This window comes from Rhodococcus sp. KB6 (genome assembly GCF_001445685.1).
Lineage (GTDB): Bacteria > Actinomycetota > Actinomycetes > Mycobacteriales > Mycobacteriaceae > Rhodococcus_F > Rhodococcus_F qingshengii.
In genome coordinates, this window is sequence record NZ_LNAK01000013.1 from 1 (window position 1) to 56,793 (window position 56,793).

Genomic DNA, 56,793 nt, shown 5'->3' on the forward strand with positions numbered 1-56,793 from the left:
GGGACCGAATCTGACTCACAGCAGGTGGGGAACTATCTGGCCGTACGCGGGGAGAAACCATGGCCACAAAATGCGCCATAAATGGCCGCCAGTGGGGAGCTTACGATGGCCGTCGACAGCGTGGCGACAGTTGTATCGGGGGGTTCGATCGGCGTGGTCATGGTTCTCCCTTTCCTGGCGAGCCGATGCGATGCGTCCGGCATCGCCGCACGCTAACTCCGGACCTGGACTGGATGACGCCGTGCACGCACCTCCGTGCAGAACCTGCAAGCTCAGGCTTCTTTCATTCGCCGTCAGCCCGGGAAATTCAGCCGGCGCTCTGGTGCACAGGTTCCAGGAGGCGGCCCCGATTCGGCACCGGCGTATGGCAGGACTGGCCGAGTTGGTCGATCGCGGGGGGTAGTGTCGGCGGCACTGAGAATGCACCGGGTGAGTCGGGGGCACACCATGTGGTGGCCTCCGACTTTTCTTTTGTGTGCGTCCTTCAGTTCTCTTGCGCGCCGATATCGCGGACTGCGTCACCGGCTGTGTCGGGACCAGCCTCTTCCGCTCGGCGGGTGTCTACGACTCGGAACTGTGCCGGAATCCCGAGAATGTCAGGATGAAATGTCAGGTCCGGCCGGCGGCGGCGCGACGTCTGGTCTTTGCTCATCGTTGCTCTCCTTCGGGTCTGTGGTCAGTCAGTTGCACGATCAGGCGCTCACCAGGTTGTTGTCCAGGTCGCTCGTACGGCGCGAAATGTGCACCCACCACGTCCAATTGAATTCCTCTCGGAAGCAAATGATGCGAGTTGTTCATCCGTGAAGACTGCCCGTAGTACATCCCCCGCTCTGTCGAGATCTCGAAGACGACATCTGTCGGGCGAGTGGTGGAATCGAGCTCGTGTAGAGAGTGCGTCGCTGCAGTGAACCGGTCGAAAGACAGCACCGTGCCGGGTTGAAGCGTGGCAGGCAAGTCCGCCGGGTTGACCACAGCATTGGGAACGCTGACGGATGTGTAGACGAGATGTCCGCGGCCGGATTCACGCTCGTACCGTTGAATGGCGCGGTCGACACGTTGCACCTGCTTACGCCTGCTGTCGTCGAGTTCAACGGCATCGCCGGCAACCGCAGAAAGCGCGTTGTTCGTTTCCTTCCAAGCGTTCGGATCCGACGTCAATGCCGACAGAGCGTTGTACTGCGCCTGCGGCATCGAATCGAGCACCTGCCGTTTGGTGGCAGAGCGTGCGTTTTTCTGCCGCGCGGACAACGAGCGACGCAGTTCGATCGCGGCCGGCAGTTCTCGGCGCAACCTTCGGTTCTCGATCGGTGCCGGCATCGGGCGCGGATAGGCCCGGTTGAGATCGCGACTTGCACGGGTGAGGCCGGGCAAGTTCTCTGTCGCATGGTCGAGTTCGCGTGCTCCGCTGCGAATGTCGGCACGAGTGCTGTAGGCGTGTTCCGAGATCAAGGCACCTTCTTTGCGGGTGGCGATGTCACTCTCTCCCCGATCTGGGTCGAAGACGCCGTTACCGCGGTCCGGGCTGATCCTGTCGTGACTTCTCCCCATCAGTCCCGCTCCTCGAATTCGTAGAGCTCTCCGCGTAGCTCCGCCAACGCGGACTCTCGTGCGCGCCGAAGGTCTGTGAGGTCGGTCGCCAACTGGCCTATCGCCGAAGCCGCCACGTCATCGCCGGCCGAGTTGACCAGAAGGCCCTCGATGGCCCGGTCCCCGTCGTGAATCCTGTCGAGAGATTCACCGGCAGTGATCGATTCCTGCAGCTCGAGCAGATGGCGACGATAGCTCCACAGCGCAGCTACACGTGTGAGCAGCGAACGCTCGACCCGCTCGAGCCACCGGCTGCTCACCAGGTGAGCCTCCCTCGCTGCGAGGGCTTGCGGGCTACTACCCGCCGCCGGGGCTCCCAAAGTTGCTCGCACTGTGGCGAGTTCACCGGCATGCGCGAGAATTTCGGCCAGTTGCTCGTCGAGATTCAGGCGTATGCGACCTATGTCGAGCTCCTCACTGGTCCATACAGGGACGGTGCGGATCTCGTCGACGAGTGCCGACGCCGCCAACGCCAACCGCAGCTCGACATGCGCTCCGCCCGCTGAGATCAACGTCTGCAGAGCTGTCACAGCGACGCCGATCTCGGTTTTGTCCTCCGTGCTCAGACGGAGTGGATCGCGGCGGGTCCACCACCACAACCCCACCGCCTCTATCCCTGCGGCGAGACCAATACAGACAAGTAATGCGACGAATGGGTTGGCCTGCGCAGTCACGCCGGCAAGAACCGGGACAAGTCCGATCAGAACCGGCGCGAGAAGAGCGAGCGGAATCTTCACCTCCTCACCGCCGGCGGTGCGACCGGTATGTACCGTCGTGCGCCACACATCGCGCCGAGGGTAGTAGTCGAGCGACGAATTTCCTTCCCATCCAGGCTCGTCAGCACTCCACGTCTGCTCACGCCTGAGCCCGACGATCTCCGCCACGCGCTCGCTGAGCATCTGCTCCCACAATCGGTCGAGCGCGCACAAGAATTCTTCGCTCTCCGGGTCCACGTCGATGTCGGCGATCATGGACCGCACTGCGGTTGCTGCACTGTCTACGCTCACGTCACGCTCCGACCAGATCCGTTGTAGGTGAATGCTCCCGGTGATAGGTCTGCGCACGGACAAGTAGCCGATCGAGCGCTTCTCCGACGACCTGTGGCTGTTCCAGACCCACCATGTGCCGGTCACCAGCCACGGCAACGAGTTCGGCGTTCGGCAAAAGCGCGGCCAGCTGCTGTGAATGCAGGATCGGAGTGACCCGATCTCTGGTTCCGCACATGATCGATACCGGCATGCGCCCCAGCGCTCCCACCGCGGCAGACGCGTCGTAGAGACGCAGGTCCCGCAAGAATGCCGCCACCGTCGCAATCGGTGTCGCGTGGACCATCTCGTACGACGTCGCTGCCGCCCGCAGGCCCAAGCTCGGAGCCATGGGACAGGTCGCGCCGATGACGGGCGTCAGCAGCCGTCGCGAGAGACTCCAGCTGCGCCCGACCAATCTCGGTGCACGCGCGCACGCACCGCCGAGCAGTGAGACTGCCGGGGTATTCAACGCGCGCCCGATGCCGGCGCCCGCGACGTTACTCAAGGCGGTCGAGATCAACCCCACGCCGACCACACGAGATGTCGAATCGGCGTGTTGCGCGAGGTACGACAACACCGCCATACCGCCCATCGAATGACCCACGAGAACAACGGGTCCGGTGGGCGCTACCACCCGAATGATTTCCTCGACGTCGCGCCCGAGCTGGCTGATCGTGTAAGTGCCGGCATCGGCACCCCCTGAGCCACCGTGACCTCGGTGATCGAAGAACACCAACCTCGCCCGCTCGCCCCACTGCCTACTCAAATAGCGTTGCTGAGGCGCCCAGGCCCCGGCGTGTAGGCAGAAGCCGTGCACGAAGACCACCGTCAGCGGCGCCGGTCGGGATCCGACCTCGCGGACCGCGAGTCTGGTTCCGTCCGCGACAACCAACGTGTGCGAGCGGCCCTCGTCGCCGTTCACAGCGGCCCGCCCAGAGTCCTGGTGAACGGTCTGCAGCCGGGGCTTTCACCGCTGTATCGCAATGTGCGGCACCCCGGATGTTCCCACGTCGTCGGAGTATTCGGCTCCCTCACCTCGAACCCCAACTCGCGCCAGAACTGCACCCGTTCCGGAAGGTCCTCCGTCGAGCCGTACAAGCGACCGTTGCCTGCCGTGTCGTCGGTGAGCTCGGCGATCAACCGCGCGATCAGCGCTGCTCGGACCATGCCCGCGTCGGGAACCTCCGGGTTGACGACGAGAGCCTCGACGATCCGGGTGTGTGCAGCAAGCCGCTCACAACCCTCCGGAGACCAACCCGCTTCACGCGCGGTCCGAATCAGCCCGTGAGGCGCTGATGCAAGCGCGTACCCGAGCTGCCGGTATTCCGACGATGCGACGATGCCCACCGTTCCTGCTCCCCCTAGTCCCGCGGGAGCTTCGGTGCCCGGCGACCAGTGCCGGTGGAGGCGGCGCATCTTCTTCGCTTCGGTCGGATGAATACGAACAATCTCGACAGTCATCAGGCTCACTCCTCGTCGTCCAAACGGCATGTGGGAGGACCATAGGTTCGGACCTGGACAGGACAGCGCCAACCACCGCGCTGTCCCTTTCCGAACCGTCCTTCTTTCAAGTCCGGCCTAGTGGAAAGCGCACTCGACGGGTTTGCTGTCGAAAAGAATCGGTCCGAGATGGCGGATCCCTCGGCCAGGCCGTCGGTGATCAGCTCTAATGAACCGCGTGACTGTCATCATTTTCGCCCGTGCAACCAACGGCTATGTTCTCGCCTCGGACGGCCGTACCTGCAAACCAGGTATCCCTGCCCACATCTTGAACGATGACGCGAAGAAGATTCGCACCTACCACCTGGGGGCGGGCGGTTTTGTTACCGCGTCGAGCGGCAGGGCCACCATCGGTGGGACGTCGATCGCCGATGTTGAAAGATCGATTTTCGACGAGCATCACTCGACAGGCAGCCAAGGATTCGGACCCACCGAGTTCGCTCAGTCCATTGCCGATGTCATCGAGAAACACAACAGCACGCAAAAATGTGTATGCAGCACAAACACGGGAATCGACGGCGGCCGGACGTGCGTCATGCTGCCAGAGTGCGCCATCTGTGGACCAGAATCCGACTGTGAACACTACGAGTGGTACCTGCAAGACGACGAAGGAAATGGGTGCCCGTGCGCACCTTTCGATAAGGCGCCAGCGTCCACACCTTCGAAGTACCCGACAGGGTGCCGCTGCCGACCACGGGAGGAAGTTCCGCTCAGTTGGATATGCGTGCCATTCGGTCCGGACGCCGGCGACGCCGTTACCTCCACTATTTCAGCGCAATACCACCCCGTCTCCACTACTGGTCAGATCAAAGTGGACCTACTGCTGCAGGGTGAGCTCGAGCGTCCCACACGTGTAGACACTGACACCATCACGAAAGCCGACGCGGATGCTCGACTTCCCCTGACCGACATCGAAAAAACGGCTGGGACCGTGATTGAACTGCTCGACTGCGCATACACAGAAGCACCTGACAACGTCGTAGTGAGACAGCTCGAGGAAGCCGCTTGGCAAGTCACCACATCGAAAGACACAACCATTCACGACGTGGCGGACGCTATTCGCAAACTGTTTGCAGCCACAACATCAACGGCTCGACGGACGCAGACCTGTTGGCCGGGGTGGCCGGCATAGGTGGCACCGCCTGCGTCATGCTCATCGAGAACGGCAAGAAACCGGAAAGACTTGCAACGGAAAACAATTACGGGCTGCCTGTCACCGTGTGCCCGAGCCACCCCCACGTGGTCCCATGCCCGTCCGACGTACAGCCGTAAGAACGCACGAACGGCGGACTATAAAAGTCTGTCGCGGGACCCATTCAACTGAATCGAGGAACAGGGATATCACGTCCTACCAACGGCCACACGCCCTCAGCGGTCCGGCCGAGTGGAATCTCGGTGCTGACGATATCGGCTACCGAGTAGGCGATTCGCCCACATCGGCGGCATTGGCCGGGCAACTGCTGAAATCGGATCATGGCCCAATGTTCGTCGCAGAGTAAGTAGTCCACGGGGGCGTTGCCATGGCAGCAGTCTTTGACGACCGCTGCCCACCTCGCTGCGCGCACGAACCCGACAGGATCATCGGCTAAGTACTGCGGGTGCTCGGCGCAGAACTCACACGGAAGTTCGGTGTGGACGATGCCTGACTTCACGTCCCTAGCTCTCTCGTCCATCCTCTTCCTCTCCTCCACTTCCCCATTCGATACTTCAACGGAACGGCTACTAACGTCGGATGCTTCTGACTCGATAGAGATGCCACGTTGCGCGCTCGGCCAATTCACACGCTGCCGCGTGTTCGAGGACGTGCGGCGCCGGCAACGCATCTTGCCCAGTCTTGGTCAGTCTGACCGCGTACCGATCGAAGAACGCGACCAACACACGGGCACGCACCACCGGCATCCGCAGCCCTATCGGGCCCGACGACTTGCCCGCCACGCGTTTGAAGTGCGCGACCAGCCCGCGAATGTCCCGATCAGGGACAGGGGCGTCAAGAAGTGCACCGAATCTGCCGACCTCACGCACATTCTCGACATGCGCCGGCGTCATGTCGCCGCTGTGAGCTCGTCGTACCAACTCCGTCAGAACCTTGATTCCTTCCGGAGAAGTAGGCATCCGGTGAACGTCGACGGTGATCCCGGTGGCTGCTTGAACAGCATGAAATTCATCTAGTGCGGCAAGTCTTTCGTCATCGCGCTCCGGAGTGTCTTCCGCATCGAGATCCGCAGCGAGGCGTGTTGCGCATCCGTGTGCGGTCATCACGTAGAACTGTCCCAAACTGACCGACTCGACTGTCGTGCTTCCGACCGCGTTGTCAGTGCGCATGTCCTCCTCCAGCTCACGGATCATCGTCGACACCACATGCAGACGCCGCACACCGGCCGATCCCGGAGCATCCGATGCCGGCAGAGTGCGTTCGGCGACCTGGTGAACGTGATCGAGTAACTCATCCACCATTTCCACCCGGTTCGGCGAGTGAAAACGATTCCGCCGGCGCCAGCGCATTGTCCAGTTCGTCTCATCGGTACGGATACGTTTGCTCGGGTTCACAGCAGCCACCAGCCCGCCGGCAACGCGATAGCGAGTGCTGTGCCGACGACGAGGTACGGAGCGAACCCGAACTCCACACCCCGGACCTTTCTGCCTCCGAGCACCTTGGTTACCGCCACCCCTATTACCGCCAGGATATTCGGCAGCAGCACTGCCGAAGCTACGTTCATCCAACCGACCCATCCGACAGCTGCCGTGAGAATGAAGCTCAACCTCACATCCGCCAAACCTGGGTGACCGCGAGTAATGATCGCGAATGCCAGGTAACTGGCGAATATCGCGGCGCCGGCCACCACAGCACGAAGACCCGCATCAGGGTCCTGATCGACCACCACTGCCATCGCGCCGAGCAGCAGACCCGCCGCGGTGACTGCACGAATCAGCGGCAACGGGAACCGCAAGGTGAAGTGGTCAATCCACGCAGCCCACACAGACAAAGCCGCCACCGTGAGCCATGCCGGCAAGATCGCGTCGCCGCCGGCGATCATCACCGCCCCGAACCACAATCCTGCTGTTGCTACTGCCGGGACGATCGGGCGAATGGTCGGCGTCATGGGAATCTGCACGAGTGCACACAAACTTGCCATCATCGGACGCACCGCCACGCTGACCGCCGCCCCAGCCAGAGCAGCGAACGACGCGACCGACCACAGGCCAGCCTGCTCGTGACGACCGAACACCCAGCGAGCAGCGATCCACACCGCCACGCTCACAGCAATGACACCCAGAATCGGCAGATACGTCGAGAGCGGGGGTTTCCGCCCTCCGGCGTCGGCGGCGGTGACAAGCCCCGGTCGTTGACCATGGTCAGGCGTTGTGGACTCGACCTCCTCAGCGGAGAGAGAAGTCGAAGCACCGTCGGCAGTATTTCCCGACTCCACATTCGATTCGGCCATCTCGGAAAGCTCCTTCAGCGCGTCCATCACCCATGGTCACAGGCAGAACCCGACCCTAACCGCTCTACCGGACAGCGCGGGCTTCCGAACTCATCGGTTGGCCGCTGGGGCGTGCGCTGTCCATGCCATGGACTATCACTGACCGCACATCTCAGATGCCTGAAAACCCGCTCGTGCTGCTCTCGAACCACGATGTTCCCGCATCGTGACCGGACTCGCCGCCACCAAAACCACTCGAAAACTCACCAGTAGAGGCAACATCACCCTATGAACGCCCCAATCGGAAAAGCTGACCGCCGCCGCGCACGACTCCACCCGGCACGTTCCTCCCGTCCAGCATTGATCGTTCACACCTTCAGCGAATACACCCACCACCTCCGCGGCGGCGCCAAACGACTGATCATCGACGCCGACCCTGACCTGTGGTTCGACCTCGGGCATGTCCCGCACGGAGTCGACGTGAAGATCATCGGTCAATCGTGTGCCGGAATCAGTGGAGGATCCATCGCTGCCGCCGGTCGATGCTTCCTACAGGCCTGCCACCGCGCCCGTGTCACCGCCTACGAATTCGCGCACGTCGAAGCATTCGATGGCGTCACCATCGAAGCGCGCGGGAAAAGCCACATCGTCGGTACCGATCACGCCAAGATTCGCGCCGAAGATCAGGCTGTCGTCTTCGCCCACTCCCAGTGCCACGTCCAAGCGGCCGGCCATACTCTCGTCGCAGCGACGGACACTTCCTCTGTCTCCGTGAACGGCGACGCACACGTCCGCGCCAGCGCCGGAGTGCACATCATCGGAGTTCCTCAGCCGAGGAACCTGAGCATCGAGCCGCGCCCGATCAGTCGACTGGCCAACCAGCTCAACATGTAAGGCCCAGCAAGCGGCAGTTAATCGCAGAGCCTCAGCCAGCCGACGACCGATACACCGTGAGATCAATCGACTCCTGATCGCGGAAACTCGACTCCAACAATTCCACCGCCGGCACAATCACTTCACTCTCGATCTTCCACACCACCGACGTCGTCCACCCCACCAACCCGCCAGGCCCGGGCGTCGCTTCACCGAACAAATCTTCCAAGGCGTCCCGCCGGTAGCCGAAGGTATCCACCAGGTCATCAGCGGTGTACCAGTACTGCCGCAACGGATCCGGGTCATCGGCGTGCAGAGCGCTGCCTTCGCTGATTCGAAATGGTTCGGTACTCATCTACATGCCCTCTCTGTGGTGCGGTCCGTCCTGCGCCGTCTTCACGTCGACAATCCGCACGTGTGCATAATCCGGGTTCTCCACAACGTATTTCGAACGCTCGATGCGCCAACGAGCGACAAGCATCTCCAGCTCCTGAACCTCCCGTGGATCCTCGAGATACTCACACGCGAAGTCGAGCCACGGCACATAATGCCGCAGGCTTTGACCGATCCGTCCGGACTGGCCACCGATCACGCTCTCGAGCACGATCAGTTGTCGCGCGTCCTTCATTCGTCGGCGCAACGCTTTCTGATTCACTTCGACCAGCGCGAGTTCCGCCGCAGCCACCGACTCGCCTACCCCATCGACGCGGGAGCCCATCTCGTGACGGTGGTCGACCGCATCGACGAACTCGCGACAGACCGACGCTTCAACCCCTTCCGGGAGCATCGCCATAAGAGCAAAGCCGCGTTCCTCAAGGAGCTCGAAACCGTGTCGATTACCTCGGTCATACCAACAACTCATGACCAGCGACCGCTCCCACGCCAACGCCAAGCGCCTCTCAAGAAAGGGAAGCGCCCGGGCGGCCGCCACGAACTGAAAATCACACTTCCCAGCGATCTCACGCGACGATTCCCAGTCCACACTTCCTGCAGGAGAACTCATCTCACGTACAGCGCGCATTCGCCCACGAAGATCCGCAGCCGCGGCGGCGGTGTCGACTCTTACCGCGTACTTGTTGGATCGAGAGCGCAAGAACCAGAGGGTCATGCGGCTGAGCCTAATCTCCGCATCTCCACGCAGGGGTGCAGTAGCATCGTCAGCGGCGCATTGCTGGCGTAGTGTGCTCCGGCTCACCGCATCGATGTCAATCGTCGATGCGGTGAGCCACCTTCAAAGAATGGCTCAGACGCGAACAGCTCCATCGCCGACCACCCGTTGATCCTGTTGCCGACTCCGCATTCGTTCCGCGTGCCGTTTCTGCCACCGCGCGTGTTTGACCTTGAACCGCTCGTCGAATTCCTCCCACCGCGGCAAAGCCTCCGCCTTCCTCGCGGCGAGAACATCGACGGGTTCCGGTCCGGACGCAAGCGCTGGAACCACATCGCCGACTTTGAGGCGATCGACGAGCTCCGAGAACAACCACGCCAGGCAGCCCTCCCCCCGAAGCGCGTCGACTGCGTCTGGTTCGTCGTCGATCCAGGCAACTATCGGGCTCGTCTCTGCGTAGTGGTTTTCCCATCGCCACCAATGCCGTCGTTTGACATCGAGGGCCCGACGCACAGTTCCGTCCACCCACAAGCTCCGTGATTCGATGTGACCGGGCGGCAACGACTTCGCCCGGATCCACCGATCAGATGTCCGATTGAACTGGTCCAAGCGGGTTGTGCTGTATGCAACGGTGAAACCTGCACTGTCGAGCGCCCGAACCAACTTTCCGCCTGCGCGGTTCAGGGAAGCTTCACCGAAATGGGTATGAAACCGCTTCCAATCTCGATCGGCGTATGACGGCGCGGCGATCAACCCCTCGAAATTGTGCATATCCGCAACGACGCCATCGATGTCGACAACGACAGTCGGCCCCGGGCGGGGAGCATCCAGCCACGGTTTCGGACGATCAAGAAAGCTTCGATTCTCCGTCATATCCCCAACGATATGGGCAGAGACAGACATTGAGCACGGTCCCGCGACCCACCCGTACGAATCCTTCGATGCATCTAGTTGGCAAAAGGCCCTGTTCACACACTCGAACAGGGCCTTCTTTGATGCTTCTGGCCTTTAAGGCTCACCGGTCAACACAACTGACCGCGATTGCCGATCGCCCACGTTTACCCCACCCTCAGTGCCTAAACGAGAACGCGCGACCTCTCGATCTCTGCGATGTAGACAACAGCAAAGCCGACCACTACGACCGCGACGGCCACGACCAACCATCGCTGTCCCATCCAACCCGCCGCCACGCCAAGATTGAAAATACTGTGAGGCACAACTAATCCCAAGAGCGATCGATAGCGGTAGTACGCGAAAACAGCAAACCCGCCCCACAACATCGCCCCGACTGCGAACTCCCACCCCTGATATATGTGTAAGGCTCCACGAAGAATCGCTGAAATGCCGATCACCACGATGAGGTTGATCCGGAATCGCAGACCTACCAATACCGCTAGCCCGGCAAAGAAGACCTCTTCCATCAACCCCGCCAGCAGGACCGGCTTCACGACGTCCCAGGAGAACCAGCCACCCTCGACCGAGGGACTGCCAGTTGAGCCCTCACCGACAAATGCCCGAAACGCAATTGCCAGAGCCTGACCGACCGCCCAAATTCCTGCAGCTCCGAGGAACCTCCGACGACGGCCCACACCTGCGAGCCACGGCGCAGATCGATCGACCGGGCCCCAGAATCTCCGAACAACCAAGAACGTGAACCACCCGCACGCCACCGCCACGCTAGTAGCGATAACGTCCTCCGCAATTCCAGGATCGGGCGAAACATCCACTGCCGCCCCCGAAGTTGGATTGAGATACTGGTCGATCGACGTCCAAATTACGTTGGACCAGAACAACAGCAGGATTGACGCGGGGACACCGATCGGCAGAACCAAATGCATCCGCTCGCTCCACCACGCCCACCAACGGCCCGTCCCCCCATCTGAAGCGCTCTCCTCCTGAATCGAAGTCGGCAGCTGCCTCATCCAAACTCCCCCACCCGCTCGAATTTCACAATATTGACACCCACAAACTCAACCAGACTGAAGCTCCACAGTTCCACTCCGCCACAAGGTAATCCAACACGCAACACAAGCGTGCAACTGCAAGCAACGTCGAGACTGCGATGGCCGCTCGGGAGATGAATCAATCAGGGCGGGCTGTAGTCAACTACCCAAGCGCCCTCGGTCCGGCGGAGAGGCACCAGCCAGCGGTGGCGATGATCGCGCACGACCACCTCAGATCCCGGAATTCCCATCACGAGCGGAGTCGAAAATACAGCCGACAACGGAACCAACCCAGCCAACAAAATCCCCTCACCGTCCCTCGCGAAATCCAAGGCAACCTCAAAGTTGGCCGTAAACGACGACAGCGGCTGCGCACTGTAGTCATGAGGTACCCGGCGAGCCGCCAGTTCAGGCCAAACCTCTGGCCGCGGGCTTACCCCGAACTTCCCCAGCCCCCGCCACAACAAAATATAGCGACCCCGAACACCGATCTCGGCGAATTCGCTACGCACCACCATCGGGATCGCAACTGCCAAAGCTGCAGCCAACCGCGTCTCTCCCCGATCGAGCCTCGACAGGCGGTCCCTGTCCAAGGCCAGATACCTGCTTGTGCTGTCAACGGCGCGGTGCATCAACATCGGCCACGGACGGTCGGGCCACGCATCCCATTCCAGCGACAGCCTGTTGATCGCAGAACACCCACCGGATCCCCGAATTCAGACCTGAGCGCATCCTCAAAGGACGTGGAATAGGAAGATTCTGGGTATGGGGTCAACGTCGCCGACAAGTCCGAAATCAGCTCCGGGTCAACCGCATTCACGCAGGCGCGCAATGCCGAGACGTGGACAGGAAAATCAGACACTTGCCTGTAGTCCTCAACCCTGGCTGTATTACGGGACGCCCCACGAGCATGAAACGACCACGCACCCAGATACGAGAGCTTCTGTCTCCCTGTCATATCAGGAGATTGTGTTATGGCCCTGCGTATTTCGCGCAATGACAACGATGTATTCTCGCTCGGATCCCCGGTCAGCACGTGTAGTTACATCCCCTCGACAATGATGTTCGGATAAGCGGCGACGGCCTTGCCTGGCGAGCTGGCCGGTACCAGGTGAGGAAGTTCAGGTTCGTCATCAAGGGACACCGGGCCGTCCCACGGAGCTACCAGTGACGAGTCGTATTCCCAACCGTCACAGGACAGGTCGTCTACCCAGATCGCCGTCAGGGAACAGTCGAAATACTTCTCCGCGAACGCCATGATGGCCGGGAGCCGATTCTGATCAAACCAACCTCCCCTACCGACCTTGATGTCGCATCCGAATGCGCTCGGCCTTATCCTGGCGACGTATTCGCCTGGCGCCGAGCGTAGGACCACGTGATGATAGGTGCCCACCTGTGATTCCCTTCTCGTTCTGCCGACAAAAATGCCCGCGCCACTCGAACTGGACAGTTCAAAATGACGCGGGCATCCATTGGCTGAATTCAGTTCGGTGTGACCAAGACCTGCAATTCGCCTACCCGCCGGTCGTACATCGACGTCAACGGAGTGGGGGCTACGCCGCCCATCGTGCCGCCTGGCCAAGTGGCAGTCCACGTGACCACCCAGTTGCTGGTCGCGCTGACCTTGAAGACGTCTTGCGGCTGTCCGATGGACGATTTTGCGAGACGATGTCCGCATGTGGGCGATGGAGTTCCGCTGGCGGGCGAAAGAGGGCTGGCGTCAACAGCATCGGTATACGGAGTGAACGGCAGCAATGCACCCGGGCACAGTTGCACGTCTCCATCGCCGTGATTAATGAGGACACCGGTGTTGATGGCGTTCGCGGTGACGGTTACAACACCCGAGGTCGCCGCTCTGTTGACCGGACCTGTCGTGGATTCGCGAACATCGTTGGGGCACATGAAAGCCCAGCTCTCCTTACCCACGAGACCGGTACGTTGACCTCCACCTGAGTTCGCAGGTTCAGGTGTCCAGCACATTGGAGGCTTTTCGAGCTGCATTGCGGTGATCGCCATAGACACCGTATTCATGATCTCCGCCATTGAGGGCGGCGTCGGCGGGACCTCGATACCGGGTGCCGCAGGCGGTGCGGGGCATCCCCCAGGTGTGCCGAGGCATGCGCCTTGCAGGATTCCGTTGAGGACCCCAGACGGAGGTGCAGCGGCGGGGCCGGCGCCGCCAGTAGCCGCGCCGCCTCCGCCGCCTCCTGCGTTGCCAGCCGCTCCGCCTGCCGCGGCCCCCGCGCTGGCGCCTGAGCCCGCGGGTGCACTCACGTAGCCGCCGCCCACTGTCACATTCGCACCACCGGGCGAGGACGATACGTCAACTCCACCTCCACCTACGCCTGGCTGCGCCAACGCTGACTGACTCCCCGTGACCAGAACGCCGCAAACCAGTGTCGCAGTGGCGAAAATTCTCATTGCTAGTCGCATGATTGCACCTTCTCAACTGTTTGACTTGTGACGCGCCAGCCATTCGAATCAGGCCACGCGGGGTTCCGAACGGTGATGTTGGTGGACTCGAACTGGCCGCGGTCGGGCTTCATCGCACTTGATCCGTCTGGAAATACGGCATTCCAGCCGGAGATATCAGTGCAGGCCTGAACGTGAACCCAGGTGGCTTCCGCGCGGGGTTTTCCCTGATCATCTACTGGAGCGCTCAGATCCGTCACCGAGGATTTGATGACGGAAATGGCTCCAGTACTGGTGATGCCTTGCGACCGTCGAAGCATGATGTCCCCGACTCGGTCGTTCAAGACTGGGTCGCCAGCCACACCGCTGATCGCATCCACAGAAGCTGTTGGGTCAGCTTCAATGCTTCCGAGGGCAGCATAAAACTCGTTGACCTTGGCGATCGCTTGGCTCCGCGCTTGCTCGTCGGGCGTCTTCGCCTCGGTCTTGCCGTCTGGACCATCGAAAGCGGGGTTTCCGGTCGCAGTGAGTGTGACGTTCGGCTCGTCGGAATTGCTGGAACAAGCTGCGACGCCGGCTAGTAGGGCAACAGCTGCGACTGCTGCTGCTGTGGTTCGTCGAATTCTGTTGTGGGCCATGTTTGTTGTCTCCTAGAAGCTTCCGGCGCTGCAGGGTGTTCCGGGTTGTGTGTAGTCGGCTGTGACTCTCCATCCTGCTGGGTCGGGCCATGACGGGTTCGTCAGGATCGGTTTTCCGAGTTCGAGTTTGTCCACAGGCTTGCTGATGCAGACGTCCATTTGGAGCGTGGCAGTTCCCGCTGTCGGTGCGCCGGTCTCGTCGATGGGTATGTCGTGTTTGGTAATCACGTTCTTGAGTACTTTGAGATCGCTTGGTGGCGTCGGGTTTCCGTTGCGACTGGTTGTGATCTCTTTCTTGGTCCTGTCGAGGAAACGGCCGGCCGCGACGGCATCGAGGTCAGAGAGCGGGGCAGCGGGGTCGGAGTTCAATCGTGCGAGCACGGTGTAGTACTCGCTGATCTTGGCGAGGGCACCTTCTCCTGCTTGCTGTTCAGGTGATTTTCCCGATCCAGGGGGGCCGGTAAAGGTCGGGCCGCTGCTGGTGTTGAGGGTGCCGGGCTCCGGGCTGAGGATGCTGCAGCTTGCGGTCAGGCAGGCCGCCGCAGTGAGGGTGAGCATGGCTGCGAGGCGGCGGTTCATGATGCGGCTCCGATGCGGTAGTCGGTGGTGGTGTCGAGCTGTCTGAGGAGTTCGTTGGTCTCCGGGTGTGCGTCGACTTGCAGTTCGTCGAGTTCGCTTTTGAGGGTGTCGATGAGGGTCTGGGTGGTTTCGATGTCCCCGGAGAAGTGGGTGGCGATGATGGCCGCTCGCCAGCAGCCTTCGTGAGCACTGTCGACCGTGAGGCCGGCCCGGGCTGCCATTCCTGCGGCATCGAGGTCCTGGGTGACCTGTTCGCCGCGGATGTAGCGGCCGGCAAGCTCTTCTGCGACGTCGGTGATCGCGGAGATCATTTCCTGCTTTATGTGATCTGCCCACCGGTAGGCAATCGGGTCGTCGCTGGTGAAGGGCTGACCGGTCACCAGCGCGAGTGCGGATTCAAGGCGTTTGGTTGTCGTCTTCGCAGGGTGAGCGTCGACGAGCTGGTTCCAGTAGTCCCAGTCTGTGGTCACTGAAGGGTGGAGGCGAAGTGGCGTTCGGCCGGTTCGGTCTCCGGACTTGATGAGCGCTGCGTCCCCGGTGTCGGTATCTCCCATCCAGCTGCGCAGTCGTGTGACGGCTTGGTTGCGGCGGCTACGGAGCCGCGCGTTTGCCGTCTTCGCTTCTTCGGCAGTGCTGGCCGCGTTGACGAGTTCGACGTCGTGCGGCCACATCTTTGCGGTGAGCTCAGTTGCGGGCACTCCGCCGTCGCTGAATGCCAGTAGAGCTGCGATTTCGGTGAGGCTTCGCGAGTTCTCGCGGTCCGTTGAGCCCGGAGTAAGTGGCGTGAGGGTGGGTTCTCCGAGGACGCGAATCCAAATGTGTGGCGCCGCGGGAAGTTCGGGATGGGACGCAACAATCTCGGTTTCGGTCTCAGCCGCAGAGTCGGTGTCGATGTCACCGACTGTCTCGGAGTTGATTTCCTCAAATACGTTGTCGTCGTTCCGAACTACCGTGAAAGCCGCAGGGTCAGTACTGGTGATGAGATTCTCGGTCGTGATCTCGCAGTCGAGACGTGCCCCCTCCCAACCGAAGTCCGCAGCCTCCGGTTCGACAGCTGGGGAAGAATCATGGGCGGTAGTGGCATACAGACTGACAATGCTCTCGTAGCCGGCTTCGTCGAGTGTTGTGACAGTGAGCTGTGCTGATGCGATACCAGGGCGGACCAGTGTCGCAGTTCCGTCGTCGGCGACATCCAATGTCCAGTCGGAGTGAGTGTTCGAGTTCTGCGTTGTGACTGCAGCGAACGCGATCCGCGGGGCGCTACGGGCGATCGAGGTCAGGATTTCTGTTTGCTCAGCTGTCAACGGGTCGGAGATGAGGACGATTTCCGGAGCAGTCAGCTCACTGGTCTCGTACACGCTCCGTGCCTGTGCGATGGATGCAACCTCGTTCTCGTCGAGGATGCCGGCGTCGCGTTCGAGATGGCGAGCCAAGCGCGCCAACACCTCATCGGTGCTGTCGGAGTGCGTGATACGGCCAGTGTTCACTGCGCCTGCGAGGTCGCCGCAGTATCCGACGACGTTGAGGTGAAGGGAATCGGCCAGCGGCGATACGGCAAGCTCGACGGCCATCGCGCGAAGCACATTTGCGGTGGCGGTAGGTGTGCCGGTGATGGAGAGATGCCCTATTTCCTCCAAATTGAGCATGAGCTCTCGTCCATCGTCGCTCGTTCCCATCGCGGTCAGGGCTGGGTATGGGCTGACGTCGATGTCCGGGACCGAACGAGGGAACGCCCGTGGGTCGACCATCCACGTGTCGTCGTCTGATTGCATCCATGGCTGGGGCAGCGAGATCTCCTCAAGCAATCCGAGTTCGATCGTGTCGTCACCGATGAAAACCGCAAGGAGACTGGGGATGGAGATCTCGTTCGCTCGGCAGTACTGCGCGAGGTTCCGCAATGCAGTGTCGACATGAGCGGTGGTCAACGGATCGACAGCGGCCGTCAATGCCTGTTCGGCAAGGATTGCTTCCTTGGCGGGCAGGGCGATGCGCTCGCCGCGGCGGCGGCGATGCTGCTGTTGCCGACGGCGCAGCGCGAGATGGCCGGTCAGGCCGGCGGCGGCGAGTGCGGAGATACCGAGGGCGATGTAGACAACGTCGGACGAGCTGGAGGAGTCGTCTTCCGCGTCGGCGGTGATCACGGATGCTTCGGCATCAGGGGCCATATTCGCAGGCATCTGGGGCTCGATGGGGTCGACTTGCCAGTTCGGTGTCGCTGCAACTTCTGGGAGGGGGTCCGGTGCCGCGTCGGGCACCTGCGCCTGGGGGGCTGGCACCGGCGCCTCAACCGGCGCAGGTACGGCCGCTTGCTGGGGGGCTGCCTCCGCTGCCGGCACGGGTGTTTGGGCGGACGCGGATGGAATGATCAATTGCTGTCCGACAGTGATCAGGTCTCCCGCGGGCGACCCGTCCGCAGTGGTGATCTCAGAGAAACGCAAAGGATCGCCGAGCTCTCGGTCGGCGATGTCCCAGAGTGTATCTCCAGCTTGGACGGTGTAGGCGCCTTGTACGACGTCCTGCACTGCAGCGGGGAGTTGCAGCGTCATTCCCTCTGCGAGGAATCCCGCTTCGGGCACAACGTCTTTGTTCAGTTCGAGCAGTTCGGTGAACAACCGTCCGTCGCCGAGGTGAGTGTGGGCGAGTCCCCACAGTGTGTCTCCGCGGACGGTGGTCACGGTCGGGCCGGCGGGCTGAACTGCAGGCCGTGCAGCGCGCGGGTCCACCTGAGTGTGGGCGGGGCCGCTCGGGTCTTGCTGTGCGGCGATCGGTGCGTAGGGCGCAGGTGATGCGATGTCCGCTGGTTGCGAGAGTGCAGGTGTAGCGGTTGCCGTGCCGGCTGTCAGCAGAAGCAGTGCACCACTGACGAGGAAAGTCGCCGTTTTCTGTTGCGACCCGAGAAGCCGGATCTTCGGCGCCTTGACGCCCCGGAGTGTGGCTGCGAGCTCGACAAGGATCGGGAGGGTGAATGTCGCCCACGCGACCCAGCCGACGAGGGGCAGAAGTGCGACGAGGAGGCTGCCGTCGTCGGGGCTCGAGAGCAGACTCTCGAAATCCGAAAAGGGGATGTCTAGAGGATTACCGCGCAATGCCCACAGTGCTGCGGGGATACCGGCCACGAGCAGAAGCAGGATCAGGAGGTACCCGAGTCCTGCGAGGCGGGATCGGACTGTGCGAGCACTCATGGCCGGTACACCTCCCCCGCGTTGGTGCGGTTGAGGTTCACCGTTGCACTACCCGTGATCACTTTCGAACCAAGGGGCAAAAGCTTGTTGTCGTACACGATGCGGGTGGTGATCAGCAGTGTGCGAGGCCCTGTGGGGATGACCTCACCCTCGACACCGGCGTCGGCGAGGTAGCGTTTCGCGGCCGCCACGGCGCGTACGGGGTCGACAACCGTATCGATCCCTCGCGCACTGAGCGATCCGACGATCTGCTGTCCGGACGCCCGGGCGGCGTCTTCTGCGACGTTGTCCGCGCGTTGAGCTGCGGTGTGCATTCCACCGCCGTCGACGATGAGTCCCCACACGAAGAATATGAGGATGGGAGCGAGTATCACAGTCATCAGCGTCACGGCGCCCTTGTCGCGTTCCTCGGGGAGCCTGGAGGTGAGTCGCTTACGCAGTGCGGTGATCATCTGGTGCGCTCCCGGAAGGTGTCGATGGGTGAGATTGCAGTGACCTCGATCGTTCGTCCTCCGCTGACGCCGGGCCATCCGAGGGCGTCGTAGGAGACTTCACAACTGACGGTGACTTCGACGGTTGCGGATACTCCTGGGCGAGTGCGGAATCCGGAGGTGTCAGCGCTGACGTTCATGGTCGTGCATTTGAGTCCTTGACCGTCCATGGAGTCCATGGCCGCTTGGTATGCGAGGGGGTTGGCTTGAGTGGCGGTACGTGAGAGTGATGCTGCTCGGGCGGCTTCTCCCGCGGCGTGCTCGACCTTTTGATGTGCCTGACGGTTGATGCCGTATGCGTACATCCATCCGAGTAGGACGAGGAGGACGACGATCGCGAGGCACAACTCGATGGTCACATCTCCTCGATCGTTTGAGCGGGCGCGAGCGATCCACTGGCTCAGCTTCATCCGACACCTCCGGGATTGGTCACGCGCTCTGTGGGTTTGGTGTGGTCGACGGTTATGGCGAATTCCAGCCCCGGGACGAGGGACGGAGACTTTCCGGTGATCGTGACGGTGCTTTCGCGGAGTGTCTTGTTCACCGTCACGACCGGCGCTTGAAGGTCACCCGATCCCGACTTCGCGATGCACGCGTTCGCTGCAGCGAGCCCGAGCGCCTGGTTCCCTTGCTGAGAACGTGTGGCTTGCAATGCTTTTTCGCCGCAGGTGTTGGCGACGTCCCGTGCGTGGAAGAACAGGGCGGTTTGCAGCAGTACGGAGAACATCATCAGGAAAGCGACCATCGCGATGACGGTGACGAGCGTGGTGGGCCCTCGGTCGTCGTGGCGCCACCGGTCGATCAGCTGTTCCAGTGTCATGACTGTCCGTTTCTCTGCGGTCCGGATGGTGGGGTCGGGTTAGGTGGCGAGATCTCTTTGGGCTGCGATTCTGCGTTTGGTTTCCACACGGTTGCGGACGAACACGGCAGAACATGTCACTGCGGCTACAAAGGCTATGGAGAGGGGGAATGCTGCGGCAAAAGTGCCGAAACGTGCTGCACGGGACGTGTTTTCGTCGGTCATCAGGTCGGTTGCCAGGAACGGCAGGACGATTATCATGATTACCGCTGCCATGGGGGCGTAAATGAACGCCATGGAGTGGTCATCGATGATGGTTTCTATCGCCAGCAAGAGAGCCATCGTGACGAGCAGTACGCCGAGTGTGGTCATCATCCGTTTTCTACCTTTCAGCGGGACTGGTGGTCGGTGAATTCTGTTTCGTATGAAGCCGATCCAAAATCATTCGTTCGGCAAGGAAGAATCACAACGGAAGGCGGAGTACTTCGGTTGCTCCTCGCCGTCGTTGCATCGTTGTGTCGATGACGTAGCGGAGACCGAAAAGACCGCCCACTCCGAGTACCACACCCCCGATAACGACCAGAGATGTTCTCCACGGGAAAAAGAAGAAACAAAACGTCACCAGAAGTGATGCCCACATCGCCCACAGAATTACGTGCTCCATCGTCCAATAGCTGAAGACGAGGCAGACAACGCCGCAGAGGGCAAGTGCGCCGGCGAAAATGCTCATCGCGATCAACACCTAAACACCCCTTCTCTCGTTTCTCTCGTTCTCGGAATGGCAGGGCTGGATCCTGTCGTGCATCGATAGCGCCGAGCACTGGAGAGCGACGTTGCACTCCATGTCCTCAGCGCTATCGATAGGCCCATGGTTTTGTTCTCCAGCATCCGAACTGCGCTCGGCAGTTTCAGTCGGGGATGGAGTCCGCGCGGGACTGGATCTTCTGGACGACTACGGCGCCGGCAGCGATGGCCGCGACGGCGAAGATTCCGGCGAGGATGACGTACTCGAGGGTGGACGGACCACGGTCCGAATCCCTACCGCCTGCACGCTGCAGAAGGCTGCCGGCGAGTGCGGCGACGAACATCATCGTGAGTGCGAGGTACGAGGTGATGGCAGCGCGGGTTGCGCGTCGGGTGGTGGTGATGGCCTTGGTGGTCATGGCGTGCTCCTTATTGGTGTGCTGGATGTGTAGCAGTTGTCCTGGACTGGATGAGTCCGGTCGATGGGTCCTTCTTTGTTTTGCCTGTTCAGAGGGCATTCCTTTCTTGTTGTTGGTTAGCCGCTGATGACGGTCACGGCCGGGATCAGGAGTAGTGCCATGAACAGGCCGGCGAGGCCGGCGAGGGGCATGGCAAGCTTCTCTGTTGCCTCGACGGCGGCGGACTGTTCAGCGGAGGTTTGTGCGGAACGCAGGCTGGCGGCTTTGGCTCGCAGTGAGGTGTAGACGCTGGCGCCTTTGTCGCCTGTCATCGTCATGATGTCTGCGAGGTCGCCGAGTTCTGCGAGTCCGAGCTGCTGAGAGACGCGAGTGAGGGCACTCCAGGGCGCTTCGCCGGAGCGGCCGGCTTCGTACAGTTCCTCGTCCAGTCGTAGGAACACCCAGCTGTCTCCGACTTGGGCGGCGATCTCGAGGGATTGCGTGGATCCGATTCCGCCTCGTCGGCATAGCGCGACCAGGTCGATGTAGGAGCTGAGGGCTTGTGCGAATTCGGCGCGAGCCGCAGCTGCGCGGCGCCGAATATCGATGTCGGGAATCACGAAGAGGAAGACGGCGGTCGCGAGTGAGAGGATCGCCGGCATCGACCATGCCAATCCCAATCCGAACGCGGTCAGAATCAGATTCAGTATCGGGAAGATCAACAGACCGAAGAATGCCGCGACAAGTTTTTCACCGAGGACGTGCGCCGGATCCTTGTGCAGCAGTGAGAGGTCCGATGTGGGGAGGGTGAGGAATCGGCTGTCTTGTAGGTAGGGATGTACGCGCAGGCCGAGCTTGTTGGCGAGCCCGTCGACGAGTGATGTCCCTGCTGTGCTTGCCTTCTCCGGCGCGGGTCCGGACATCCTGGACATCACGTCGGTGAGGGCAGGTTGGGCTCGCAGGAAGTACAGGGCCACGAGATAGATGCCGATTGTGCCGACGCTGGTATAGACGATGATCGTCATGGTGATACTCATCGCTGCGCTCCTACAAGGTCAGTGCGTTCGACGCGGTCATTGGTTCCGATGAACCGCGGGTAGGTCGGCGGCTTGGTGGCTTGTTTCATCCAGTACAGATCCGCAGCGAAGAGCGTCAGCAGGATCAGTAGGACGATCTGCATGCCGCCTGAACGGTATGGCTCCATGAAATTTGTGAAGGCGAAAGCTGCGGCAAGGACGGCGATGGTGATGATGGTGACCCATTTGGCTTGTGTTCGAGTCGATTTGCGGTCCGCTTCGATGCGCCGGCGGCGGGCGACGGTATCGCCCACGTCTTCGGCGAGGCCTTCGAGAACATTGGCCAGACCGACACCACGCAGTTGCATGGCAAGGAGGAGGGCGCCGCAGATCTTGTCTCCGACGCTGTCGTTGAGGTCGGATGCAAATCGTGTGACCGCTTCAGCCGGTGGGACATTGTTGCGGAGCCTGTTGATGAAGGCAGTGATCTCGTCTTTGAGCGTTTCCGGGATAGGAGTCGAGATGATGGTGTGTTCGATTCCGGAGCCGGCTCGCATGCTGCTCGACAAGTTGCGCGTCCATTCGTCCATCGCGGCCAGACGGCGGATCTGGTGTTCCGCTTCCGGTCGGCTCAGGAGGTAGGGCAGACCCACGAGAAGGGCCGGGACGAGGAAGAGCGTGAAGAGCCATCCACTCAGGTAGTAGACGCTGGCACCTGCCACGATCCCTACCGCCAGGAGCATTTGGGTGGTCCCGGATATCTTTACTCTTTCGCCCTTACGTGGACGCTGCCGAGTGGGGGCTGTGGGATCGCGGCGGTCCCTCCACCCCAGGACAAGGCAGCCGACTCCCGCGCACAGAAGCAGGACGAGGAAAACGCCGATTTGCTGGTACATCATGCAGCTCCTTCGTCGTCGAAGAGTTCACGTTCTTCGTCGAAACTCCGAAGAGTGTCGGAGGGGAGGTTCAGTCTCTTGAATCCGCCGGCGAGAAGCTTGCGTAGCAGCGGCTGTGGGATGGTGCCGAATACCCCTGTGCCGTCGGAGTATCCGCGGTAGATCGTGGAAAAGCTGGGTAGCTTGTCGTCGCCAGGTTCGACGTAGACGACTTCGGAGACATACCGGACTGCGGTTGTGGTGCCTTCGCGGTTGACCCTGACCTTCGTCGCCAACTGGACGATCACATCGACGTGTTCTGCCAGCTGCCGTTCGATGTATTCCGCGGTGGCGTTCATCGGGGGCTCTTGGGCGAGGTTGGCGAGTCGGTCGATGACGCCGCGCGCGGTGTAGGCGTGGGTAGTGAAAAGGCCACCATTGGCTGTTTGGAGCGCCTTGACCAGGGCGAGGATCTCGTGGCCGGCGATTTCGCCGACTACGAGGTAGTCGAGTCCCTGACGGACGAACTCATAGAGAATTGCGCTCAGGCTGAAGCCGCCGGCGAGCTGTCCGTCTGGACCGCGTTCGCCGCCGCCCATGATCATTTCGGCGTCGACGACGAAGTCTCGCCGGCCGGGCAGTTCGTCGAGGAAGAGTTCTCGTTCGGTTTCGGCCACTCCGATTCGTGTGTGAACGGGGAGTGCGTTGGCGAGAGCGCGGGCGAATGTCGTTTTGCCGAAACCCATTCCGCCGCCGACGCCGGTCGACGCTCCGCCTCGCATGGCGCATCCAAGGATGTGCGCAAGTTCCGGAGGCATCATGTGGTGATCGAGCGATAGCTGCTCAAGGGTGATGTTGGTCAGGCGGTGGATGCGGATCGCGACGGAGGGCCGGATGGTGGTGTACCCCAGGACCGAAAGTCGATGGTTGCCTTGCATGTTGAGTCGAAGCGAGGGATTGATTCTGGAGAAGGGCCTGCCACCGTTATCGGCCCTGGATGCGAGCAGGCTCATCCACTCAAGAAGTTCGTCGCCGCTGTCGACGACGGAAGCTCGGTATTCGTAGTGTCCGTCGGGGTATTTGACGTATACGGCGTCACCGTTGAGGTAGATGTCGGTGATGTCGGGTTCTTCGACGAGATCTTGGAGGGGCCCGAGGCGGAACTGAGCGTCGAAGATCGCCTTGATGAGGGCATGTTCTTGGTCGAGGTTGAAGGCTTCGCCGCCGGAGCGGATCGTCTGTTGGACGTGGTTTTTCACCAATCCGGTGATTGTTTCTCGGCCGTATTCGCGTTCTTCGTCTTCGGTGAACGGCACAACGAGTTTGGTGTTCTTCGGATCGTTGAGCTCTCGGTCACGCTTGGTGCGGTGTTCGCGCAGTAGCTCGGCCGCTTCTCGCTGCAGGGCGCGGACGAGTTGTCGGTCGACCGCGATTTTCGGGGGCGTACTCCGCCGCGACCGCACGGACTCGTCCGGAGGACTATGCCGGGGTGCTGGAGGTAGATCGTGAAGGTGGTTGGTGCGGAAGAAATCAGCGGTTTCTGCCGACACCGGGGTCACTGGTTCGGGGGAAGCCGAGTGCTGATCGACGGAAGGAAGCGTCGCGGAGAAGAACGGGAGATCGGTGATGTTCTTGTGCGCACTCTGTGCTGTCTCGTCAGTTGTCATCGTCGGTCTCCTGTCACGGCGAGGCTGGACTTCCAGTCGGCCTGGTGGGTGGCCGCGAACTTTTCGATCTTGGGCCACGTGGTTCGGTGCAGCGCATGGAGATACAGCGATCGGCGGCGGCGCCACTTGGTCAGCACCTCGCCGTCGGAGAAGATCTTCGCGTCCTTCGAATCCGGGATGACGGCGATGACATCGAGTCCCGTGACCTTGGCTACTTCGTCGGCGTTGTACGGAGATTCACCGATGAGGATGAGTCCGAGGCTTGCCGTGGACTGTGTCGCTGACAGTTGTTGACGCAATCCGTTGATCGAAGCGCGCAGTGCCGCCAGTGCCGGACGGGTCGTGCGGGTAACGATGGCAATGGTCGTGGCGCTGACGATCATTTCGACCGGCGAGCCGTGTTGTCCGATCCGGCCGGCGTCGACGATGACGTTGGCATCGTCGACGGCAAGTCCTGCGAGATGGATTCCGAGTGGACTCCAGACACCGCGCATTGCATCGACTTGAGCGGAATGTAGAAGACCAGGGAGGACAGAGACCGTGGTGTCAGGGAAGGTGATCACCTCGGAGGCCAGCGCTGATTTGAGGCGTCCGTGGCGGTTGGCGTCAACGAGGTTGATCAATGATTTGTCGTGGTAGCGGCCGCCGAGGAGGTATCCGGCCAGCACGGGCGAGGATCCGATTGGATCGGCTTCGACCAAGAGCGTGTTCTTACTTGGTGAATTCAAGGCCAGAGCGAGTGCTGTCGTGGAGACTCCTGGTGCCCCGGATGCAGAGATGAGTGCGAGGTACATGGGAAATCACCGCACTCGGTTGTCGAGGACGATGGACACGCGCTTGGTCGCAGCCCGCGCGGCGACCCAGTTTGCTTCGGCTTCCGGGACCAGGAGGTTGAGAGTGGTTTCGCCCGCTTCCGCGATCGTGGTCGTCGAGTAGACCTGCGCCTTTGTGTTGATAGGTCCAGTAACCGGCGGGTCGTCGCCTTCTCGGGGTGTGTCTACGACGCGGATCATGTCTCCGGGAAGAATTGCTTCCGACGGCAGGTGTGGGTATCCCACGGTGATGCCGACCATCGTCAAGCCTTCTCCGGGCACCACCTGGTCGGTGACCGCCGCAGGCATCAGCACTGTTCCTGCCGGCAATCGAGTGCCGGCACTCATTCCGATGACACGACCTCGTTCACCCGCCGAGAGGGCACCCAGGTCGGCATCGACATTGACGGTTTTCACCGTGAGGTCCTTCGATTCGATGATTTGGCCCTGTTGGACGTCGCGCGCGAGGACCAGGACGTCGGTCGTGGCGCGCATCGCGCTCACTGCGGCGAGCATGCCGATCACGGCGACGACGACAAGCGCAACGCCGATAGCAAGATAGATCGGACGTCTGCGCACTCGCGCGCGGGTAGTCAGGTCGGGTGGGCTATCCGGGTCTGCGCCGTTATGTGCTGGTTGTTTGTCACCGGACGAGCGGATGGAATCGATCTTTTTGGTCAGTAGGGATGCCATGTGTGGTGGTCCTTCACAGTGGACGAGTGGACAGGGTGGGCAGGTCGTACGGGGACAGTAGGTCGGGACCTGGACTGGCTGGCGCCAACTGCGCTGCAGAACGGTTTGCCTCGGCTTTTCGGTGGCGGTACGTTCGCCGCAATCCCTGTCAATCTTGGTGACAAATCTAAAAGCCAATCTGGATGGCATATTAGAAGGGTTGCGGCATGGTGTCTAGCGATGGACGGACCAATCCGATGAGCCGCAACGTCCTGCGCGGCTTCGATAAAGACGCATTCGCAGCTGCCCGAAAGGCAGCTCGGATGTCCCGTGGCGATGTCGCCCGCCTGGCGGACACGACCGCCGCGACCATCCGCAACTGGGAGATCGGCGCCGTGTCTCCTCAGATAGATTTCCTGGCCAGAGCCACGAAGGCGTTGAACATCCAAGTCGGCGACGTCGTCGTCACGGATCCGGAGCAGCGCTTTCTCAGTGACTATCGATGCTTGGTCGGACTTACCCAACCCCAGCTCGGCAAAGTGTGCGGGTTGACGACCACGACGATCACGCGCATTGAACGCGGTGAGATCGCCCTCACCGACAAGATCCAGACTGCTTTGGCGGAGGCGTTGGGGATTTCTGAGGAACAGGTGAATCGGGCGTATATGAAGGCCAAGCGGCGACCTCCTGGAACGCCTGCTTGAGCCTCGCCGTAAACGTGGCATGGCTATCCCCCTCTGGAGTCAACTCCGAGGGTCTCCCCACCCCGGTGTTGACTCGCCTCCCTGCTGGTTTCACTCTCCTGCCTGCCACGCAGCTGTGAGTCTTTCGCGAAACAGCACAGCAGGTTTGTGTGACCGGCGCGAGTCTGGCCGGTACCACTAAAGAGTGTTACTGCGAGTATTGACTTTTCGCCGTAGGTCAGCTTTTGGGTGTTTGTCCCGTTACAGATACTCACGAAAGGTCATGCATGGATACCGTCCGACCGCCCAACCTGGGCGATTACCTGCGCGCGTTGCGCACCAGATCCACACCGCAGCACCCGGACGGTCTGACAAGGACCGAATTCGCGGCGAATATTTTCTGGAGCGTGAGCCATATCACGCAGATCGAACGTAACGAATCGCCGAACCCTTCAGTCAAATTTCTGGAAGCGACATCACGGGAACTCGGCCTCGATCCGGCCCAGCGCCGACACCTGTACAACCTTGCTCGCCGCACTCAAACGGAACGGGAAACATCGACCACCCCGTGGACGATCGAGCAATACCGATCACTCATCACACCCGAGATGCGCACGGTCATCACAGCGCTCAATCCACATCTGGTGGCTTATCTGGATGAGCGATGGAATGTCATCGAATGCAACGCTGCCTATGATCGCGCCTTTCCAGGCCTTCTCGACGACGGCAATGTTTTGCGCTGGTTCTTCTCCACACCGCAGTCCAAGCAAGTCATGGTGGAGTGGGAAGCCGAGACGACCTTGACGGTGAACTGGTTCCGCGCATTGATGGGACGCTATTACAACCCTGAATGGGCGATCGAAACCCTGGAAGAACTGAGCAAGTTCCCTGCATTTCGGCGCCTGTGGGACAAAGAGGATGTTCGATTCGGCCGACACCAGCCATTCATGCATCTGCGCGATGCCGACACCGGCGAGGAATACCGCGTTCACGTCCAGGTACACACGGAAATGCGTGGTGACTACCCCGTACAGATGTACCTAGGCGTGCGAATCCCGGGAACCGAATAGCTGCTCAAACTTCTACAGCCAGCCTGTTTCAACCATCGTCACGAAGGCCGCGATGGTCTCGTTCACGGGCTGCGGGTGGGTCCAATTGGCTGCGTGACCTGCGCCAGGAATGGTGAGGACTGGAACTGCGAGCGGTAAATGGTCGTACAACTGTTTTGCTTTGGCCGCAGGCGCGGACATGTCATGTTCGCCACGGATGATCAACGCCGGCACCTCGATAGCACTCAACCGGTCGACGACATCGTCGCGTTCGATCAAGCACTCTGCGGCCGGTCGAATCGCTCGCCGATCGCTTGTCGTCCATTTCTCGATCCACGGCGCCCACGACTCTCGCGAGGACTCTCGCGAGTCACCGCCGATCAATTGCGGTGCCAGAGCTTCGACAAGTGGTTCGATCGGGGCATCGCTGCACCACTGATCGAACATGGCCTTGTATCCGGCTTTCTCGCCATCGGTGCAGGCAGATGCTTCGGTGTCGAGTAGCAGGAGCGCTTGGACTCTCTCGGGAGCAAGCAAAGCCGTCCGTAGCGCGGTGTAGCCGCCCTGCGACATTCCGCCGACGATTGCTGTCTCGATCTCGAGATCGTCGAGGACCGCCGGGGAGTCTCGAGCCAAATCCCAATACGTGAATGCGGCGCCGTGATCGATTGTTCGTCCGTGCCTGCGCGAGTCCCAGGCAACCACCCTGATATTGCCGGCGAGGGCATCGATCTGCGGGGCGAACATCGACGAATCCATGAAGAATCCATGCCCGAGCAGCAGGACGGGCCCCTCTCCCCCACTGTCGGTGTAATAGATATCGGCGTCGGGCGTTCTCACGTTCGGCACGAACCCGATACTAGGGGTGGCCTTTTCCGACCGGGGATTCGAGTCCGCTCACGTGCATACACGAGCGCGGTAGATTTTCAGGGTTTGGAAGGCTCCGGGGGAAGATCCAGGGCCTCTGCGGGTCGTCGTAGAAGGCGAGGTTTCGGCTAGTCCGGACCGCCGGTAAGTCCGTCGAACACGTCGACTATCCGTGTTCGCAGATTGGGTGAGCCCCCATCAACCGACTGAAGTTGAGCCCCGCCAATGAATGTCGCGCACACCTGATCAGATAGTCGGTAGCTTGCGGGACGGTCTCTTATCTCGCCTGACTCTATGGAGCGGACAACCAATTCATCAATGCTCTTGTGCCACTCCATATATGCAATTTTCCCGCCCGTAACGGACGGTTCGACAGTGAGAAGTAACCCAGCACGCAGGATGGGATCGGCATCGATACGGTACGCCATCTCGCTGCAGAACCGCACCAGCTGGCGGTAGGGGGACCTATCACCAGCCTCTCCGAGAGCCACGTACTCGTCATTCACCATATTTGACCATCGCTCGATAACCTGTTGTGCCAGTTCCTCTTTGGAAGAGAAATGGAAATATATTGCACCTTTGGTCAGGTTCCCGTTTTCGATGATGGTGTTGATACTTGCCGCGGCAAATCCACAAGCATCGAACTGACGTGCGGCAGCATCGACGATTTTCTCGCGAGTAATCCCCGCCCGTTTCTGCCGTCGCCTTCCTTTGACCGCGTCCCCGACGACGGATGGGCTGGGTGAACCGAAATGACCTGGACTCACCGGCTCTGATTGGACGACGGTTTCACGCATTCCCTCTCACTTTCAGCAGTGTCTTCTCGCTACATCCTGCAGAAACAACGGAAGCATTTGCAATCTGCCTATTGTCAGCGTTAGTGCGCGATTGTGCAGATCGGAGGCCTGACTGATCCAATTCTGTCCTCGCGACCCATTCTCCGATTGCAGTCAGAATCCAACTTCTGGACACCTCGCGGTCGACGGCCACCACCGATGTCAGCGCTTCGAATGCCAGCGTGACGGCGACCGAAAAATCAGGATGCGGAGTGTCCATTGCTTCCAGTGCGATGTCGTTGGCTGCGGAGAGCGCGAGGTGCAGGGCATCTGCTGAGATCACCGCAGGGTCTTCTACCAGCGCTGTTGTGGATTGGTATGCAGATAACCAGACCTGGGGGTCTAGCGGATGCTGTGCTGCGGCGCGGCACATACGGGCAGCCTGCTCCAGTTCGGACATGACAGGCTCGGTCAGGATGGGCGCAAGCCTGCCGGTCAACCCCCATTGCGAGTCGAGGAGATCGGCGAACCAGTGCCAGCGCATTGATTCAGGTGCGTCATCGAGAGCAAGCTCGACCGTTCCGGCAGCAAGACACATAACAGCGTCGCCGGGTGTCATGGTGTTGAGCGCGGAGGCGAATGTCGTGTTCATGAGCAGGTCCCGTCTGGGGTCTCGGGTCGAGACCGGAGATGTCTGTATATGAATAGAACGTGATGCGATTTTGTAATCCGCTGTCAGAGAAAGCTTTTCAGAGTCCAAAGGAGATCTTGCCGAGATGTACTTCAGCCGGTGTCGGCAATGTCGATCGGGCGCAAGTATCCCTGCGGTTGACTGCCACGGTTTACCTCTCGCCGCAGCTGACCATCTACCGGGCCGTATGTGAATGCCCTCCCGCCGGCCCCTGAGAAAAAGAGACCGGGCCGCCGCGAGGCGCGTGCGGGCGCCGATGGCGAGCGCTGCATTGCATCGTCTACCTGTTGATTTGGCTTGATGGATCGATCAATCAGATTGGGACGCAGTATGTCTCGGCTGGATTTGTGGCGAGAAATGCCGCCAGGGCCTACACCGGGGCACCGCGTACTCAGAGTGCGCATCATGTGGCGCGGCGGGCGGAGCCGTGCCGCGCCATTCCTATGTCCCGACCGAGAACCAGACAACTGGACTCGTTCGACGCTCCGGTTGAGCGCGGCGGACGCGTGAGCGCTCGATGTCGCATCTTCCGACAAATCCTCGTCGAGCGAGATTGGTTCCAGCTCCCGACCCGACAGGGGCTCGACAGGAGACAGTTCGTCGGATTCTTCGCGAACACCAAGGACTTCAACGGCTGTTTCCTGTGAGCCACTCTCTTCTGTCGATGAATCGCTGTCGACCGCTGCATCACGTGCAAGTGCGCGCCGGTAGCGGCTCAATTCGGTGACTGCCGAGTCGTATTTGATGGAAAGCCGTGCCGCGAGCTCGGAAGGAGACCAACCTTGTTCGAACGCAATGCGCACGATCTCGCGTCGCTCGCAGAGGCGTAGCGGCAACTGCTCCCCACCGAGCCGGCGGATCACGACTGCCTCGTCAACGGGAACACCTCCCCCACCGTGTCGAGGTTGAACTCGTTCCTGACTCCGCGCCTTGGGGTTGTCGATTTCGTCGTCGTCCCACCCGAGCGGCGGTACGACGCCATCCGCGCGTGATCGGTCACGAATTTCGGCATCCGGGCCCGGGTGCATGGACAGCTCGTCGTAGATGCCGGCGATCGCCTTCCATAGCCCACTGGGGATGAGGCTCTTGGTCGGCATGCCAGTGACGACGTCGATGTCGACGCCGAGACGAGCTGCCAGGAGACCGTCTCCATAGCCCATTGCGTTGAGTGCACGCAGACGTCGGTGCGCTCCGACAGCCGGCGTGAGATCGCGGCCGCGGCTGGGGTGGAAGGTGATTGAAAGGACAGCGTCGACGACACGCTGTGGTGCTGACGTCGTGGAAGTCTTGCGCAACGCCCGGATGATTTCGACGGGCAGTGATGCAAGTTGAGCGATCAGCTCGGTTGTCATTCCGGCGCACATCAGAGCGTTGACGTGGTAGCGAACGTCTGCGAGGTCGACTGATGTATCGACGTGACGGGCAGGTGTCCAAGCCTGCCCGTCACGTCCCCCTGAACCCGATTGTCGCGATGTCTGGAACCACCCGTCGTCGCGACTGGGTGTAGTAGACCGGGCGGGGATTCCGGCTGTATTCAGTCTAGCTACCGACGCTTGGCGTGCAGAGGAACGGCAGCCGCGTCGGCTGCTGGAGATTTCGGACGTGCGTTGTGGTGCTGCGGTGCTGGTGGTCATCGGAAGCTCTTTTCCGTTAGCGGCTGGTCAGGCCGCATGTACGTGTGAACAGTTCGTACTCGAGCGCACCGGGTCGTCGAGAACAGCGAATGCTCGCTGGTTGAGCCCGTTCTGGTGTTTATCACTGGAATCTAAACCCGGTATGCAACGATGGTATCTACATCTTCAATAGGATGTCCAGCGATGAACGGACAATCCAGGTGAGACTGCCTTTGAACGGCTTCCAGCCGAAGGCCCTCGAAAAGGCTCGAACCGCGGCCAAGATCAGCCGTGGCGATCTCTCCCGCGCAATCGGCGTGGACCCGACCACCGTTCACAATTGGGAAACCGAACGATCGCAACCGTCGCCCGACCATCTGGCGCGTGCCGCTGAGCAACTCGGCATCCCTCTCGATCAACTGATCTTCGTGCCAGAGAAGAACAGGACGATCGCTGACCTGCGCAATCTCGCGGGAATGACCCAGAAGGATATCGCCGGCCGCACGGGCCTGAGCACCACGACGATCGGCAGGATCGAGCGCGGCGAAGGGACTCTCGCCGATCGCCACGCCACCGCACTTAGCGAGGCTCTGCATGTGGAGATCCAGACGATCCGTGCCGCGTTCATCCGAGCTCGAACCAGACCTCTCCGCCCTCTTCCCAAGACCAGCTAGCGCGCATCCCGGACCTGCGAGTTTCCTCATCCTTGATCACCCACTCGCAGCCGCTGCTGACGACGACGATCAACTGCCTGGCGTAAGCCGCTGACCGCCAGGGCTACCGCTACCGCAAGCACCGCAGCGACGACGATGAGCCGGCGGATATCGAGGCCAGCGCCTTCCGCGCCAGGAAGGGCCAGCAAGGGCGATTCCGTTGCGGCGATGATCATGTTGTGTTCGAGAAGCCAGGCCGTGGCCCTTGCCGACATGGCCGGAATGGCGCCGACGACGATTCCGAAGATCAGTGGGGCTGCCATCAGCAGGGACATCTGATCCGCGTCAGACAGTCCTGCCGCGTTCGCCGTACCCGGGGTGGGACGCTGGGGTTCTGACTGGCTCTCGAACATGACCGATCTCCTCGTGTCGCCGGAATTGGGCTTCTACGAGTAGGAAGATCCGGTCGAGACGTCCTGTGTGACACGCGTCGGCAAACAAATTTCGGAACCTGGGCGGCGCACGTGACGGGCAGGTGATTGACACGCTTGCGGTCTTCGTCAGATGCGGGGAAGTTTCACTGAAACTCCACTTTGGATCGTCAATAATTACACCTAGAGTGATATTATTGGTGCATGAAAGGTGATGATCGCTTCCTCGCACTGGCTGACCTCGCCCAGGACCAGTGGGGCATGTTCACCTCAGCGCAGGCCGCAGAGTCGGGCGTAAGTGCGCAACACCTCAAGCGGTTGGCAGACCGATTCATCCTCACCCGCATCAGACATGGCGTGTACCGGCTGACAGGGACGCCGATTCACCCCACCGATCACGTGCGCGCCCAGTGGCTTGCACTCGACCCGACACGCTCGGCGACAGAGCGCATCGGCAGTGCCGATCCCCGCGGGGTCGCCTCTCATCGAACGGCTGCCGACTTGAGACAACTCGGCGACATCGATGCTGACATTGCAGAGTTCACCGTTCCGCGCCGGCGCAACACACGTAGCGACGGAGTCCGTTTCCACGTCGCCACGCTGGACCCCACACACTGGTCTCTACTCGACGGCCTGCCCGTCACGACGACAGCAAGGACGATCGTCGACCTCGCATCTTCTCGAACAGACGGTGGACACCTCGCTGGCGTGGTGTGGGATGCATTGCGCACCGATCAGGTCTCGCGGGGACAGTTGGAGTCCCAACTGCGCCCATTTGCGCACCTCTACGGCGCACCCCTCGGTGACGGAGCAGGATTGATCGCCGCCCTCATCGACGATGTCGCCGCCTCGGACCTGATGTCCACACCGACCGATACGAGAGCCTCTCGCCAGGAGGAAGCCGCTGACGAGGTCGGGCACGGTCCCGGCGTCCTGAATATTCTGCGTGATCCCGCCCTGCCCGCCGCACTTCGCGCGCTGCGTAAACAAGGAATCGTATAGTGGCACAACACTATCCGTCGGCAGCAGCATTTCACCGGGCACTGCTGGCACGCCTGGGAAGCCAGGCAAAGACATCCGGTCGCACGACTGAAGAACTTCAACGCGAGTACTTCACCCAGCGGTTCCTGGCGAGGGTGTTCTCGTCACCTGATTCGCGGTGGATCCTCACCGGAGGCGGTGGAATGCTCGTTCGCATCCCTGGGGCCCGTCACAGCCAAGACGTCGATCTGCTTCATCCCGGAACAGACATCATCGGTGCCGTCGACGAACTACGAGCTCTCAGCGTCCGCCCGGACCTGGACCGGTTCACTTTCGAGATCGAGGCGAAAGGATCACTGACCGGCGTCAGTCGGGGTGCTCAATTGAAAGCAACCGTTTATCTCGGCACTACGCGCGTAGGAAACTTTCCGATCGACATTGCGATCGAACGCACCTTGATCGGACCGGTGGAACGACTGCAGCCCCGCCCCGCCGTCGAGATCGCAGACGTCTCGACGCTGCCGGCCTTCACGGTCGTACCTATCGCTGACCAGATCGCTGACAAACTGTGCGCGATGTACGAACTTCACGGGCCTCAGCAGGTCACCCCCTCAACGCGATTCCGTGATCTCGTTGATCTGCTACTCATCATCACCTCATGCACGGTCGACGCCGAAGACACTGTGAACGCACTACGGGCCCAACAAACCCGCCGCGTGCTCACACTCCCCCACACGCTTGCATCTCCCGGGCCGAGCTGGGCCGCCGGCTATCGTGCACTCGCGTCGAAGACATCGTTGAAATCCGAGCTTCATACGCTCGACGACGCACTCGCCGAGCTCAGCCGTGCACTGTCTCCATTGCTGTCGGGGCGGAGATCCACAGGGACATGGGACCCCGCCGCGCGGCAGTGGGTGCCGGCCGAGCTCGACTGAGGTCACACCAGTTCAGGTACCTGAACAGGCTTGCGGATCGAGACGTAGGAACTGTCCGGAATCGCAAGATCGCCCACCTCGTCGGTGTCACTGCGCCAGGTCAACGAGAGCAACGAGTCTTCGATGATGTCGGGCTCGGGTTCGGTGTCGACAACGACCCACTCGTCGGTGTCCTCCATCAACAACAGATCACCCAGTGCCACGTCAGCGGCGCGAACATCCTGGACAGGTCCGTATTGGTCCTCGTGTTCGTCTCCACTGGCGAATGCATAGTCCGATTCCTCGCTTGGAGCCGCATCATCGACCGCCTCCTTGACGACGGTGAGTCTGGTTCGGGTCTGGTCGAGGTTCGACTGTTCTGTTCGGATTGCAGGATCGGCCAGTTTGTCGAGAAACGCCGCCGCAGCTGCGGGATCGTTTTTCGCGAGCGTCGGCCTGCGGTAGGTGTCGAGGTCGACGAAGTCCGCCATCGCTGGTCGCTTCGTCGGAGTTTCGGGCGCCCCCAACAGACCCAACAATGCGGTCGGCGATGCGATTCGGCGATCGGTATCGCGGTTCATCCGTGCTCGCTTGAGTACCGGGTCGAGGTCGGGTCGGTCACTGGCAAGGACCCAGTCAGCGGCGACGTAGTCGAAATAGGTCAGAGGAGCGGGTTCTGACGTTTCGTCGGAGGCGTCGATGTCCGGGAGAGATTCCGGAGGAACGATCAGCAACCGCGGGTGTCTGGTCACCGGTGGCCGGAGCCTGTCGAGGAGATCAGCGTCCGGAGTACCGTCACGGGTCTTTCGTGGATCCGGCACGCGGTAGCACTGGATTTCGAGCGGCTGATAGTTGTCGGTGACAGTGGTGCCTCGCCCGCGGCACTTGCGCGGAACGCTCGTGCCAATCGTCGGCGACTGCCACATCATGGTGGCCGCTTGAGGCGAGAGCCGTCCCATGGAGATGCGCATCGCGAAGTTGTCGCGCATGTCGCCGAGGAAGTAGATCGCGTCGGGACGCTGAGTACCGAAGACCAGATGCACTCGCGAGGTACGCGCTTTGCGTGCCATCGACGCCAGCATGGCGAGCACCGGTGGTTGTCTCGGGCCGCCTTTCGGTTTGACCGAGGTGTACCAGTCTTCGACATTGCCGCGGAATTCCGCCCACTCGTCGAGGAACACCAGCACCGGTTCGAAATCCGCTTCCGTTGCCTCGCCGGTGACGATCTTCTGGTAGCGGTACTCCATCAAGTCGCGTGCACGATGCACCATCGCGACTTGCTGCTCGATGGTCGTGGCGACCACTTGGACGTTGGGCCAGTCCTGGAAGCCGAGGAATTCGACATATTTTCCATCGAGCACCCAGATCGGCCATCCGCGGCGCGAGAAGTTGACCAACAGGTTGTGTGCCGTCACTGTCTTGCCGCTACCGGGAGGTCCGATCAGCATCAGATTCGGATCGATCGCGGGGCGCCACACCACCTCGTTGCCGTCTTCGTCGACCCCGTAGGGGATCTCCACCGAGTCGTAGCTGGCCAACAAATCGACATCCGGGTCGATGTCCGGGGCGGGCAACCAAACGCTGTCGGGGAACGCAGCACGTTGCTCGAACGTCACCTCGTCCGTGTGATGGTTCCACTTTGCACGCCAGCGTCCGGGGAACATCGCATTGATCGCGCGTTCGACACGAGTGCGATAGCCATCAGACACGAGCTTCGATCCGATTTCGTGCCGCACCATCATGGAGGTGACTTCACCGGTCTTGGTATCGACATCAATCGCAGTCACTGTTGCGGTCGGTCCCAGCAGTTGCCCGACATAGCGTTTTGCACGCGCCACCGCTTCACTGTCGGAGGGCTCTCGTTCCGGCTCCGCTGCGGGCGTGAAAATCAACCGCCGACGGTTGGGATCGTGCTCGGCGAGTGCAAAGAACCCCCACCCCTGGTCTTCGAAAACCTCGCAAATGTCGTCGAACCATGTGTCGTCGTTCAGCGGCTGCGCCGACGTGTAATACACGGTGAGTTTTCCCGGCACGCCCGGAGTCCCTCCGCTCCACTTCGATACCGACAACACCGCCCGCGTCGCTTCCGGGATGCCCATGACGGGGCAGAGTCGTTCGATTACTTCGTCGACCTCGACATCGCGCAGTTGTTTTTTCTTCCCCGCGACTCCGGCGTACACCGCGCCTATCGACAGTCCTGCGGCCGCCGGAACTGACAAGGCGGCATACCCGAACAGCGGCGCCCCGGCGCCGACACCCACTGCCGCGCTTCCGAGGCAGAAGCTGTCGCGAACCCAAGTCCGCGACCGCGCCGGCAGTGAACTTATGCGAGGGGTACGAGCGAATCTGGCGGGAGCCTTTTCCTGCGCAGGACTCGTCATCGCCGACCCCCGATCACCCGACGGCAATCGAATCCGGTCTGCATCTGCATGGCGCTCCTCCTGTGGTCGGCCAACCGCGCGCACGCGCAGTTGCCTCGAATGGTTCTTCTACTCACAGGAAGATCCCGCCAACCCGAGCTGAGTGACATCGCGGCCGAAGAAATCTCTCTCCACTTTCACTCAAGCCGGAACAGCTACGTGTAAATCCGACACCGCCCCGCATCAGATACACCACGAGTGAGATGTTCATGGGAGGCATCCCATGGCACTCCCACGGCAACTCCCCTTCGCGGAACTCGTAGAACAACTCGCGCTCACATCAATCGCGAAATGACACCGTCACCCCTTGACACGTGGGTTACGCTCCGAACAGCGCAACGAAGTGAGCATGGATCGGAGCGCCCCCCCGCGTAGGGGATAAATTCTCTCCCCGGCAACTACACCGATTCGCGCTGTTCAGCAGGTTGCGGGGCTCCAGAACGAAGATCCGAGCCGTCCATCTATCCCACGCCTCAGCCAACAGACAATCTGAAAAGAACCTTCTCCCATGGGCGTCCCAAGCCCGTCCCCTTAGCCAATCAACGGCCACGCACCTGTTGTTCAACAGCCTGCGATGTGTCCGGCCGCGAGCCGTTTCGCGCGAGTCTCACCCACACAAGTTCGAGCAGATTCCCACATCGCAAGTTTCGGCACACAAGTTGGGGAACGTCCTCGCCGGTCCTGCAAATGCCTTTCGACCCTGACCCAGGGCGACGGGTCGCGCCTAGGGTTCCCGGGCAATGGCTTCAGGTCAGGTCCGCTTGCGGCTCGCGATCTCGTCGGAGAGCTGCTGAACGTGGGCGGCGTCCGCGTCCCGGGCAAGGGCGACGTAGTGGTCCATGACAGCCGGCCGGTAGCGCACGGGCAACGTCTGTCCTGGGGCGAGTCGTGTCAGCTCGGTGATCGTGAGGTCTTCGTCTGCGATACCGCGGAACAAGATGCCGTCGGAGGTCTCCACGTCGAACATCAGGACCACGCGTGGATTGCTGTTGACCTCCCGCCAGTCGACGAGAACGCCGAGCGCAAGCACCCCCCTCCGCAGTTCCGCATTGCGCTTGCGTGCATCACTGCTCATGAGCGGGTTCGGGGCGACGCCCGGAAAGTCGGGCCCGACGCCGAGCGATTCCCGACTCAGGTCAGGCCTGAGCTTCGACATCACATCGTCGAGCGTCATCTTTGAATCGTTGCGCTTCTTCTTCCAACCGAACATCCTGACCCCTCCATCACAGCGGCGCCGGAATCTCGGCCTGGAGCTTCGGCGCTCGGTGCGATCGTAACGGCCGGCATTGCCCGAATCAGACAGATGACCGACGCAAAAACATGCAGATGCCGACTCGTTGGATCCAGCGCGGCGATCTGCGGTGGTCTCCAGGTGGCGGGGTTCGACGCTGATGTTCGGATCCGAGCACTGGCCGTTATTGCCAACGATCATTCGAGCTGGTCAACGTACATTGCTGGCGAGATCCTGCAATCCGAAAGTCGTCATGAGCTCGACCTCGCGGAGATCGCGTGGTCGAGCTGTGGCAACAACACCGGGGCGAACGGATCGAGCAGTGATTTCCTCTCCGGATCGCAGCCAGAGCGTTAGTGCGGGAGGGGAGCCAGCATTACCCGCGCGGATTTGAAGCGATCCAGCAGCTGCCCCGTCAGTTTGAGATGCCGGGCCTAGTGTCCTGCGCCGGTAGTAAGTTTCCGATATGGCTCTCGGAAACGAGTTGGTCGCTCGCATCGAGCGGACCGTGGACTTCTACGGTCCCGGCCGTCCGATTCCGGCAGACGAGCTTCACACGCGATTGCATGCACTCGACATCATCCCGGACAAAGACTTCACCGAGTTCGTGGGACGTTGGGGCGGATGCTTCGTGGGCGTGTCAGTGCACGCATGGGACAACGCCGAGCTTATCGGTCGTGAGACATGCATCGAGCTGACCATGGGGGCGCGTGACGCATACGGCGCCCTCATCGACGGGGTGGTGTTCGCTGACGACGGGTCGGGGAATCCGATCTGGATCGCTGCCGACGGAAGCGTGTGCTTGGTCGACCATGACAACGGAAACACAGTTGTTCGACTGGCTGCCAGTTTCCGCACGCTGTTGGAGGAGAACGTCGACGAGTGACTCACGAAGGCATCCGCGCGATTCCGGCTGCCCTTGTCGCCCTCGCGGGCTGCATGTCCGCGGTGGTCGCCCCACAACGACCGGACCTGTCACCGAGATGATCGAAGGCGTTGCGGGCGTCGTGGCTGGGGCCGGCCTACGGATACACGCATGTCGCCCCCTCGACGGGGCACTAGTTCATCGGACGGCTACTGCGCTTACACGCCAGACGCCGATTTTGACGGCACTCATGTAGACAGCGAAGGTGTTTTTGCTCAGTTCTTTTCCATCAGGTCCGGTGGCAGTTTGTGTCACTGCGAGCACACGGGAAACTTTGGCGGGTTGATCAGCAGGGTGTTCGTCGCCGGCAATGCTCGCTGTGGCAATGACGATCGCGTGGTCGTCTGCCCAGTTCTGCCATTGCTTACCGGTGATCGGTGCAAGCGCAATGAATGAGTCGGCATTCGCGGCGTAGTACCTCTCGTCGAGAAGTGGCGCCGCCCGTTGAGCTGCCGCGGATTGGTTTACGTCCTTGCCTGGCGCGTAAGAGAGCATGGTGCGAGCGGCGGCGAGCATGACCGATTCTGCATCGTTCTCGTTGGCTCCGGCCAGTGTGTCGGGGAGCGCTGGAGGCGGAGTGGTGGTCAGGGCTGGAGGGGCGGTCGGCGGCGACGGAACTGTCGTCGGCGCCGAGCCGGACTGGCTACCCTCAGCGAAGACGTCTGTCGATGGGAGTGGGGGCACCGTCCACGAGGTGTCGGCCTCGGCACTCGTTTCCACCGGATGATCTTCGGGTTCGTCGCTTCCTCCGCACGCTGTCAGTACCAACGCGGCAGATGTGAGAGCAGCAAGCGCGAGCGAGCGATTGCGAGTAATCATGGTGAAGGTTCCTATCCGAATCGTTTGACGTACATCTCTTCGCCGGCCCAGCCGGAGAGCGGCATGATCGAGACGCTTTTCCCCGATTCCGGGGCGTTGAGCAACATGTCCTGACCGTTTTCGGTGCCGTAGAAAATGCCGACGTGATGGGTGTCGCCGCCTGCGCCGAAGTAGATCAGGTCACCTGGACGCTTCTGGTCGAACGGAATGTCTTGGCCTCGGGAGTCGTACAGCTGGCCGGGGTTGGAATGACTTCCGGTGAAGTGAGGGAGCAAAATTTGGCCACCGGAGGCTTGGTAAACCGCGTACAACGTCAAGCCTGAGCAGTCGAAGCCGACCTTGTTCGAATCGCCGTTCGCATCTCCTGCCCCGCCACCATCACTGATGCCTTTCGTTGGACCGTTCTGATCTCCGCCTCCCCACGCGTACGTTGTTCCGATCCATTGGGAGGCCGCAGCGATCACGTTCGCTCCGAACGGCCCACCCGGCTTGAACTGAGGTCCACCGGGGTTCGAGGTCCCAGGCGCGCAGGCGCCGCCGTCGATGATCGTTGTTGCGGCGCCACCCTTGACGATGTCTGCCAGCTCCTGCGGCGTCAGGTCTTTGCCTGAACCTTTGAACTGCGAAGCTAGTTGCCGAGCGAGCGTTTCGTCGTCGGCGTATGCCTCCGGGTGAGCCGATCCCTGCACGGTTTGGGCGGCGACGGTGACTGGCATGGATTGCCAGCCCGAAACTTTGAGCAACGCGTCAAAGAATTTGACGTTCGCCGTTACGGGGTTCATCAGCTCTTCCGCGGTGCCCCAGATGCCGACTTGTTGTTGGTATTGATTGACCGAGAGGTGATCGCTTCCGACGCCGTCGTGGGGATATTGCAGCGACTCGGGCACGTTGGAGCTGGCGAGCATTCGGTAAGTCGATTCCTGGCTCATGGTGGCCAAGGCAACTACGATTCCTTGATCAGGAACGCCCATGGACTCGCCTATGGCGACAGCTTGTTTCGCCAGCGCCGTTTGGCTTGCGTTGAGACCGCCCGTGCCGGCGGGGGTGGATTTCGCCACCAACTCTGCATCGGGCTGCGTTGGGGCGGAGGCTGCTGCAGGGGAGGCGGTTCCTCGTTGCTTGAGCCAGGGAACCGGGTCGACTCCACCGCCCATCGACCATTGTCCTGGGTAGATACCGAAGTGCAGGTGCGGGCCGCTGGATTGTCCTTCGCTGCCGACTTTGCCGATGAGTTGGCCTGCGGTGACCTTGTCGCCGGCTTTGACGAGCACTCCTGCTGCGGTCATGTGCCCGTAGAGAGATTCGACGGTCTGCCCGTCGATGGTGTGCCGGATGCGGATCCAGTGTCCGTAGCCCGAGGCCGGTCCAGCGACGACGACTTCACCGTCTCCTGCAGCGTAGAAGGGGGTATCCAGCGGGGCCGCGTAATCTTGTCCGTCATGCATTCCGCCTTCTCGCATGCCGAACGGCGAGCTGATCGTGTACGTACCTTCGGCCATCGGAACTGCCAGAGATCCGGGTTTCAGACCTACCAACGATCCGTCTGCACGAATGTCGGTACCGGTCGGCTGACCGCAGGTGGTGTCCTCACCGGTGAGGGACAAGATGACGAGAATCGGCGCCATCAGCACGACCATGCACACGATCGGCACGGAGATGAGGATCCACCACCACTTCTTCGACGAACTTCCCGAATCGGGGGACGGTGGTGCGGCGAGGAGCGTCATCAGCGAGGCCGCCGGGTCAGCGAGCTCGGCTGCGGGGTCCTCGCGTTACCCGCTCCTGCTTGAGCTGCCGCCGCCATCAGTCCGGCAGTTCTGGAGCCGGATCCGGTGGGAATGTTGACGGCGGGAACAACTGGAGCGGCGGGCGGACGTGCCGGCGCGGCGGTTGGCTTCGGCGCCTTCGGGGCGCGGGTGGGAGTGGTGGGCAACAGCAGCGGCGCACCGGAATCGGTGGTGAATTCGCGGAAGGCCCGACCGTCTGGTGCAACAGTTTTCGATGCTGAACTGCGAACTTGTCCACGCTCCGGAGCAAGACCCGACGGCGCCGTGCCAATCGACTTCTTGATGCCCGGTTTGTCTGCGACAGCCGATTTCGAAAGTCGACTGCGCACCGCGGCCGCCGCGCTATCCGCACCGGTTCCACGGCTCGGTGAGCTCGTAGAGGACCGTGAACCCGAGGACTGTGAACGGGCCATCGTGGCCGGGTCGGAGAGATTGTCGATCGACTTCTTGGCCTTCTTCGCTCCGGAGACTGCTTTCGTGCCCGCCCAGACTGCGGCAGCGACGCCTCCCGTTACCGCAGTCGACGTCGCGGTGCCAGCTACTGAGCCAACGGCCTTGGTTGATGTGGTCGCTTTCTTCGCGATCTTGCCTGCGCCCTGGACCGCGGCCTTGCCGCCACGGTAGATCTGCCGGCCCTGCGCAGCCATCAACGCGATATCTCGACCCGACGTAGGGGTAGATCTGGTGATGGATGTCGGTGCGGCATCGGGTCGCTTCGCCAAAATCGACGCCAGACTGTCCGACATCCGTTGCAGACCCTTGATCGCGCGACGGAAGAGGAGGAGTGCGACGATCAGGAAGATGTCGACGAAGAAGACGGTGCGGATGAGATTCGATTCGTCTGAAGCGAAAAGGTCTTGGACGACGAGCACGTATCCGACCAGGAAAACTATGGAAAACATCATCTGCAGCAGCGACATCGCGACGTTGGCGATCGTGCGCCAAAACTGTCCACGCATCGACGGTGCGATGGCAACGACGATGCCAGGGATGGATTTGATGGCGTTGCCGATCGAAACCCCTGCAGCGAGAACCAACCTGCCCGCCAGGTAGATCGCGAAGAGCATCAGCAGGGTGCCGGCGAAGATCAAGAAGAGCAGACCCATCGCTTGACCAGGGCCAGGATTGTCGGCGTATTGCTTCATCGGACCGTCATCGCCATCACACGCCGCGATCGCGTCTTTGATGCGATCTTCAGGCTTGTCATCCGGATTGAGCAGATCCAGGGCCGCCCCCGCGCCGGGAAGAATGTCACCAACCTTCTCTTGCACCTTGTCCATGACCCCGGGCCCGTCCGGGGTCGCGGCGTAAGCCTCGTCGAATTCCTTGACGCACTTGCCGTTGTTGTCCGGCGCATCAAGCACGACCCCGAAGTTGATCAGCTGAGTGGGCTGGCGCAGGAAGGTATCTACGAGGGTCGATTTGATGGTGTCGATCTGCTGATCGGCGTTGCCGCTGGTATTTCCACCGTTCGCCAGTCCCGACGCGACTTCGAGTCCGGCATCGCGTGCAGCGAAGACCAGGCCGTCGTTACCGACGACCCGGTCGAGGGGGTTGGCGAGAAATCCGACGGCCGCGGCCGCGATGACACACGACATGAGCAGTTCGTAGATGCCCGTGGAGAAGCGCCCGCGTACGAACCACACGGCCACGCTGAATCCGGCGATGGTCAACATCAGTGGGGTGAGCGCGAATTGGTCGGTGATCGAGGTGACGGAGTCTGCGATGGTGCGGACCGGCGTGAGAATCATTTCGATCCAGTCGAAGGACAACGCGTAAGTGATGAACCAGATCGCCGTCGCCATCATGAATCGGAAGACCTCGTATTCGAGGGTGATGATGTACGCCCAGATCATTCTCCAGCCGCCGCCCATTGAGGCGTTGCCCTTGTCGATCGAGAGGAAGTAGCTCCAGGCGTCGATTCCGTGCGTGTCCTTGAGCGCCATCCATGCGAAGAACGGTGATGCACCTCCTCCTCCGCTGGGGTCCGCAGCCGCGGGCGTAGCGAAAATCAGCAAAAGTGCACCAAGAGCGTGCCATCCCGCGGCCACCCGAATGAGCAGGCGGCTCCACCAGCGTGACCACAGCCAGCGAGAGATCGGTTTGCTCACGTACATGATGACGACCAACCAGGATTCGGGAATCCACGCTTGGGCGATCCGGCTGGCGGAGTGCAGGAGCCAACGCAGTGAGTGTGTGACCGCGGCGCGGACGCTGAAGTACTCGCGGGCTTCGGGACTGCCCTCGACAGCGTCCTGGTCGAGGGGGTGCGCCGCGGTCGAGGTCATGCCTTCACCAGCTTCTTGTTGTCTTTCGGGGTGGTCAGCGCGGCTTCACGGCGCGATTCGGTGGCGGGGAGAAGAGTTTTGATGCGGCCGACGTTTCCGCTGCCGTCTCGCATGTAGCCCTCGCCTCGGCGGTGCGGCTCGACGTAGCCGTCTTTTCCCGTGACCGGCGCTGTCTGCTCCGTGAGCTCTTTGACCAGGTCTTGGTTCTCTGGGTCCAGGCCCAGCCACTCGATCGCGCGCTTGGCGAGGCCTTCGTCGGTGTGGCGATGAACAAATCGGGTTTTGATGAGGCCGCGAAGTTTCGGTGTCCCGAACGCGCAGTCCTGATCACCTAATCCCACTGCTGCAGAGGACTTTCGGCCTTGAAGTACGAAATCTTCGACGATGTCGATACCGTCGTCGGCGTTGAGAAGGTGATGAGCTTCGTCGACGAGGAACAGCGCCATCTGGTCGGCGTCGGCGAAGCACTGACCGCGGGCGATCTTCGCGATGAGTGTGTAGACGGCGTGACCGAATCGCTTCTCGAGCGGCAGATTGTCGTACAGGTGCTGCTTCTCTGTCTGCAGCTGGGTGGGGAGCTCCACGCGGTGGGTGCGGAAGATGATCGCCGGCGCGGTGATCGGCAATGCCGGAAGGTCTTTCGCGAAGAGCGCTGCGGCATAGGTCAACCGGGCGTAGACGTTCATCTCCTCGCCGAGGTCGTAGGCACCGTCGATCAGGCAGTCGGCGGAGAGGAGGTGCTCGGTGAGCTCGCCAAGCCCTGCGTAGGGGTGCTTCGCGCGATAGGACGGTTCGAGCACCTTGGCCAGCGCCTTGCCGTGCGTTGATGTCGGCTGGATTCGCAGCAACGCCAGCATCACCGATTGCGTCATCTCCGCCGCGATGTTGGGCGGGAAGATCCGCAGTGGGTCGGTGCTGTAATCGGGCTCGACCAGATCAACGATGACCGCATCCGTGACCGCCCGAGCCCAGTTGGCGTATTCACCGAGGTCACTTTGATCGATACCGATGACCTGGCCGCCGCAGTCGACGACGTGACCGGCAATCACCTTCATGGTGACGGACTTTCCGGATCCGAGCTCCCCGGTGACAGCCCACGAAGAGGACTGGTCGCGGAGGGACTTACCGAGTATGTCGTTGTGTACCGCACCGATCCGGGCTGCCGTGATGTTCAGTGCGAGCAGAGGTCCGGAACTGTCGCCCAGATCGTTGCGAGTGAACGGCATGTAGGCAGCAAAATGTGTCGAGGTGGTGATGTGCCCGAATTCGCGCACGATCTTCGACGAGGGAACGCCTGGAATCATCGCCCACCACAAGTCCTCTTGAAATCCGAGCGGCGCGACCAGCTTGTAGTCCTGATGTTCAAAGGACTTCTTCACTGTTTGGGCTTCAGCGAGGGCCTGCTCTTCGGTGGGCGCGCCTACGGCAAAAAGCGCTGTCCAGGCAACTTCGACCTCGTCACGGTTGGTTTCGAGAAGCGAGCTGTACTCGGTCAGTGCAGAGGCTGCGATATCGAGGGCGCCCTGTCCGCCTGCCAGCTCGCCTTCCCGCTGCTCGTACTGTTCTTTGAGGTTTTCCAGCGCACGCTTGTTCGCACGCATCACGTCAGTGCCTGCTGTCACCTTGAGGCGAGCAACGAAATCGACGTCGATGTCTCCGAAGTCATCCGCCAGGGAAAAGAATTCCGAGCCGGGAAAGAGGACACCACCGGAGGGCATATCCGCTAGCGCGAGAATCACCTGGTACGACGCCGGCCGATCATCGATGTCGTAGGGCTGGTCGACCTTGAGAACTCGACTGAATGTGGGAACCTTCGGACGCCACCAAGTCGTGGGCGCATCGCGATCTGATTGCGCGCCTTCGTCGAGTCGTGCTGGGGCGAGCGCCGCTCCCGATTTCGGGGAAGGCGTGGACGCGGCGCCAGGCATGTCTCGATCGACATGGAGGCCGCGGGTCATGGAGTGCTGCCAGAGCCAAACCATCTGTGCTGGTGTTGCCGGTCGAGCTTCGAAGACTGCGGGGATATCGGCGACGATGAGATCCGCTTGGCGAATACGCGCCCGGACCTCGTCTTCGGGGACGGAGGTTCGAGGGAGTCCGATGAAGTCCGACAGCGACGTCCATGCGGCGTGCGTGGCGGCTTTTGCCTGTCCTGCGAGTCCGGTCGTTGTCAGGGGGATGCTCAGATAGAACACTCGTTGGCCGGGGCGATAGAGCTCGATGGAGTCGAGGGTCGCTTCGCATTCGATCGCCCAGTCTGTGTGGACGTCGAGATCAACCCCTTCGGTCATTCTCGCCACGACCGCTTCCGCACTCAGCGACGACGCGATGCCCATCAACATCGATTCGCCGGGCAGTGCGCGCACGAGCATCGTGTGCAGAGTCCGGGCGGTGCGCTTGTCGACGTTGGGTCGGTAGCCGTAGTCCATTCCGCTCAGTACGTAGTCGGCCCACACGACACCGGATTTCGTCCACCGGATATTTGCTGCCATCGACAGAGTTGGCTGTTCCATTGCGGCGGATCGCTTTCTACTCGGGGTTTCCGGCGTTGGCCAGCGCAAGGAGTTCCTTGACGCTTGATCGGCCGGGGCGCGGGGCGGGGTCGTTAGGTGAGAGGGCGGGCAGTTCCTGAGGTCGCGACCGAGTGCCGACAGCGTTGTGTGCGACCGGTACAGATTCAGAAGGGAATTCGGGTTCCACAGCAGCGACGAGTTGGTCCTCGATGCGCGGATCGGCAGTGATGTAGCCGCCGGCGTGAACAAGGTGCGGTGCTCGGATATTCACGCGTTTGCCGTTGATCTTCAGCTTGGCCTCAGGCGGCGCGAAGACGGACTTTTTGACCCCTTGAGCGACAGATGCTGGGCTTCGGCCGGCCAATCGGAGTTTGCCGACGACGAACACCGTGCCGCCGCAGCATGCGACGAAAAATCCGACGTTCCACGTGATGTTGTCGCCGAGCCACAACGGGTGCAGGAGCCACAGGATTGCTCCGACGGCGGCGCCACTGACTGCTTGCGGGACTGTGTAGGGGCCGAAAGGGAGCTTCTTACCGTCGGGTGTGCGGCCGATCAGCTGAGGGATTTTCCGAGCTGTTGTGAAGTCTTTGATGACTTCGACATTGTTGTCGTCGTTCATGCGGGCACCGACTCGCGTGAGGAGTTCTGTCGGTGTGCTCGTGTGGTCGCGTCCGTTGCCGCGGTGGTTACCTCGGACATCTGCAGTCCTCCTTGTCAGGGTCGGTGAAGGGCGATCCGAATGGGCGCGCGGTCGCCGTTTACACGGGCAGATCCAGACCCGGGTCCGGCGCTTCTACGACCTGCACGACAGAGATGGCCAGGTCCTCTCCGGTTCGGTCTTTGAGGGAGTCCATGTTGAAGACGACCCAGAGCGCTGCAGCCCCGACGAGAGCGGAGACGACCAGCCGGGCGATCGTGAAGGACTGGATCAAGTTCCGGAGAAGGAAGAACAGGACCAGGCAGCTGGCGGCGGATTGGAGGGCGACCTTTCCATTGGTGGTCAGCTCTCCGATCTTTTCGAAGACGCCGGCGGCAAGGATCGCGGTGTTGGGGTCAGCGGCGGCGAGTGCGAGGGACATGATGGGTCACCTTTCGGTTCGAGGGGTCAGTTTCCTGAAGGGGAAAACAGTGGGACTTCGCCGACAGCTGGAAGCGACAATCCGGGAGTTTGGCTTGGCGCGGGAGCCTGAGTCGGCGCTACGGATGTCGATGCGGAAGTCGACGGAGCGTTCTTCGGAGTCGACGGGGTCGGGGCGCTCGTGGTCGACGAATTGACGTCGCGGCGAGGGGCAGTAGTGGCAAAGAGCGGCGTTGAGTCGATGGCGCTGACTTCCCAGCGACCGCCGCGGGAAGTCATCGTCAGCGCGTACTGACCGTTGACAGATTCGGCGTCGGTGATCTTCAAAGATGCAGTGATCAACAAGCGCACGACGTCGCCATCTGAACGCGGTGCAGCCGAGTTCGACGCACTGAGATCGACCGAGGAGAGCACATCGGTGAGTGCGATGCTGCGGTATGGCGCCGGGACGATCGGTGCGATGGAGACCCCCGGCGTCAGGTAGCGAGCAACCTCGCCGTTGCCTGTCAGAAGTGCGGCGAGGAACTGGTTGGCCGAGGTTCCGATCGGGTGATTCGCGACTCGGAACTTATATCCGAGTTGAAGGTCTACAGCTGTCGACGGCTGCGCAACTTCGGAAGGAAGTGTGGCGGCGCGCGCACCGGATTCGGTCACAACAACAGGAACTTGGAAGTAGCGCCGAACGATTGTTGCGGAGGCATCGTTGGCGGGGCGTACCGAGACCGATACCGTCACGGCGTAGGTTCGTGCGTTGCGATCGAAGGCAATTGATGCGATGGCGGGGTCCGTCGCAACGTAGAGCGCAGATGCCGGAAGATTCGGTGGCGTGGCAACGAACCGTTCGATCTCACGCTCGTTTCCTCGGCTGCCTTGAAGCCACGTCACGACCAGTTGACGGGCTACATCTTCGGCTTGGGCTTGTGCTGCGGTGTCAATGCTTTGTGCTTCGTTGTCAGTTGCTTTGACGACTGCCGGAGTTGACGACGAGCCGAATACGACGAGCAGCAGTGAGACAATTCCTGCGACGAGAGCGGCGATGATCGCACCGCGAATTGCGCGTGTAGTCCACTGCTGACGAAGGCCCCACTGAACTCGCTCTGCGCGGACACGCTCCTCTACTTCATCGACGATCGTCTCGGCGGAATCGGCGGTTGCGGAACCATCCTGCTTCCGTTTCGGAGTGCGCCCGAAGTTGTTGATCTTCTTCCAATCAATGTTCATCGGATACCTGCCTCGGACGGCTGCTCTGACGAGTCGAGTTCTGATTCGCCGTCCGAGATGTCGGCGCTCATTGCCCGTGCAAGCGCTGCACGAGCGGCCGGCGCCTCTGCGAATACCAACAACGAGAGCGCGGCGCTGGCATCTTCGTCGAATGGGTTTCGTGTGAGAGCCGCAGCGACTCGACGGATCTCCTCAGCAATGGCATGGGCGTAGCCGAGATCGTGCAGTAGCGCTTGCATCGAGTCGTGCATCCGGTCCTCCTGGCGACTGGCGAGTGTGAAAGCCGCACCGATTTTGTGGGCTTCTACTTGTAGGAAGATCCGGGCGCGAAGACCTGAGTGACAGAGCTCGCCGAACTTTTTCAAAGTTTTTTCCGAGCGCGGTCAGTTGCTTGTTGCCAGAGGTTCAAACGTGCACGTCGATGCCTTCGATGCACGCGCATCTACTCACGGCAAAGCTCGCGGCAACAACATCTCCGGCAACAACAAACACTCCCCTGACAACAACAAACATGCAGGTCAGAGGCAATATAGGGCTGCTCTACTGGGCGCGAGACCAACCTCGCACGCGCACAGAGGAGACCCGTGGAAATGTCCACCCACGCAGCAACCGCCCCCAGCCATTCGTCGTCCGCCTTGCCGTCCCATGTCGCGGCTCGAGGCGACCTTTACAGCCGTCTGAACACCGAATGGATGCAGCTGTGCGCACGACCCTCAGCAGCGGCAGAGGTGCTCACATGGTCGGTCAATCAGCCGGCCTTGAATCAGGTTCAGGAACTCAACGACTTGGCCGGCGCCCATCGTCTCGATCGCGACGCCGTACTGCTGGCACTGTTGACCCTCCACCAGGAGGGCAGCGTTCTCGCGGGGCGAGCGCTATTGCAGCTGATGCTCGGGAAGTTGATCTCGTTGACCCGTCACGCGCGGGTGGCCGGTTTCGATTCCTACCACGCTTACGACGAGCGTGCGGCCACCACAATCGCCACTTTCATGTCATTGATAGCCGAGTATCGCCCGTCCGGAGAGAACATTTATGCAGCTCTCTTTTTGCGGACTTTGAAGAAGATCGCACACGAGAACACCTTTGCCGGTGAGATCCCCGCGTCGGATCTGATGGATCGTTCCGATGCTCCTGAGGCGGAAACCGAGAACCCATTTCTCGCCCAGGACTTGCTCGCTTGGGCTGTACGGAACGGAGTCATCAACGGCACCGACCGAGCTTTGATTCAGCGCGCATATCTCGACCAGACCGACACCGATCTGACATCGATCGCGGCTGAGATCGGCATGACCTCGGCCGCACTTCGTCAGCGGCTCTATCGCGCTGTGTCGAAGATTCGGAACAGCGTAGGAACTTCGAATCAGACGTCCGATCATGCGCGCTTCGCCCGTGCATCGCGCAGCGCCCGGCCGATCGAGCAGGCTTTGTGATGACTCGAACTCTCGACGCAGTTTCGTTGCTGGTGTGCTTCCTGATCGCTGGCTTCGTGATGAAGGAATCGTCCCTTCTTTTTGAGACTGCTGGAAGTTTCGACGCTGCGCTACGTATCCCTTCCGTGAGTCATCCCGAACTTTTGGGACAGCTGATGTCGCTCGCTCACCGCGCCGTCCTCACGGTCGTCGACCTTCTGCCGAACACCGTGACCGCACATTCGGGCAGCGGTTTTTCCACTTTCCCCTCGCTGTAATTGATGACGAAAAGAGATCTGTCATGACGACCATCGCTTCCCCATCTACCGACTACCGACGCGCCCGTTCGGTGGGTTCGGCAACCCTTCTTACAGCAGCCGTGGCGTCAACTCTGCTCACGATCTCAACGCCGGGGACCGCTCATGCCGCACCGGCTTCTGCAGGCTGCCCCACTGCGGAGGTGGTCATGATGACGGGGACGTTCGAGACAGATTCGGGAGCAGATTCTTCGGTGGCGACGGGCCTTCTCAAGCAAGTGACTGATCCGCTTGTTCAGCAGTTCGGAAACTCCCTCAAAGTCACTTACCCTGCCTACGAAGCATCCGCGTTCAACAAGGGCAAGACTTACGGAACGAGTAAGGCCACCGGAATAGAGGCTGCCGCGAGAGTCATGCAGACCCGGGCAGCGGAGTGCCCTAGTACTGTTTTCGCTCTCGGTGGTTACAGCCAAGGGGCGGATGTCGCGGGCGATCTGACGTGGCTGATCGGGCACGACAAGGGTCCGATTCCCGCGGAGAAGCTGAACGCGGTCGGCTTGGTTGCCGATCCCCGACAGAGTCCGAGCGAGGACAACACTCTCGTCGGTCCACCTGTCGACGGAGTCGGTATTGCGGGGGCGCGGCCAGGCGGATTCGGAAAGACCGCCTCGGTAACGCGGTCGTACTGCGCACCCGACGACCTGTACTGCTCGACGAACAGCAACAAGGACGGGTTACTTGCCGGTCTCGGCCGAGTACTTTCACAGCCCCCTACTGCATCCGGTCCACAGCAGAGTGATGGCTCTCAGCCCAACACAGCGGCCCTGCAGAACGCCCTGGTTTCGGACTACTCGAAGGTTGATCTCCCGGGCCTTGCCGGCAACGTCGACGCTCTGCAGAAGCAGCTCCAGTCTGGATCTCCCGACCTCGCCAGCGTGAGCGCAGCGGCATCCGATATTGCAAACACTCTGGTCCCTGTAGCGGATACGACCAAGTGGGTGACTCAGAATCCCGCCGTCGAACAATCACTCAAGTCAGCGGACGCATCGACGCCCGAGTTCGCGGCCGGCAAGATCGTCGAGACGGTCAAGGGTATCGATGTGGCCGGCGCATTGAAGGCCGCCGATTCGATAACGAAGGCAGTCCAGGGAGCCACAGGCGCGGCGCAGGTGCCGCAGTTGCAGGCTTCCGTCGATGCTCTCGCCAATCAGGTTTCACCTTTGACTTCCACCCCAGCGGATGGGCTCTCCGTTGCCGCGAACGCGCTCTCGATCATCAAGCCGAGTGTCCTCATCGATCAGGTCACCCACATCGGGACGAATGCCTTCGCATTGGCCAACAACATTCCAGCTGTCGCCGACATCTTCACGACTCGGATCCCGCAGATCGTTCTCGATCCCGCGCTCGATCCCATGGCGAAGGTCAAGGCGGTGCACGCCGAGTTCGACCAAATCAATGTTCTCTTCGAACCACTCGTCAAGCTCGCTGCAGGACTGGACTACAAGACCGCAGCATCACTCATCGCGATGATCCCCGACCCGTCCGGTACCGCTCAGATCGTGTCGATGATCGTCGGACTCGTAGGCAACCTCGATATCATCGGTTTGGCCAACTCCGCCGGCGAACTGCAGAAGCAGCTCTGGCACGCGATCGAAACTGGCGATGTCATCGGAGCCGGTCTGGGTGCACTCCCCCATATCCTCGACTTCGCGAAGATCGCGGTAGGCACACTCGGGGGTGGACAGAAGACTGATCCGGCCAAACTCGGAGCAGCGTCCGCATCGTCAGCGACCGGCCAGCAGCTAACTCAGCAGTCCCAGACAGGGGACCTTGGTGGGCTCGCCTCGAATCTCACCGCGCTGGCAGGTTCTGACGGCGCCGATGCACTGGCACAGATCGGGACCGAGGGACTGAAGTTCGCTTCGTTCATCGGTTCCGGAGCTCACCAGAGCTACGGAGAAATGGTCATCGACTCCGCTGGAACGACCGCCCTCCAGGATCTGACCAACCACTTCCGCGACGCGATTGCGAAAGTGACCGCCTGACTCCCCTGACCTCATCTCTGCACAGTCAAGCAGTCAAACAATGAACCGCACGGCCAGGGAAGGGTCTCACCGTCCAACGGTGGGGCCCTTTTCGCTTTCCCATTTTCTACATATCCACTCGTCGACGTGCGAGAGAATTAGGGATGAGCAGACCGAGTGACGACGTTCGCCTGTTGACGATCTCAAACACTGTTTCGGATCGCCTCAAGTCACTCCCCGCAGACTATGAGGCCGCTTCAGCACTGATTGCCTCAGCTGCCTTTCAAGTGGGGTTCACTCGCATAGCTGCGGGACTGGCGCAAGAGATTGCTGGCCCCAAGGGTGACACGTACATCCATGAACGCTTCGCACCCGAGCAATTCGATGTCCTACAACTAGCCCCGATCGATTTTGCCTCGCGCACGGCCCTGACTTGCCTCGATCTTTGCGCAGCTGCTGCGTATCGACTGCGACGAGCAGGGCGGTTCGATTGCCATGGCGAGTCTGACCTGGAACACCTGAGGGAGGCGATCAGGAAGAACGGTGTGCAGCTCCACGAAGGCCAGGAACGGTGGCGCCAGGCCTTAATGGGCGATAACAAGTTCAGACTCCTCAAACTGGTGCGGGACCAAGTCACTCATCGAGCGCTGGAGAGACACACCACTATTGGCGAGGGCCCGCCGAAAACAACAATCACGATCGAGGGCAAGCCATACGACGGGACGGTCGCTACTCTTTTCGCCGACTTCGCGGAGTCCCAGTATCAGGCATTCACCACCGCAGTCCTCGCCGATTATCCTGATCGTCGGTCCCCTACAAAGAACAACTGACTTCGACACTTCAGATCGACAATGCCGCATCGGCAAGGATCGCAATCCAGTCCATGCCGGCAGCTACCCTCCACGCCATGGCACCTCCTTCACCGTTCGGCAACAGCGGTCGCGATCTGTTTGTTGTTCACGTCAATACCGCAGCGACCGACAACGGCGAGCGCCCGGTACGGGAAATTGCGGCAATAGACACAGGCAGCGGGCGATCGTGGGAGATCTCTCTGGCTAGTGGAGACGCCTTGGTCGACGACGCGGCGGCCCTCACGCTCGCAACGCTGGCCCGCAGCATTGAGGGACATATCGCGGGCGGCTTCCATCCGGAGGAGCACACAGGGCTACTCAGGCACCTGTTCTCACAACTGGATCTGTTCCCAAAATGGCACCAGAACTCTGATATACGGCAGCTGACAGCCGGCGCATTGGGAATCCCACCTACCCATATGCCCACCACTGAACAGACCTGCAATCTATGGGGTGTTTCTGTACGGGCGCGCGGAAGCGCCGTCCAAATGGCTGAAGCGGCGGCAGCGCGCTTTGACGCGCTTGCCTACTTTTCTGCCGGCGACCGACTCCGCATGGTCGATATCCAACTGAATTGAGCCAGCTATGCCAAACCGAATGTCGAGACTGAAACTGCCTGCGGGACTGAACCTGTTCTTGCGGCGGCTGCGCTGGCGCCACGTCGCGTTCCTGTGGCTCGTCGCAGCCCTTCTACTGACTTGGATCAACAGGGAGGTGGAGACAGGGACAGTGACGCATTGGGTACTCGCCGTCCCTGTCGCCTTTTCCCCCGTGCTTGTTCTTTTCCTTTGGGTACTCGCAAACAAGAAGCGCTGAAGGCGCCCTCGTCACTCCCCTCGTCATATTGCGGGCTCGTCGTCTTTGAAGAAGTATCCGCTCAGCGCCGCCGCGATCAGATGCGAGCGGGATTTTGCGCCCAGTTCCGCCACAAGGTGGTCAATCACGTCGAAGTCGGCATGAAATAGTCGGTAAGTTACCTGCGTCTCACTATCGTCACGTGACGTTTTGGCGCGAATGCCGCGGGCTGCGAATAATCCCCCACCGATTCGACCGCCAGGGTAGAGCAGTTCCGGCAGTCGATCATGAGTCTCCTCGATCGCGACGATGAAGATCTGACCGTTCGTCATCCCCGTGCTCACCCGCATCTCCTCGAGCTTCGCATGGCACCTTGCCGGCACCCGAACACTTGACGACTTCCCTCCCCCATCCAGGTCAGAGGAACGGTCGATTGACTCCCGATCTTGCTGGCTTCCAGCAGGTTCAGTCTCGGCGGGGCGCTCCACATGCGCGGGTACTTCCGACCCTTGTTCAATTTCGTCGTTGTGACCCTCGATGTACGCGGAAGCGATGCTCTCGACCGATCGGGCCGCGGCCGAACGGAAGGTCCCGGCGAGTGGTCGGTGCCCGCCAGCCGACTGAGACGGGCCTTGGTTATGCGTGCTACTCACGTCAATCTCCGATACTGAACAGGGAACGAGACACGCTCGCTCAAAACCTAAAGTGATCTTGCTGAGAGTTATACAGCCCTCCCTGGACAGCTCGGGTGCGACGAGACACCTCACCCAAGACCCGCGAATCTTGCACCCAAGTCATATCCACAGCCGTTAGAGAAACCTATCGGATCATTTCGATACGACCAAGACGTAAGCACCTAATTGCCTACATATGCGGAAGTGACAAGCTTGATTTCATCACGCGGCCATATGCATGGCGTCCCACAAGCATCCCACTCTCATATCAATTTCAATTCTACTGGCGTATTATGCGGCATTGGGACGCCCTTGGGACGATCTCGAAAGCGAGTGGCAATGTTTGCGAAGCCGCTTGGCTGGTATGTCGGTATGACCGGCATGCGATTGTCGGAATGCCTTCAAGTTCCAAACAAGGCGATAAGCATGATTCGTCGGGACGCAATTAGTACTACTGATGACACACCACCGGTGTGGTGTCATCATTGTTCTATGACCGTTCCCGGCAGCGAGATGGGCCTCAAGCTCAACTCGGCATGGATCGACGATCTCCGCTGGCACCGCGACCAATACAGGCAGTCTCGATTTCAATGGACGAGCAGCGACGCCCTGTTGGCTGCGACCGAGTTCACTCGCGGACGCCAAAGCTTCACCACCCTGTCTGAACTGCGCGAACTAAGCCAAGCGCGACGCTCAGCCGCCGCATACGCCACAGTGTGCCAACGGGCATTCGGCGAGGCCGCCAGACATGCGCGCAGAGGCCTCGAAACGACCACATCCTGGTCCGCAGTTGCTCGCGAACTGGACACAACTGTGGTCACCTGCTCGGCGAGTTCCCACTTTTCGATCTGGTCGCAGGCGCACGAACGCACAAATCCCCAGGTAGCCCGGGTGCAAAAGATCGTCGACGGGCTCTATTTCTCTAATCCCCTCATCCGCGCGTGGGAGCTCAAGCAGCTCTGGGACCTATATGCGGCTGCCGAGGACATCCTCGAAGACACTTTGGTCGATCTAGCCGTCGAACTCGACGGATTTCGCAGGGCTGACGACATCGCTCAGGCCGCAGATGTCCGCACCGTCGCAGGCCTCGGACATCGCATCAAGGCGCAGCGTGCACAGCGTGGCGCCATCGGCGATCCACGACGAACCCCACATCAGCACAGCTAAACAGCTATTTCACGCACACCTTCACGCAAAGCAAGCCATGTTGAATCACGCAGAGTGAGTAGTGAGTCCGGGGCTCTAGAATTCTGATCACGCACCCGGTCACCCTCGCCTACAAGCAGTCGGATCCGTACGCCAATTGGCAACTGATTCCGCCTGCGGCACAGCATGTAGACCCGCACCACATGCCGTACGAGAACCCTAAGTGCCACCCCGCACGCAAGCCCATCCTTCTGCACGCACATCATCCTGCGAGCGGTCACGCAAAACATCACGGATGCACACCCGCCCATCAAACCGCTGAGCATTCCGCACCTGATCATGCGGGGACTCACGCATAGAACCACGTTGCATCTCCCGTATCACCGCAGGCAGTCCAACACGCAGAAGACCACGTTTTCTTACACGCCATTTGGTCCGCGTGTGTTCACGCATTATTACCCGCATTTCTTCACGCATAATCTACCGCAGTGACTCACGCAGTAACTCACGCGCGTTCACATACGTGTTCACCTGCAGTTACATCGGCATGCAAACACGCGGCATTGCACGCGGTGCCGCATGCCGACCCACATGCCTGAACACATACGGCCCCACACGCGTGGCATACCGCGAGTTGTCCAGGACCCCTGCTAACTTTCCTTACAGACCACTCGTCAGAAACCAACGTCCATTGGGAGAACCACCATGTCTGTAGATGCCGTTCCAACGACACCCACTCATCAGCAACTGCCTGCCTGCTTCGGATTCTTCAACGGCAAAGGGGGAGTGGGCAAGACCTCACTCTGCGCGAACACCGGAGGCTTACTCGCTGCCGGCGGCTACCGGGTTCTCTTGCTTGACTTCGACCCCCAGGCCAACTTGTGCCGCGACCTCGGGTTCGTGAAGGAGGACGGCGTGCCCTTGTTCTCAGCCCTCTTGAGCGGGTCG

At 61.0% G+C, this 56,793-nt stretch carries 57 protein-coding genes (1 of these 57 only partly in view); 14 read left to right on the forward strand and 43 right to left on the reverse strand.

Annotated elements, in window-relative coordinates; translation table 11 throughout:
* Nucleotides 1-484: 484 nt before the first annotated feature.
* The 7 genes from ASU23_RS33780 to ASU23_RS02365 all read right to left on the reverse strand — a co-directional run bounded on the left by ASU23_RS33780 (nt 485) and on the right by ASU23_RS02365 (nt 7,558).
* On the reverse strand, nt 485-652 hold the full coding sequence (locus tag ASU23_RS33780) for a hypothetical protein (protein ID WP_156423061.1): 168 nt from the start codon (nt 650-652) through the stop codon (nt 485-487).
* Nucleotides 649-1,548, reverse strand: a complete 900-nt coding sequence (locus ASU23_RS02330) for a hypothetical protein (RefSeq protein ID WP_058037079.1) — start codon at nt 1,546-1,548, stop codon at nt 649-651. The genes ASU23_RS33780 and ASU23_RS02330 overlap by 4 nt, the downstream gene beginning before the upstream one ends.
* Nucleotides 1,548-2,594: a hypothetical protein gene (locus ASU23_RS02335; protein WP_058037080.1), complete on the reverse strand. Its 1,047-nt coding sequence runs from the start codon at nt 2,592-2,594 to the stop codon at nt 1,548-1,550. The genes ASU23_RS02330 and ASU23_RS02335 overlap by 1 nt, the downstream gene beginning before the upstream one ends.
* A 1-nt stretch (nt 2,595) precedes the next feature.
* A complete protein-coding gene (locus ASU23_RS02340; RefSeq protein ID WP_058037081.1) occupies nt 2,596-3,537 on the reverse strand; it encodes an alpha/beta fold hydrolase in 942 nt (313 codons plus the stop codon).
* A complete protein-coding gene (locus ASU23_RS02345) occupies nt 3,534-4,076 on the reverse strand; it encodes a hypothetical protein (RefSeq protein WP_253741133.1) in 543 nt (180 codons plus the stop codon). The genes ASU23_RS02340 and ASU23_RS02345 overlap by 4 nt, the downstream gene beginning before the upstream one ends.
* 1,761 nt (nt 4,077-5,837) lie before the next feature.
* Nucleotides 5,838-6,569, reverse strand: coding sequence for a hypothetical protein (locus ASU23_RS02360; RefSeq protein ID WP_253741135.1), 732 nt, complete (start codon nt 6,567-6,569; stop codon nt 5,838-5,840).
* 89 nt (nt 6,570-6,658) lie between these two features.
* A complete protein-coding gene (locus tag ASU23_RS02365) occupies nt 6,659-7,558 on the reverse strand; it encodes a hypothetical protein (protein ID WP_253741137.1) in 900 nt (299 codons plus the stop codon).
* 267 nt (nt 7,559-7,825) lie between these two features.
* Between ASU23_RS02365 and ASU23_RS02370 the strand changes: the two genes are divergently transcribed.
* Nucleotides 7,826-8,431, forward strand: a complete 606-nt coding sequence (locus ASU23_RS02370) for a hypothetical protein (RefSeq protein WP_058037084.1) — start codon at nt 7,826-7,828, stop codon at nt 8,429-8,431.
* 31 nt (nt 8,432-8,462) lie between these two features.
* Here ASU23_RS02370 and ASU23_RS02375 read toward each other — a convergent pair whose 3' ends face one another.
* The 20 genes from ASU23_RS02375 to ASU23_RS02475 all read right to left on the reverse strand — a co-directional run bounded on the left by ASU23_RS02375 (nt 8,463) and on the right by ASU23_RS02475 (nt 25,767).
* Nucleotides 8,463-8,765, reverse strand: a complete 303-nt coding sequence (locus ASU23_RS02375) for a hypothetical protein (protein ID WP_058037085.1) — start codon at nt 8,763-8,765, stop codon at nt 8,463-8,465.
* Nucleotides 8,766-9,413 carry a hypothetical protein gene (locus ASU23_RS02380; RefSeq protein WP_253741139.1) on the reverse strand — a complete coding sequence of 216 codons (648 nt, stop codon included), beginning with the start codon at nt 9,411-9,413 and terminating at the stop codon, nt 8,766-8,768.
* Between the two features lie 240 nt (nt 9,414-9,653).
* Entirely contained in the window at nt 9,654-10,391 is a 738-nt protein-coding gene (locus ASU23_RS02385) for a hypothetical protein (RefSeq protein ID WP_253741141.1), read from the reverse strand.
* 203 nt (nt 10,392-10,594) lie between these two features.
* Nucleotides 10,595-11,356, reverse strand: a complete 762-nt coding sequence (locus tag ASU23_RS02390) for a CPBP family intramembrane glutamic endopeptidase (protein ID WP_172826990.1) — start codon at nt 11,354-11,356, stop codon at nt 10,595-10,597.
* 1,147 nt (nt 11,357-12,503) lie between these two features.
* Nucleotides 12,504-12,854: a hypothetical protein gene (locus ASU23_RS02400; protein ID WP_058037088.1), complete on the reverse strand. Its 351-nt coding sequence runs from the start codon at nt 12,852-12,854 to the stop codon at nt 12,504-12,506.
* 89 nt (nt 12,855-12,943) lie between these two features.
* Entirely contained in the window at nt 12,944-13,735 is a 792-nt protein-coding gene (locus ASU23_RS02405) for a hypothetical protein (RefSeq protein WP_156423062.1), read from the reverse strand.
* 149 nt (nt 13,736-13,884) lie between these two features.
* Nucleotides 13,885-14,511, reverse strand: coding sequence for a hypothetical protein (locus ASU23_RS02410; RefSeq protein WP_058037090.1), 627 nt, complete (start codon nt 14,509-14,511; stop codon nt 13,885-13,887).
* Between the two features lie 12 nt (nt 14,512-14,523).
* The gene (locus tag ASU23_RS02415) at nt 14,524-15,090 is read right to left on the reverse strand and encodes a hypothetical protein (protein WP_058037091.1); all 567 of its coding nucleotides are present in this window, start codon (nt 15,088-15,090) and stop codon (nt 14,524-14,526) included.
* Nucleotides 15,087-18,272, reverse strand: coding sequence for a LysM peptidoglycan-binding domain-containing protein (locus ASU23_RS02420; protein ID WP_058037092.1), 3,186 nt, complete (start codon nt 18,270-18,272; stop codon nt 15,087-15,089). The genes ASU23_RS02415 and ASU23_RS02420 overlap by 4 nt, the downstream gene beginning before the upstream one ends.
* Nucleotides 18,269-18,724 (reverse strand): TadE/TadG family type IV pilus assembly protein, encoded by a 456-nt coding sequence (locus ASU23_RS02425; RefSeq protein WP_058037093.1) that lies wholly within the window; start codon nt 18,722-18,724, stop codon nt 18,269-18,271. Before ASU23_RS02425 ends, ASU23_RS02420 begins: the two co-directional genes overlap by 4 nt.
* Entirely contained in the window at nt 18,721-19,173 is a 453-nt protein-coding gene (locus tag ASU23_RS02430; protein ID WP_058037094.1) for a pilus assembly protein TadG-related protein, read from the reverse strand. The genes ASU23_RS02425 and ASU23_RS02430 overlap by 4 nt, the downstream gene beginning before the upstream one ends.
* Nucleotides 19,170-19,583, reverse strand: a complete 414-nt coding sequence (locus ASU23_RS02435; protein ID WP_058037095.1) for a hypothetical protein — start codon at nt 19,581-19,583, stop codon at nt 19,170-19,172. Before ASU23_RS02435 ends, ASU23_RS02430 begins: the two co-directional genes overlap by 4 nt.
* Nucleotides 19,584-19,622: 39 nt before the next feature.
* Nucleotides 19,623-19,937: a hypothetical protein gene (locus ASU23_RS02440; RefSeq protein ID WP_058037096.1), complete on the reverse strand. Its 315-nt coding sequence runs from the start codon at nt 19,935-19,937 to the stop codon at nt 19,623-19,625.
* 88 nt (nt 19,938-20,025) lie between these two features.
* The gene (locus ASU23_RS02445; protein WP_125461379.1) at nt 20,026-20,292 is read right to left on the reverse strand and encodes a hypothetical protein; all 267 of its coding nucleotides are present in this window, start codon (nt 20,290-20,292) and stop codon (nt 20,026-20,028) included.
* Between the two features lie 178 nt (nt 20,293-20,470).
* Nucleotides 20,471-20,725, reverse strand: a complete 255-nt coding sequence (locus tag ASU23_RS02450) for a hypothetical protein (RefSeq protein ID WP_058037098.1) — start codon at nt 20,723-20,725, stop codon at nt 20,471-20,473.
* A 116-nt stretch (nt 20,726-20,841) separates the two neighbouring features.
* On the reverse strand, nt 20,842-21,741 hold the full coding sequence (locus tag ASU23_RS02455; protein ID WP_058037099.1) for a type II secretion system F family protein: 900 nt from the start codon (nt 21,739-21,741) through the stop codon (nt 20,842-20,844).
* The gene (locus ASU23_RS02460; RefSeq protein WP_228233078.1) at nt 21,738-22,619 is read right to left on the reverse strand and encodes a type II secretion system F family protein; all 882 of its coding nucleotides are present in this window, start codon (nt 22,617-22,619) and stop codon (nt 21,738-21,740) included. Before ASU23_RS02460 ends, ASU23_RS02455 begins: the two co-directional genes overlap by 4 nt.
* The gene (locus ASU23_RS02465) at nt 22,616-24,262 is read right to left on the reverse strand and encodes an ATPase, T2SS/T4P/T4SS family (protein ID WP_058037100.1); all 1,647 of its coding nucleotides are present in this window, start codon (nt 24,260-24,262) and stop codon (nt 22,616-22,618) included. Before ASU23_RS02465 ends, ASU23_RS02460 begins: the two co-directional genes overlap by 4 nt.
* A complete protein-coding gene (locus ASU23_RS02470; RefSeq protein ID WP_058037101.1) occupies nt 24,259-25,056 on the reverse strand; it encodes a hypothetical protein in 798 nt (265 codons plus the stop codon). The genes ASU23_RS02465 and ASU23_RS02470 overlap by 4 nt, the downstream gene beginning before the upstream one ends.
* A gap of 6 nt (nt 25,057-25,062) precedes the next feature.
* On the reverse strand, nt 25,063-25,767 hold the full coding sequence (locus ASU23_RS02475; protein WP_011331694.1) for an SAF domain-containing protein: 705 nt from the start codon (nt 25,765-25,767) through the stop codon (nt 25,063-25,065).
* 236 nt (nt 25,768-26,003) lie between these two features.
* Between ASU23_RS02475 and ASU23_RS02480 the strand changes: the two genes are divergently transcribed.
* Together ASU23_RS02480 and ASU23_RS02485 are read left to right on the forward strand one after the other, a co-directional pair.
* A complete protein-coding gene (locus tag ASU23_RS02480) occupies nt 26,004-26,450 on the forward strand; it encodes a helix-turn-helix transcriptional regulator (RefSeq protein ID WP_058037102.1) in 447 nt (148 codons plus the stop codon).
* Nucleotides 26,451-26,716: 266 nt separating this feature from the next.
* Nucleotides 26,717-27,499, forward strand: a complete 783-nt coding sequence (locus tag ASU23_RS02485; RefSeq protein ID WP_058037103.1) for a helix-turn-helix domain-containing protein — start codon at nt 26,717-26,719, stop codon at nt 27,497-27,499.
* A 12-nt stretch (nt 27,500-27,511) separates the two neighbouring features.
* On the opposite strand, the gene ASU23_RS02490 is transcribed toward ASU23_RS02485, so the two are convergent.
* The 4 genes from ASU23_RS02490 to ASU23_RS02505 form a co-directional block, all read right to left on the reverse strand.
* Nucleotides 27,512-28,327, reverse strand: coding sequence for an alpha/beta fold hydrolase (locus tag ASU23_RS02490; RefSeq protein ID WP_058037104.1), 816 nt, complete (start codon nt 28,325-28,327; stop codon nt 27,512-27,514).
* A gap of 146 nt (nt 28,328-28,473) precedes the next feature.
* Nucleotides 28,474-29,142 carry a TetR/AcrR family transcriptional regulator gene (locus tag ASU23_RS33090; protein WP_228233074.1) on the reverse strand — a complete coding sequence of 223 codons (669 nt, stop codon included), beginning with the start codon at nt 29,140-29,142 and terminating at the stop codon, nt 28,474-28,476.
* Nucleotides 29,135-29,773 carry a hypothetical protein gene (locus tag ASU23_RS02500; RefSeq protein WP_058037106.1) on the reverse strand — a complete coding sequence of 213 codons (639 nt, stop codon included), beginning with the start codon at nt 29,771-29,773 and terminating at the stop codon, nt 29,135-29,137. The genes ASU23_RS33090 and ASU23_RS02500 overlap by 8 nt, the downstream gene beginning before the upstream one ends.
* Nucleotides 29,774-29,904: 131 nt before the next feature.
* Nucleotides 29,905-31,446 (reverse strand): hypothetical protein, encoded by a 1,542-nt coding sequence (locus ASU23_RS02505; protein ID WP_058037107.1) that lies wholly within the window; start codon nt 31,444-31,446, stop codon nt 29,905-29,907.
* A 200-nt stretch (nt 31,447-31,646) separates the two neighbouring features.
* On the opposite strand from ASU23_RS02505, the gene ASU23_RS02510 reads away from it, so the two are divergent.
* Complete coding sequence (locus tag ASU23_RS02510) at nt 31,647-32,099, forward strand: helix-turn-helix transcriptional regulator (protein WP_253741143.1); 453 nt, start codon at nt 31,647-31,649, stop codon at nt 32,097-32,099.
* Between the two features lie 26 nt (nt 32,100-32,125).
* Here the strand turns inward: ASU23_RS02510 and ASU23_RS02515 are convergent, their stop codons facing one another.
* Nucleotides 32,126-32,491 (reverse strand): hypothetical protein, encoded by a 366-nt coding sequence (locus ASU23_RS02515; protein ID WP_058037109.1) that lies wholly within the window; start codon nt 32,489-32,491, stop codon nt 32,126-32,128.
* Between the two features lie 222 nt (nt 32,492-32,713).
* Between ASU23_RS02515 and ASU23_RS02520 the strand changes: the two genes are divergently transcribed.
* The gene (locus ASU23_RS02520) at nt 32,714-33,511 is read left to right on the forward strand and encodes a type IV toxin-antitoxin system AbiEi family antitoxin domain-containing protein (protein WP_058037110.1); all 798 of its coding nucleotides are present in this window, start codon (nt 32,714-32,716) and stop codon (nt 33,509-33,511) included.
* On the forward strand, nt 33,511-34,425 hold the full coding sequence (locus ASU23_RS02525) for a nucleotidyl transferase AbiEii/AbiGii toxin family protein (protein ID WP_058037111.1): 915 nt from the start codon (nt 33,511-33,513) through the stop codon (nt 34,423-34,425). Before ASU23_RS02520 ends, ASU23_RS02525 begins: the two co-directional genes overlap by 1 nt.
* 2 nt (nt 34,426-34,427) lie before the next feature.
* Here the strand turns inward: ASU23_RS02525 and ASU23_RS02530 are convergent, their stop codons facing one another.
* Nucleotides 34,428-36,785 (reverse strand): FtsK/SpoIIIE domain-containing protein, encoded by a 2,358-nt coding sequence (locus tag ASU23_RS02530; RefSeq protein WP_253741145.1) that lies wholly within the window; start codon nt 36,783-36,785, stop codon nt 34,428-34,430.
* A gap of 790 nt (nt 36,786-37,575) precedes the next feature.
* Nucleotides 37,576-37,998, reverse strand: a complete 423-nt coding sequence (locus tag ASU23_RS02535) for a hypothetical protein (RefSeq protein ID WP_253741146.1) — start codon at nt 37,996-37,998, stop codon at nt 37,576-37,578.
* 523 nt (nt 37,999-38,521) lie between these two features.
* Here ASU23_RS02535 and ASU23_RS02545 point away from each other — a divergent pair.
* Complete coding sequence (locus tag ASU23_RS02545) at nt 38,522-38,941, forward strand: SMI1/KNR4 family protein (protein ID WP_058037115.1); 420 nt, start codon at nt 38,522-38,524, stop codon at nt 38,939-38,941.
* 177 nt (nt 38,942-39,118) lie between these two features.
* Here ASU23_RS02545 and ASU23_RS02550 read toward each other — a convergent pair whose 3' ends face one another.
* From ASU23_RS02550 to ASU23_RS02585, 8 genes are all read right to left on the reverse strand, one after another.
* Nucleotides 39,119-39,799, reverse strand: a complete 681-nt coding sequence (locus ASU23_RS02550) for a hypothetical protein (protein ID WP_058037116.1) — start codon at nt 39,797-39,799, stop codon at nt 39,119-39,121.
* An 11-nt stretch (nt 39,800-39,810) separates the two neighbouring features.
* Nucleotides 39,811-41,526: a peptidoglycan DD-metalloendopeptidase family protein gene (locus tag ASU23_RS02555; protein WP_058037117.1), complete on the reverse strand. Its 1,716-nt coding sequence runs from the start codon at nt 41,524-41,526 to the stop codon at nt 39,811-39,813.
* Nucleotides 41,526-43,874 carry a hypothetical protein gene (locus ASU23_RS02560; protein ID WP_058037118.1) on the reverse strand — a complete coding sequence of 783 codons (2,349 nt, stop codon included), beginning with the start codon at nt 43,872-43,874 and terminating at the stop codon, nt 41,526-41,528. Before ASU23_RS02560 ends, ASU23_RS02555 begins: the two co-directional genes overlap by 1 nt.
* Nucleotides 43,871-46,366 (reverse strand): ATP-binding protein, encoded by a 2,496-nt coding sequence (locus ASU23_RS02565; RefSeq protein ID WP_253741148.1) that lies wholly within the window; start codon nt 46,364-46,366, stop codon nt 43,871-43,873. The genes ASU23_RS02560 and ASU23_RS02565 overlap by 4 nt, the downstream gene beginning before the upstream one ends.
* 37 nt (nt 46,367-46,403) lie before the next feature.
* Nucleotides 46,404-47,009, reverse strand: a complete 606-nt coding sequence (locus ASU23_RS02570) for a hypothetical protein (protein WP_058037120.1) — start codon at nt 47,007-47,009, stop codon at nt 46,404-46,406.
* A 139-nt stretch (nt 47,010-47,148) separates the two neighbouring features.
* Nucleotides 47,149-47,469, reverse strand: a complete 321-nt coding sequence (locus ASU23_RS02575) for a hypothetical protein (RefSeq protein ID WP_058037121.1) — start codon at nt 47,467-47,469, stop codon at nt 47,149-47,151.
* A 26-nt stretch (nt 47,470-47,495) separates the two neighbouring features.
* On the reverse strand, nt 47,496-48,689 hold the full coding sequence (locus ASU23_RS02580; RefSeq protein WP_058037122.1) for a conjugal transfer protein: 1,194 nt from the start codon (nt 48,687-48,689) through the stop codon (nt 47,496-47,498).
* A complete protein-coding gene (locus tag ASU23_RS02585) occupies nt 48,686-48,940 on the reverse strand; it encodes a hypothetical protein (RefSeq protein ID WP_011331715.1) in 255 nt (84 codons plus the stop codon). Before ASU23_RS02585 ends, ASU23_RS02580 begins: the two co-directional genes overlap by 4 nt.
* Nucleotides 48,941-49,279: 339 nt before the next feature.
* Here ASU23_RS02585 and ASU23_RS02590 point away from each other — a divergent pair, with 339 nt between their 5' ends.
* The 5 genes from ASU23_RS02590 (at nt 49,280) to ASU23_RS34645 (ending at nt 53,808) form a co-directional block, all read left to right on the forward strand.
* Nucleotides 49,280-50,119 (forward strand): sigma-70 family RNA polymerase sigma factor, encoded by an 840-nt coding sequence (locus ASU23_RS02590; RefSeq protein ID WP_172826992.1) that lies wholly within the window; start codon nt 49,280-49,282, stop codon nt 50,117-50,119.
* Nucleotides 50,119-50,376 carry a hypothetical protein gene (locus ASU23_RS02595; RefSeq protein ID WP_058037124.1) on the forward strand — a complete coding sequence of 86 codons (258 nt, stop codon included), beginning with the start codon at nt 50,119-50,121 and terminating at the stop codon, nt 50,374-50,376. The genes ASU23_RS02590 and ASU23_RS02595 overlap by 1 nt, the downstream gene beginning before the upstream one ends.
* A 23-nt stretch (nt 50,377-50,399) precedes the next feature.
* Nucleotides 50,400-52,400: a cutinase family protein gene (locus ASU23_RS02600; RefSeq protein WP_058037125.1), complete on the forward strand. Its 2,001-nt coding sequence runs from the start codon at nt 50,400-50,402 to the stop codon at nt 52,398-52,400.
* A 143-nt stretch (nt 52,401-52,543) separates the two neighbouring features.
* Nucleotides 52,544-53,209: a hypothetical protein gene (locus ASU23_RS02605; protein ID WP_058037126.1), complete on the forward strand. Its 666-nt coding sequence runs from the start codon at nt 52,544-52,546 to the stop codon at nt 53,207-53,209.
* Nucleotides 53,210-53,286: 77 nt separating this feature from the next.
* A complete protein-coding gene (locus ASU23_RS34645; protein WP_253741151.1) occupies nt 53,287-53,808 on the forward strand; it encodes a hypothetical protein in 522 nt (173 codons plus the stop codon).
* 261 nt (nt 53,809-54,069) lie between these two features.
* Here ASU23_RS34645 and ASU23_RS02620 read toward each other — a convergent pair whose 3' ends face one another.
* On the reverse strand, nt 54,070-54,369 hold the full coding sequence (locus tag ASU23_RS02620) for a hypothetical protein (RefSeq protein WP_253741153.1): 300 nt from the start codon (nt 54,367-54,369) through the stop codon (nt 54,070-54,072).
* Nucleotides 54,370-55,191: 822 nt separating this feature from the next.
* On the opposite strand from ASU23_RS02620, the gene ASU23_RS02630 reads away from it, so the two are divergent.
* Nucleotides 55,192-55,866, forward strand: a complete 675-nt coding sequence (locus ASU23_RS02630; protein WP_058037130.1) for a hypothetical protein — start codon at nt 55,192-55,194, stop codon at nt 55,864-55,866.
* Between the two features lie 684 nt (nt 55,867-56,550).
* Nucleotides 56,551-56,793, forward strand: partial view of a ParA family protein gene (locus ASU23_RS02635; RefSeq protein WP_003942441.1) — the 5' portion only. It continues 723 nt past the right edge of the window; only the first 243 of its 966 coding nucleotides appear in the window; it begins with the start codon at nt 56,551-56,553; the stop codon falls past the right edge of the window.

Excerpts from the sequence above, each read along its gene's own strand:
- ASU23_RS02385 (WP_253741141.1), bottom strand. The coding sequence starts at position 10,391 with ATGACGGAGAATCGAAGCTTTCTTGATCGTCCGAAACCGTGGCTGGAT.
- ASU23_RS02505 (WP_058037107.1), bottom strand. The coding sequence starts at position 31,446 with ATGACCACCAGCACCGCAGCACCACAACGCACGTCCGAAATCTCCAGC.
- ASU23_RS02585 (WP_011331715.1), bottom strand. The coding sequence starts at position 48,940 with ATGCACGACTCGATGCAAGCGCTACTGCACGATCTCGGCTACGCCCAT.
- ASU23_RS02485 (WP_058037103.1), top strand. The coding sequence starts at position 26,717 with ATGGATACCGTCCGACCGCCCAACCTGGGCGATTACCTGCGCGCGTTG.
- ASU23_RS02545 (WP_058037115.1), top strand. The coding sequence starts at position 38,522 with ATGGCTCTCGGAAACGAGTTGGTCGCTCGCATCGAGCGGACCGTGGAC.
- ASU23_RS02425 (WP_058037093.1), bottom strand. The coding sequence starts at position 18,724 with ATGATCACCGCACTGCGTAAGCGACTCACCTCCAGGCTCCCCGAGGAA.
- ASU23_RS02560 (WP_058037118.1), bottom strand. The coding sequence starts at position 43,874 with ATGACCTCGACCGCGGCGCACCCCCTCGACCAGGACGCTGTCGAGGGC.
- ASU23_RS02440 (WP_058037096.1), bottom strand. The coding sequence starts at position 19,937 with ATGATGACCACACTCGGCGTACTGCTCGTCACGATGGCTCTCTTGCTG.
- ASU23_RS02430 (WP_058037094.1), bottom strand. The coding sequence starts at position 19,173 with ATGAAGCTGAGCCAGTGGATCGCTCGCGCCCGCTCAAACGATCGAGGA.
- ASU23_RS33090 (WP_228233074.1), bottom strand. The coding sequence starts at position 29,142 with ATGCGTGAAACCGTCGTCCAATCAGAGCCGGTGAGTCCAGGTCATTTC.
- ASU23_RS02375 (WP_058037085.1), bottom strand. The coding sequence starts at position 8,765 with ATGAGTACCGAACCATTTCGAATCAGCGAAGGCAGCGCTCTGCACGCC.
- ASU23_RS34645 (WP_253741151.1), top strand. The coding sequence starts at position 53,287 with ATGGCACCTCCTTCACCGTTCGGCAACAGCGGTCGCGATCTGTTTGTT.
- ASU23_RS02580 (WP_058037122.1), bottom strand. The coding sequence starts at position 48,689 with ATGAACATTGATTGGAAGAAGATCAACAACTTCGGGCGCACTCCGAAA.
- ASU23_RS02415 (WP_058037091.1), bottom strand. The coding sequence starts at position 15,090 with ATGAACCGCCGCCTCGCAGCCATGCTCACCCTCACTGCGGCGGCCTGC.
- ASU23_RS02600 (WP_058037125.1), top strand. The coding sequence starts at position 50,400 with ATGACGACCATCGCTTCCCCATCTACCGACTACCGACGCGCCCGTTCG.
- ASU23_RS02520 (WP_058037110.1), top strand. The coding sequence starts at position 32,714 with ATGAAAGGTGATGATCGCTTCCTCGCACTGGCTGACCTCGCCCAGGAC.
- ASU23_RS02530 (WP_253741145.1), bottom strand. The coding sequence starts at position 36,785 with ATGACGAGTCCTGCGCAGGAAAAGGCTCCCGCCAGATTCGCTCGTACC.
- ASU23_RS02575 (WP_058037121.1), bottom strand. The coding sequence starts at position 47,469 with ATGTCCCTCGCACTCGCCGCCGCTGACCCCAACACCGCGATCCTTGCC.
- ASU23_RS02330 (WP_058037079.1), bottom strand. The coding sequence starts at position 1,548 with ATGGGGAGAAGTCACGACAGGATCAGCCCGGACCGCGGTAACGGCGTC.
- ASU23_RS02420 (WP_058037092.1), bottom strand. The coding sequence starts at position 18,272 with ATGAGTGCTCGCACAGTCCGATCCCGCCTCGCAGGACTCGGGTACCTC.
- ASU23_RS02410 (WP_058037090.1), bottom strand. The coding sequence starts at position 14,511 with ATGGCCCACAACAGAATTCGACGAACCACAGCAGCAGCAGTCGCAGCT.
- ASU23_RS02435 (WP_058037095.1), bottom strand. The coding sequence starts at position 19,583 with ATGACACTGGAACAGCTGATCGACCGGTGGCGCCACGACGACCGAGGG.
- ASU23_RS02590 (WP_172826992.1), top strand. The coding sequence starts at position 49,280 with ATGTCCACCCACGCAGCAACCGCCCCCAGCCATTCGTCGTCCGCCTTG.
- ASU23_RS02465 (WP_058037100.1), bottom strand. The coding sequence starts at position 24,262 with ATGACAACTGACGAGACAGCACAGAGTGCGCACAAGAACATCACCGAT.
- ASU23_RS02555 (WP_058037117.1), bottom strand. The coding sequence starts at position 41,526 with ATGACGCTCCTCGCCGCACCACCGTCCCCCGATTCGGGAAGTTCGTCG.
- ASU23_RS33780 (WP_156423061.1), bottom strand. The coding sequence starts at position 652 with ATGAGCAAAGACCAGACGTCGCGCCGCCGCCGGCCGGACCTGACATTT.
- ASU23_RS02550 (WP_058037116.1), bottom strand. The coding sequence starts at position 39,799 with ATGATTACTCGCAATCGCTCGCTCGCGCTTGCTGCTCTCACATCTGCC.
- ASU23_RS02565 (WP_253741148.1), bottom strand. The coding sequence starts at position 46,366 with ATGGCAGCAAATATCCGGTGGACGAAATCCGGTGTCGTGTGGGCCGAC.
- ASU23_RS02535 (WP_253741146.1), bottom strand. The coding sequence starts at position 37,998 with ATGACGCTCGACGATGTGATGTCGAAGCTCAGGCCTGACCTGAGTCGG.
- ASU23_RS02365 (WP_253741137.1), bottom strand. The coding sequence starts at position 7,558 with ATGGCCGAATCGAATGTGGAGTCGGGAAATACTGCCGACGGTGCTTCG.
- ASU23_RS02470 (WP_058037101.1), bottom strand. The coding sequence starts at position 25,056 with ATGTACCTCGCACTCATCTCTGCATCCGGGGCACCAGGAGTCTCCACG.
- ASU23_RS02500 (WP_058037106.1), bottom strand. The coding sequence starts at position 29,773 with ATGAACACGACATTCGCCTCCGCGCTCAACACCATGACACCCGGCGAC.
- ASU23_RS02345 (WP_253741133.1), bottom strand. The coding sequence starts at position 4,076 with ATGACTGTCGAGATTGTTCGTATTCATCCGACCGAAGCGAAGAAGATG.
- ASU23_RS02460 (WP_228233078.1), bottom strand. The coding sequence starts at position 22,619 with ATGATGTACCAGCAAATCGGCGTTTTCCTCGTCCTGCTTCTGTGCGCG.
- ASU23_RS02360 (WP_253741135.1), bottom strand. The coding sequence starts at position 6,569 with ATGGTGGATGAGTTACTCGATCACGTTCACCAGGTCGCCGAACGCACT.
- ASU23_RS02570 (WP_058037120.1), bottom strand. The coding sequence starts at position 47,009 with ATGAACGACGACAACAATGTCGAAGTCATCAAAGACTTCACAACAGCT.
- ASU23_RS02370 (WP_058037084.1), top strand. The coding sequence starts at position 7,826 with ATGAACGCCCCAATCGGAAAAGCTGACCGCCGCCGCGCACGACTCCAC.
- ASU23_RS02455 (WP_058037099.1), bottom strand. The coding sequence starts at position 21,741 with ATGAGTATCACCATGACGATCATCGTCTATACCAGCGTCGGCACAATC.
- ASU23_RS02475 (WP_011331694.1), bottom strand. The coding sequence starts at position 25,767 with ATGGCATCCCTACTGACCAAAAAGATCGATTCCATCCGCTCGTCCGGT.
- ASU23_RS02480 (WP_058037102.1), top strand. The coding sequence starts at position 26,004 with ATGAGCCGCAACGTCCTGCGCGGCTTCGATAAAGACGCATTCGCAGCT.
- ASU23_RS02605 (WP_058037126.1), top strand. The coding sequence starts at position 52,544 with ATGAGCAGACCGAGTGACGACGTTCGCCTGTTGACGATCTCAAACACT.
- ASU23_RS02390 (WP_172826990.1), bottom strand. The coding sequence starts at position 11,356 with ATGCATTTGGTTCTGCCGATCGGTGTCCCCGCGTCAATCCTGCTGTTG.
- ASU23_RS02445 (WP_125461379.1), bottom strand. The coding sequence starts at position 20,292 with ATGAGCATTTTCGCCGGCGCACTTGCCCTCTGCGGCGTTGTCTGCCTC.
- ASU23_RS02595 (WP_058037124.1), top strand. The coding sequence starts at position 50,119 with ATGACTCGAACTCTCGACGCAGTTTCGTTGCTGGTGTGCTTCCTGATC.
- ASU23_RS02515 (WP_058037109.1), bottom strand. The coding sequence starts at position 32,491 with ATGTTCGAGAGCCAGTCAGAACCCCAGCGTCCCACCCCGGGTACGGCG.
- ASU23_RS02380 (WP_253741139.1), bottom strand. The coding sequence starts at position 9,413 with ATGAGTTCTCCTGCAGGAAGTGTGGACTGGGAATCGTCGCGTGAGATC.
- ASU23_RS02450 (WP_058037098.1), bottom strand. The coding sequence starts at position 20,725 with ATGACCACCAAGGCCATCACCACCACCCGACGCGCAACCCGCGCTGCC.
- ASU23_RS02630 (WP_058037130.1), top strand. The coding sequence starts at position 55,192 with ATGACCGTTCCCGGCAGCGAGATGGGCCTCAAGCTCAACTCGGCATGG.